Annotated in this window: 46 protein-coding genes, 4 pseudogenes and 5 riboswitches; of the genes and pseudogenes, 36 read left to right on the top strand and 14 right to left on the bottom strand. The window is 31.6% G+C overall.

Annotated elements, in window-relative coordinates:
- Nucleotides 1-327: 327 nt before the first annotated feature.
- Both HGI79_RS10645 and HGI79_RS10640 read right to left on the bottom strand, forming a co-directional pair.
- Nucleotides 328-894, bottom strand: a complete 567-nt coding sequence (locus tag HGI79_RS10645) for a serine/threonine protein kinase (protein ID WP_185650666.1) — start codon at nucleotides 892-894, stop codon at nucleotides 328-330.
- 389 nt (nucleotides 895-1,283) lie between these two features.
- Entirely contained in the window at nucleotides 1,284-2,441 is a 1,158-nt protein-coding gene (locus HGI79_RS10640; RefSeq protein WP_185650665.1) for an aldo/keto reductase, read from the bottom strand.
- A 322-nt stretch (nucleotides 2,442-2,763) separates the two neighbouring features.
- Here HGI79_RS10640 and HGI79_RS10635 point away from each other — a divergent pair, with 322 nt between their 5' ends.
- The 3 genes from HGI79_RS10635 (at nucleotide 2,764) to HGI79_RS10625 (ending at nucleotide 4,272) form a co-directional block, all read left to right on the top strand.
- Complete coding sequence (locus HGI79_RS10635; protein WP_185650664.1) at nucleotides 2,764-3,099, top strand: YnfA family protein; 336 nt, start codon at nucleotides 2,764-2,766, stop codon at nucleotides 3,097-3,099.
- Nucleotides 3,100-3,214: 115 nt separating this feature from the next.
- Complete coding sequence (locus HGI79_RS23690; RefSeq protein WP_185650663.1) at nucleotides 3,215-3,319, top strand: glycoside hydrolase family 66 protein; 105 nt, start codon at nucleotides 3,215-3,217, stop codon at nucleotides 3,317-3,319.
- Between the two features lie 152 nt (nucleotides 3,320-3,471).
- Nucleotides 3,472-4,272 carry a formate/nitrite transporter family protein gene (locus HGI79_RS10625; protein ID WP_185650679.1) on the top strand — a complete coding sequence of 267 codons (801 nt, stop codon included), beginning with the start codon at nucleotides 3,472-3,474 and terminating at the stop codon, nucleotides 4,270-4,272.
- Nucleotides 4,273-4,389: 117 nt separating this feature from the next.
- On the opposite strand, the gene HGI79_RS10620 is transcribed toward HGI79_RS10625, so the two are convergent.
- The 3 genes and pseudogenes from HGI79_RS10620 to HGI79_RS23685 form a co-directional block, all read right to left on the bottom strand.
- A complete protein-coding gene (locus tag HGI79_RS10620; protein ID WP_185650662.1) occupies nucleotides 4,390-4,815 on the bottom strand; it encodes a YjdF family protein in 426 nt (141 codons plus the stop codon).
- Nucleotides 4,816-5,032: 217 nt separating this feature from the next.
- Nucleotides 5,033-5,167 carry a hypothetical protein gene (locus tag HGI79_RS23245; RefSeq protein WP_278046700.1) on the bottom strand — a complete coding sequence of 45 codons (135 nt, stop codon included), beginning with the start codon at nucleotides 5,165-5,167 and terminating at the stop codon, nucleotides 5,033-5,035.
- Nucleotides 5,168-5,263, bottom strand: a pseudogene (locus HGI79_RS23685) (MerR family transcriptional regulator); the annotation flags it as partial.
- A 1,105-nt stretch (nucleotides 5,264-6,368) separates the two neighbouring features.
- Here HGI79_RS23685 and HGI79_RS10610 point away from each other — a divergent pair.
- From HGI79_RS10610 to HGI79_RS10590, 5 genes are all read left to right on the top strand, one after another.
- Nucleotides 6,369-7,124, top strand: a complete 756-nt coding sequence (locus HGI79_RS10610) for a reverse transcriptase domain-containing protein (RefSeq protein ID WP_185650661.1) — start codon at nucleotides 6,369-6,371, stop codon at nucleotides 7,122-7,124.
- A 270-nt stretch (nucleotides 7,125-7,394) separates the two neighbouring features.
- Entirely contained in the window at nucleotides 7,395-7,601 is a 207-nt protein-coding gene (locus tag HGI79_RS10605; protein ID WP_185650660.1) for a hypothetical protein, read from the top strand.
- 506 nt (nucleotides 7,602-8,107) lie between these two features.
- Nucleotides 8,108-9,355: a group II intron reverse transcriptase/maturase gene (gene ltrA / locus HGI79_RS10600; RefSeq protein ID WP_185650659.1), complete on the top strand. Its 1,248-nt coding sequence runs from the start codon at nucleotides 8,108-8,110 to the stop codon at nucleotides 9,353-9,355.
- Between the two features lie 52 nt (nucleotides 9,356-9,407).
- Nucleotides 9,408-10,343: a group II intron maturase-specific domain-containing protein gene (locus HGI79_RS10595; protein WP_313885206.1), complete on the top strand. Its 936-nt coding sequence runs from the start codon at nucleotides 9,408-9,410 to the stop codon at nucleotides 10,341-10,343.
- Between the two features lie 315 nt (nucleotides 10,344-10,658).
- The gene (locus tag HGI79_RS10590; RefSeq protein WP_185650658.1) at nucleotides 10,659-11,081 is read left to right on the top strand and encodes a VOC family protein; all 423 of its coding nucleotides are present in this window, start codon (nucleotides 10,659-10,661) and stop codon (nucleotides 11,079-11,081) included.
- Nucleotides 11,082-11,443: 362 nt separating this feature from the next.
- Here the strand turns inward: HGI79_RS10590 and HGI79_RS10585 are convergent, their stop codons facing one another.
- Together HGI79_RS10585 and HGI79_RS10580 are read right to left on the bottom strand one after the other, a co-directional pair.
- A complete protein-coding gene (locus HGI79_RS10585; RefSeq protein WP_185650657.1) occupies nucleotides 11,444-11,977 on the bottom strand; it encodes a MaoC family dehydratase in 534 nt (177 codons plus the stop codon).
- Nucleotides 11,978-12,424: 447 nt separating this feature from the next.
- Nucleotides 12,425-13,414, bottom strand: coding sequence for a beta-ketoacyl-ACP synthase III (locus HGI79_RS10580; RefSeq protein WP_185650656.1), 990 nt, complete (start codon nucleotides 13,412-13,414; stop codon nucleotides 12,425-12,427).
- A gap of 198 nt (nucleotides 13,415-13,612) precedes the next feature.
- Between HGI79_RS10580 and HGI79_RS10575 the strand changes: the two genes are divergently transcribed.
- Nucleotides 13,613-14,188 (top strand): TetR/AcrR family transcriptional regulator, encoded by a 576-nt coding sequence (locus tag HGI79_RS10575; protein WP_185650655.1) that lies wholly within the window; start codon nucleotides 13,613-13,615, stop codon nucleotides 14,186-14,188.
- A 439-nt stretch (nucleotides 14,189-14,627) separates the two neighbouring features.
- On the opposite strand, the gene HGI79_RS10570 is transcribed toward HGI79_RS10575, so the two are convergent.
- The 5 genes from HGI79_RS10570 to HGI79_RS23680 all read right to left on the bottom strand — a co-directional run bounded on the left by HGI79_RS10570 (nucleotide 14,628) and on the right by HGI79_RS23680 (nucleotide 20,109).
- Nucleotides 14,628-15,713, bottom strand: coding sequence for a hypothetical protein (locus HGI79_RS10570; protein WP_185650654.1), 1,086 nt, complete (start codon nucleotides 15,711-15,713; stop codon nucleotides 14,628-14,630).
- A 13-nt stretch (nucleotides 15,714-15,726) separates the two neighbouring features.
- Nucleotides 15,727-16,437, bottom strand: a complete 711-nt coding sequence (locus HGI79_RS10565) for a TnsA endonuclease N-terminal domain-containing protein (protein ID WP_185650653.1) — start codon at nucleotides 16,435-16,437, stop codon at nucleotides 15,727-15,729.
- Nucleotides 16,438-18,453: 2,016 nt separating this feature from the next.
- Nucleotides 18,454-19,128 (bottom strand): DDE-type integrase/transposase/recombinase, encoded by a 675-nt coding sequence (locus tag HGI79_RS10560; RefSeq protein ID WP_185650652.1) that lies wholly within the window; start codon nucleotides 19,126-19,128, stop codon nucleotides 18,454-18,456.
- A gap of 120 nt (nucleotides 19,129-19,248) precedes the next feature.
- Nucleotides 19,249-19,428, bottom strand: a complete 180-nt coding sequence (locus HGI79_RS10555) for a hypothetical protein (protein ID WP_185650651.1) — start codon at nucleotides 19,426-19,428, stop codon at nucleotides 19,249-19,251.
- A 90-nt stretch (nucleotides 19,429-19,518) separates the two neighbouring features.
- Nucleotides 19,519-20,109 carry a DUF6431 domain-containing protein gene (locus HGI79_RS23680; protein WP_395939534.1) on the bottom strand — a complete coding sequence of 197 codons (591 nt, stop codon included), beginning with the start codon at nucleotides 20,107-20,109 and terminating at the stop codon, nucleotides 19,519-19,521.
- A 798-nt stretch (nucleotides 20,110-20,907) separates the two neighbouring features.
- On the opposite strand from HGI79_RS23680, the gene HGI79_RS10550 reads away from it, so the two are divergent.
- The 8 genes from HGI79_RS10550 to HGI79_RS10515 all read left to right on the top strand — a co-directional run bounded on the left by HGI79_RS10550 (nucleotide 20,908) and on the right by HGI79_RS10515 (nucleotide 28,324).
- Nucleotides 20,908-21,288 carry a GntR family transcriptional regulator gene (locus tag HGI79_RS10550; RefSeq protein WP_185650650.1) on the top strand — a complete coding sequence of 127 codons (381 nt, stop codon included), beginning with the start codon at nucleotides 20,908-20,910 and terminating at the stop codon, nucleotides 21,286-21,288.
- Nucleotide 21,289: 1 nt separating this feature from the next.
- Nucleotides 21,290-22,189, top strand: coding sequence for an ABC transporter ATP-binding protein (locus tag HGI79_RS10545; RefSeq protein ID WP_185650649.1), 900 nt, complete (start codon nucleotides 21,290-21,292; stop codon nucleotides 22,187-22,189).
- Nucleotides 22,164-24,206: a DUF6449 domain-containing protein gene (locus HGI79_RS10540; RefSeq protein WP_185650648.1), complete on the top strand. Its 2,043-nt coding sequence runs from the start codon at nucleotides 22,164-22,166 to the stop codon at nucleotides 24,204-24,206. Before HGI79_RS10545 ends, HGI79_RS10540 begins: the two co-directional genes overlap by 26 nt.
- A 319-nt stretch (nucleotides 24,207-24,525) precedes the next feature.
- Nucleotides 24,526-25,398, top strand: coding sequence for a Rossmann-like and DUF2520 domain-containing protein (locus HGI79_RS10535; RefSeq protein WP_185650647.1), 873 nt, complete (start codon nucleotides 24,526-24,528; stop codon nucleotides 25,396-25,398).
- Nucleotides 25,373-26,200: a 3-methyl-2-oxobutanoate hydroxymethyltransferase gene (panB, locus tag HGI79_RS10530; protein WP_185650646.1), complete on the top strand. Its 828-nt coding sequence runs from the start codon at nucleotides 25,373-25,375 to the stop codon at nucleotides 26,198-26,200. Before HGI79_RS10535 ends, panB begins: the two co-directional genes overlap by 26 nt.
- A gap of 27 nt (nucleotides 26,201-26,227) precedes the next feature.
- Nucleotides 26,228-27,079: a pantoate--beta-alanine ligase gene (gene panC, locus HGI79_RS10525; RefSeq protein WP_185650645.1), complete on the top strand. Its 852-nt coding sequence runs from the start codon at nucleotides 26,228-26,230 to the stop codon at nucleotides 27,077-27,079.
- A 4-nt stretch (nucleotides 27,080-27,083) separates the two neighbouring features.
- Nucleotides 27,084-27,458: an aspartate 1-decarboxylase gene (gene panD / locus HGI79_RS10520; RefSeq protein WP_185650644.1), complete on the top strand. Its 375-nt coding sequence runs from the start codon at nucleotides 27,084-27,086 to the stop codon at nucleotides 27,456-27,458.
- 383 nt (nucleotides 27,459-27,841) lie between these two features.
- Nucleotides 27,842-27,944: riboswitch (SAM riboswitch) on the top strand.
- A gap of 218 nt (nucleotides 27,945-28,162) precedes the next feature.
- The gene (locus HGI79_RS10515) at nucleotides 28,163-28,324 is read left to right on the top strand and encodes a YezD family protein (protein WP_313885205.1); all 162 of its coding nucleotides are present in this window, start codon (nucleotides 28,163-28,165) and stop codon (nucleotides 28,322-28,324) included.
- A 759-nt stretch (nucleotides 28,325-29,083) separates the two neighbouring features.
- Here HGI79_RS10515 and nifH read toward each other — a convergent pair.
- Nucleotides 29,084-29,905 (bottom strand): nitrogenase iron protein, encoded by an 822-nt coding sequence (gene nifH / locus HGI79_RS10510; protein ID WP_185650642.1) that lies wholly within the window; start codon nucleotides 29,903-29,905, stop codon nucleotides 29,084-29,086.
- 240 nt (nucleotides 29,906-30,145) lie between these two features.
- Nucleotides 30,146-31,441 carry an O-acetylhomoserine aminocarboxypropyltransferase/cysteine synthase family protein gene (locus HGI79_RS10505; protein ID WP_185650641.1) on the bottom strand — a complete coding sequence of 432 codons (1,296 nt, stop codon included), beginning with the start codon at nucleotides 31,439-31,441 and terminating at the stop codon, nucleotides 30,146-30,148.
- Nucleotides 31,442-31,704: 263 nt separating this feature from the next.
- Nucleotides 31,705-31,806: riboswitch (SAM riboswitch) on the top strand.
- A 304-nt stretch (nucleotides 31,807-32,110) separates the two neighbouring features.
- On the opposite strand from HGI79_RS10505, the gene HGI79_RS10500 reads away from it, so the two are divergent.
- The 19 genes and pseudogenes from HGI79_RS10500 to HGI79_RS10415 all read left to right on the top strand — a co-directional run bounded on the left by HGI79_RS10500 (nucleotide 32,111) and on the right by HGI79_RS10415 (nucleotide 57,526).
- Nucleotides 32,111-33,574 carry a nitrogenase component 1 gene (locus HGI79_RS10500; RefSeq protein WP_185650640.1) on the top strand — a complete coding sequence of 488 codons (1,464 nt, stop codon included), beginning with the start codon at nucleotides 32,111-32,113 and terminating at the stop codon, nucleotides 33,572-33,574.
- 1 nt (nucleotide 33,575) lies between these two features.
- A complete protein-coding gene (locus HGI79_RS10495; protein ID WP_185650639.1) occupies nucleotides 33,576-34,904 on the top strand; it encodes a nitrogenase component 1 in 1,329 nt (442 codons plus the stop codon).
- Nucleotides 34,905-34,917: 13 nt separating this feature from the next.
- Nucleotides 34,918-35,955, top strand: a pseudogene (locus HGI79_RS10490) (nitrogenase component 1); the annotation flags it as partial.
- Nucleotides 35,956-36,075: 120 nt separating this feature from the next.
- Nucleotides 36,076-36,456, top strand: coding sequence for a NifB/NifX family molybdenum-iron cluster-binding protein (locus HGI79_RS10485; RefSeq protein WP_241428188.1), 381 nt, complete (start codon nucleotides 36,076-36,078; stop codon nucleotides 36,454-36,456).
- Between the two features lie 5 nt (nucleotides 36,457-36,461).
- Nucleotides 36,462-37,985: an aminotransferase class I/II-fold pyridoxal phosphate-dependent enzyme gene (locus tag HGI79_RS10480; protein ID WP_185650638.1), complete on the top strand. Its 1,524-nt coding sequence runs from the start codon at nucleotides 36,462-36,464 to the stop codon at nucleotides 37,983-37,985.
- Between the two features lie 151 nt (nucleotides 37,986-38,136).
- Nucleotides 38,137-38,268: riboswitch (SAM riboswitch) on the top strand.
- A gap of 272 nt (nucleotides 38,269-38,540) precedes the next feature.
- Complete coding sequence (locus tag HGI79_RS10475) at nucleotides 38,541-40,070, top strand: nitrogenase component 1 (RefSeq protein WP_185650637.1); 1,530 nt, start codon at nucleotides 38,541-38,543, stop codon at nucleotides 40,068-40,070.
- Between the two features lie 29 nt (nucleotides 40,071-40,099).
- Nucleotides 40,100-41,455 (top strand): nitrogenase component 1, encoded by a 1,356-nt coding sequence (locus tag HGI79_RS10470; RefSeq protein ID WP_185650636.1) that lies wholly within the window; start codon nucleotides 40,100-40,102, stop codon nucleotides 41,453-41,455.
- A 43-nt stretch (nucleotides 41,456-41,498) separates the two neighbouring features.
- Nucleotides 41,499-41,599: riboswitch (SAM riboswitch) on the top strand.
- Between the two features lie 279 nt (nucleotides 41,600-41,878).
- Nucleotides 41,879-42,058 (top strand): annotated as a pseudogene (locus HGI79_RS22780) (ABC transporter substrate-binding protein); the annotation flags it as partial.
- 69 nt (nucleotides 42,059-42,127) lie between these two features.
- Nucleotides 42,128-43,597, top strand: coding sequence for a nitrogenase component 1 (locus HGI79_RS10465; protein WP_185650635.1), 1,470 nt, complete (start codon nucleotides 42,128-42,130; stop codon nucleotides 43,595-43,597).
- On the top strand, nucleotides 43,597-44,913 hold the full coding sequence (locus HGI79_RS10460; protein WP_185650634.1) for a nitrogenase component 1: 1,317 nt from the start codon (nucleotides 43,597-43,599) through the stop codon (nucleotides 44,911-44,913). The genes HGI79_RS10465 and HGI79_RS10460 overlap by 1 nt, the downstream gene beginning before the upstream one ends.
- Before the next feature lie 39 nt (nucleotides 44,914-44,952).
- A complete protein-coding gene (gene cysK, locus HGI79_RS10455; RefSeq protein ID WP_185650633.1) occupies nucleotides 44,953-45,882 on the top strand; it encodes a cysteine synthase A in 930 nt (309 codons plus the stop codon).
- A gap of 36 nt (nucleotides 45,883-45,918) precedes the next feature.
- A pseudogene (locus tag HGI79_RS10450) lies at nucleotides 45,919-46,822 on the top strand (ABC transporter ATP-binding protein).
- A gap of 162 nt (nucleotides 46,823-46,984) precedes the next feature.
- Nucleotides 46,985-47,101: riboswitch (SAM riboswitch) on the top strand.
- Between the two features lie 340 nt (nucleotides 47,102-47,441).
- Nucleotides 47,442-48,809 (top strand): nitrogenase cofactor biosynthesis protein NifB, encoded by a 1,368-nt coding sequence (gene nifB / locus HGI79_RS10445; RefSeq protein ID WP_185650632.1) that lies wholly within the window; start codon nucleotides 47,442-47,444, stop codon nucleotides 48,807-48,809.
- A gap of 107 nt (nucleotides 48,810-48,916) precedes the next feature.
- A complete protein-coding gene (locus HGI79_RS10440; protein WP_185650631.1) occupies nucleotides 48,917-50,257 on the top strand; it encodes a nitrogenase component 1 in 1,341 nt (446 codons plus the stop codon).
- A gap of 55 nt (nucleotides 50,258-50,312) precedes the next feature.
- On the top strand, nucleotides 50,313-51,812 hold the full coding sequence (locus HGI79_RS10435; protein ID WP_185650630.1) for a nitrogenase component 1: 1,500 nt from the start codon (nucleotides 50,313-50,315) through the stop codon (nucleotides 51,810-51,812).
- Nucleotides 51,813-51,934: 122 nt separating this feature from the next.
- A complete protein-coding gene (locus HGI79_RS10430; protein WP_185650629.1) occupies nucleotides 51,935-54,223 on the top strand; it encodes a cation-translocating P-type ATPase in 2,289 nt (762 codons plus the stop codon).
- Nucleotides 54,224-54,632: 409 nt separating this feature from the next.
- A complete protein-coding gene (locus HGI79_RS10425) occupies nucleotides 54,633-55,691 on the top strand; it encodes an ABC transporter substrate-binding protein (protein ID WP_185650628.1) in 1,059 nt (352 codons plus the stop codon).
- 114 nt (nucleotides 55,692-55,805) lie between these two features.
- Nucleotides 55,806-56,600: an ABC transporter permease gene (locus tag HGI79_RS10420; protein ID WP_185650627.1), complete on the top strand. Its 795-nt coding sequence runs from the start codon at nucleotides 55,806-55,808 to the stop codon at nucleotides 56,598-56,600.
- A gap of 17 nt (nucleotides 56,601-56,617) precedes the next feature.
- Nucleotides 56,618-57,526, top strand: coding sequence for an ABC transporter ATP-binding protein (locus HGI79_RS10415; RefSeq protein ID WP_185650626.1), 909 nt, complete (start codon nucleotides 56,618-56,620; stop codon nucleotides 57,524-57,526).
- Nucleotides 57,527-57,671 lie beyond the last annotated feature (145 nt).

Genomic DNA, 57,671 nt, shown 5'->3' with positions numbered 1-57,671 from the left:
ATATTCCTTCTCTTAATATAATATTCATTTACTTATATTAAGAAATATTCATAATAGAAATTTGGTAAATTCTATGAATTTATTATAACATAAAGATTATTTGGATTTCAATAAAAAGTTAAAGTTATTTTTTAATATTTATTATCTACTAATATTAAAAAAATTTAAAGCAACGAAACATGGTAATATATCCTGGAGTATAAGTTGAATTTTGGGCGTGGTCATCTATAGTGAAGTATTTAACTTTAAGTAAATTTAATCAAAAAAAGCTCGGTTGATACCGGGCTTTTAGTCTATACAAAAATACAATTATTAAATTTAAATAAATTAGGCTTTATAGGTTTTCCACATGCTTTGCCATTTTGAAAATTTGTCAGGATAGTCATCTTTTATTAAACTGAAAAAATCATTAAGCTTATTAAGTCTAAAAAGACCTTTTAACATAAGCTTTGGAAAAGGTTGAATAATTCTGAAATTATCTCTAGGATCTATTATTCTAACAGATTCATCTGGCTGTACATATATATGATTTAAGCGTATATCTAATCTTGTAAAGCCTAATTTTTCAAATTCATTAATAAGATTAACTAATTGGAGTGACAAGTTTTTGCTTAAATTGTTACTTTTCAAATATTCTTTTAAGGTTATTCCTTTGATAAACTCCATTACTATTGAATAATTATCATAGTCGTAAACTTTAGGAAAAAATTTACTGTTACTTGAATGTTTTAAAATAAATAGTTGATTTTTACATGATTTCTTACTTTTAAATACTTTAATTACCTTATCTTTTGGTAAATAATATGCCCTCCCTTGACGACCCTCTCCAATAAAAGTTAAATTTCTTATATCTATACCACAAAAATTATTAGTATTTTTATTTGAGAGTTCCACAATTAGGACCTCCTTTGTCTGGTGTGTTTTTTGTAATATATTATGTTATTTAAGTTAATATTGTGTTAAGTTTTTTATGTATGTAGGTGCTTGGAAGCATTATTATAAAATTTAAGGTTTTTATTGTGTTTCTATAATTATGAACATATAAGTAATAATTTCGTGTTAAATAAACAACAAGTGCAAAAAAATATAAGTATATGACAATATAATTTGATAATATTATAACAACTATATTGTATTATTGTATTAGTTAAAAAAATAACAAACCTTAATGATAATCCAGTGCAGATAGCTGCGAATGCATTAGGTACACAATTTAAGTAATATTTCTACTATCATAGGACTAATCAAACATGTTTGATTAGTCCTAATTATGTAAGTGGATTTTAATAGGAGTTATTTTCTCCTAATACTGAATGAATTTTAGGCATCCATTGACTAATTTGTATCTTCTGAGGACATTTTTCTTCACACACTCTACATTGAATGCAAGAGCTTGATTTGGAAGCTTCATCAGGTAATCTTGTATAAGAAGAACGGGCAGCTTCTACGGCATTGTATGCAAAGCCATTATTATAAATCTCGAAGTTTTTAGGTATATTTACACCATTAGGACAAGGTAAGCAGTAACTACATTTTGTACATGGAATTGGGAATAATTCTCTATATTTTTTTTGAACAGCTTCAATAATACTTAATTCTTTATTTTGTAATAAGTTTATACTAGAAGCTTTAGCAGAAGTTATGTTTCCTTGAACTTGTTCCATAGTACTCATACCGCTTAGCACAAGAGAAACTTCAGGTTGGTTCCAAATCCATTGTAGGGCCCAATCTACAGGTGTACGCTTATTTTCAGAACTATCAAAAATATCCTGAACAGGTTTTGGTGGGTTGGCCAATTTTCCACCTAATAATGGTTCCATTATAACCACAGCTAAACCTTTAGAAGCCGCATATTTCAACCCTTTTGTCCCAGCTTGATTTTCTGTATCCATAAAATTATATTGGATTTGACAAAAATCCCATTTATCATAACCATCAACTATCGTTTTAAAACTATTATAATTATCATGGAATGAAAAACCTATGTGTTTAATTTTACCAGAATCAATAGCAGCTTCAGCTCTCTCTAACAGATTAAATTTAAGAACAACATCTTCCCATTTTTCTTTATCAAGAGCGTGAAGAAGATAAAAATCAATATGATCTGTTTGTAATTTTTCTAATTGTTCATCTAAATACTTGTCGAAGTCTTCGGCTTTTTTTATAAGCCAAACTGGAGATTTAGTTGCTAATTTAACCTTTTCTCTATATCCATCCTTTAATGCTTTACCAACAACGATTTCACTATAACCATCATGATAAGGATAAGCAGTATCTATGTAGTTTACACCTTTATCAATAGCATAGCGAATCATATTTATAGCTTCATTTTCGTTTATGTTGCCACTACTTGGACTTCCTTCAATATTAGGTAAACGCATACATCCAAAGCCTAAAGCAGAAACCTTCCAATCTAGTTTTCCAAAACTTCTATATTGCATAGTTGCACCTCCACAAAATATTGATTATAATAACAATTTTAATTCAAATTAGTATACATATTTTATTATAAGTTAATTGTGGTATAAGAGAAGAACGTACTTTTAAGATATATGGTATATAATGGGGAAGTATATACATAGTTGACAAGTACGGTATCATAAATTATACTTTTTGCTATATATTTTCAAAGAACTTCAAATACAACTTTTCGGATAAAATCTACCTAAGCAATGCCAGGTATATAGTGTATAATAGTATAATTTACTTATAATGTAGATAGAGATAGTAATTTATTACATGATAATATTAGGAGGACTATTTATGGAAATACTTAAATCATTATTTTACTTTGTATTGGCAGGACTATTTGAAATTGGCGGCGGATATCTTATTTGGATATGGTTACGAGAAAATAAAAGTATTTGGTATGGATTACTAGGTGCTATTGTATTAATTCTTTATGGTGTAGTTCCAACCTTTCAATCTGAAAGTGCTAACTTTGGTAAAGTATATGCTGCCTATGGAGGTATTTTTATTTTTCTTTCAATTTTATGGGGGTGGCAAATTGATAAAGTGATTCCAGATAAATATGATTTAATTGGTGGAATTATTGCACTGATTGGGGTTGCTATTATTATGTACTATCCGAGAAGTTAGGTTGCTCTTAATTTATTGATGCAGACTTTTTTAAAAAGGTTAACGATGTTTACGGGCAATCCATAGATATACTTATAAGTATTCCCTATCTAAGAAAATATATTCAACATTTAGTTTGCCTTTTAAAACAGGAGCTGACGATGGTGGAAACTACATAACATTTAACATTCCTTCATTGGAATATTGGGATATGATTTATATGAGCAAGTTAACGAAATAACTAATGTTGCCAATGGAAACATTGATATAACTTTCGATATTTAAAAAATGTGTCGAAAAAAATAGAAATAATAAGTATAACATGATATAATTTTGATGATGTTTAAATTTAATTTTAAGTGTGTAAAAATAGAAGGTGAAAGGATGAATAATTTGTATAGTGAAGAAATTAACAAACTAAGTGCATCAGCAATTAAGAAGGTAAATCTTTTTGAGAGGGGTAAGATGAAATATGTAGTTTCATCAGCCTTAGCTGGACTATATATAGGATTAGCAATCGTATTTATCTTTACTATGGGTGGAATGCTTAATTCAATTCATTCACCAGCTACAAAAATTGTAATGGGAGCATCTTTTGGTATAGGTTTAAGCTTAGTACTTTTATGTGGAGCTGACTTGTTTACAGGTAATACTTTAATCATGCCAATAGGAGTTTTGGAAAAGAAAGTTAGTTGGAAATCCGTATGGAACATATGTGTTTTTAGTTATGTAGGAAACTTTATAGGGTCTATATTAGTTGCATGGATGTTTGTAGCATCAGGTCTTGCACAAGGAGATACTGCAGAATATATTTTAAAAGGAGCCGCAGCAAAAATGGCACCAACTTTTATGCAATTATTTATAAGAGGAATATTATGTAATATTTTAGTTTGTCTTGCAGTATGGTCATTTTATAAATTAAAAAGTGAGTCAGCAAAACTTATAATGATTTTTTGGTGTCTATATGCCTTTATAACTTCAGGTTTTGAGCACTGTATAGCTAATATGACGTTACTTACAACAGCGTTGATGATACCACATAAGGCAAATATATCCTTCAGTGGATGGATTCATAATTTAACTGCTGTAACATTAGGTAATATAGTAGGTGGAGCAGTATTTGTTGGACTTGCCTATTGGTATATAGCTAAAGAAGGAAAAGAGAAAGAGGTTTATAATAAATTGTCTGCTTAAAATCTTATTAAACTAGACAAACCTTAATTGTGTTTAATTATATTTTTAGAATTCTCAGTTACAATTAAAGTTACAGATACTTTAATTGTAACTGAGAATTTTTTACATAATAATGCACTAATGTCCCTTATGTTTCATTAGTTTCTTCTGCTGTCTTAATTCAAATTTTCTCTCTTTCTCTTCCTCTTTTTTTTCTTTTGAGATTTTTTTCCTTTCTACCTTATTGGTTTCATATTGTAGTTTCATAGCAAGTTGTGCCTTTGTACCTATACCTTTATTTTCTGTTTCTTTTTTGATTTCTTTTTGAAGTCTTTTAGGACTTATTTTCTTCTCTTTTACTTCAGGTATTTCGCTAAGAGACAAGGAATTACTAAATCTTAAAGTGTAAAAGCTTCTTATTATAAAATTAAACACGTCATAATCTTTTGGCTCAGAACCAAATATAACCTTTGAAACTTCATACTTTTCTTCATAGGTTTTTTCAAATACTCCTACCCAGAACGCCCCTTCAAAAAATACAGTTAATTTAATGCTTGTATTCATTTTATATTTCCTCCCGTTAAGTAAACTTAAAATGGAGAATGGACGACCCCAGGAGGGAAGGTTACTGCAATCTATATAACATAAATAGGTTCGGACTACCAACCGAAACTGTGTTTTTATCTCCATTTATATATTATAAAAAAATTAGAGGATATGCAAAACTTTTTTAAATTCCAAATGCTTATTGGAGAGTCTCAAAAGGTTTGAGACTATATTATTATTTCTCTTGCTTTTTCTGTGTATTGCCACTGTCAAGTTTCGCAAATACTTCGTTTATTGTTCTCATTCGTTCCTCAACTTTCTTCGCTACTGCATCCAAGGTAAAACCATCATCCATAAGTTCCTTTACCAAAAGAATTTTTTTGATGTTAAGGTATTTGTACTTCCTTGTTGTTCCCACTCCTTCTTTTGAAGACTGGATAATGCCTTTTTCTTCCCAATATCGCATTTGTCTTTGTCGAACTCTGTAATATCTGATACTTCCCCGATTGCCACAACCAATTTACCTAATAAATCAAAATCCAATAGGATGTTTTCCAAAGAGAATTAAAATATAATATCAATATGAACATTAGGGGCGAACTCTGATGTTTTTTGTCGCGTGATATTATGTTGCTTTATGAAGGGAATCATTGGCTTTTATAGAATTATGTAAATATAGTTAACTTTAATAAAGGTATTTTGGTATAATTGGTGCTAATTGTATAGGTTATTTTAAAATGCAGTAATATATTGTAAGGATCAAAAGTGCATTATAACAAAGCTGATGTTTATTAAATTAAGTTGATTATGTCTATAATGAGCAGTGTGCGCCTTGTTTTCGAACAATCTGTATAGAAATATACAACAAAATCGGACTACTAGATAAAAAAAATAAAAGAAAAAAAATCAAGTAGAACTTGTCATTTGAATTGGTAGGGGAAGTTCTTACCTGACCCTGTGTGAGGGGTGACAAAATTTCTAATACTCCGACGTGCATAAACAGTACCATGTTTGATGTGCGAAGCTCGGTGAAGTTGGGGAAAATGCTATCTGTGATGATAGTAAGTACGCTGGAAGCTATAAAGCAGTCATGCTTAGAATGTCTTAAAGACTGACAAATTACCCGAAAGTACGGCTCGTAAATTATAAGGTTTCGATTAAGAAGAAATCTGCTCCATTTGGGGTACTGTCGTTGAATTACAATTACTTCCTTGGAATTCAATCCAAAACCATAAAGGTCGAAGACTTTCAATGTTAGAACCACACTGGTTGAAAGTGGCAGTCGGGTCAAAGGGTGGAGCTAAAACTGCCATGTAAAGCTAGAATGACAGGAACAAGGGAACTGCAATAGGATACGCTAAATGCGTAATGGGTGGTATACCAGTCCTAATCAGTAGGAAATGACTGATGAAATTGTAGGGCAGCAACCTGTAGTAGTGATGAAGCTTCTGTAATGGATGCAGAGTGAAGGGGCATAGTTTATACAGTAAAACATGTAACCAGTCTGTCAAGGAAGCCGTAGGCGAAACTGACTAAAACCATAAACACCAAATCGAAAGGAGGCGGTGCATATGGCACAAAAATTTGACTACTTAAAATCTGAAGCAGAACTGCGAATAGTAATAGATAATCTATATAATATTGCAAAAGTAGCTATAGAAGAAGGTAAAAGACCTTCTATTAAGGGACTAGTTGAAATCATTTCATCGGAAACAACAATAATTACTGCAATACACAATATTAAGTCAAATAAAGGTAGTAAAACTCCTGGCGTTGACTACAAGACAATGCAAAAAGATTATTTGGAAAAGCCTTATGAGTGGGTTATAAAAGATATACAGAGTGCATTTTTAAATTTTACTCCACAAAAGATTAAACGGAAATATATTGATAAACCAGGTAAATCTGAGAAACGGCCATTAGGTATACCGTCCATAAGGGATAGGATTGTACAAGAGTGTATAAGAATAGTGATTGAACCAATTCTTGAAGCACAATTCTTTAAACATTCCTATGGTTTTAGACCAATGAGAGATGCACAAATGGCTTTGCAAAGAATAACTGATTTAGTTCATAAAACAGGATATTACTGGATAATTGAAGGTGATATAAGTAAGTGTTTTAATAAAATCAATCATAGAATATTACTCAAACGCCTATATCATATGGGTATTAAAGATAGAAGGATTATTCAAATTATTAAGTCAATGCTTAAAGCTGGTATTATAGGAGAATGTGAAATCAATGATGGTGGCACTCAGCAAGGCGGATTATGCGAAGCTTTGCATAATGAACCTTATGCAAAGTTAGACATTATGCAAAGTTGAAACTGTAAAACGTGTAAAATAGCTACCTTTGATTAAATTTACTTAGCATAATATCTCAAAGTATAAACAGTAAAAAAAGCAAAGAAAGTTCATTTTTAATAAGTAATTCAAACAAAATACAGTTAAATTTCTATTTAAATTATAAAAATGACTGAGTAAAATCTAAAATATTATGCAAAGTAAATCAAATAAAACTTTAGTATTTATCAGCATTTCAGCTGTTTACTTTGCATAATAACTTTCTTTGCATAAGGGGGGATAATTTCACCATTGCTTGCTAATGTCTATATGGATAAGTTTGATGAGTGGTTATCAAAACAATGGGAAAATAAACGCACAAATTATAATTATTCTATCCAATGGGGTAAAATGTCTGCGCTACGGGAAAGAAGCAACTTAATACCTGCATACATGGTTAGATATGCAGATGATTGTGCGCCACGAAGGCGCACGAAAGCAACTGAAATAGTTGCTTAGTGCAGCTATGCTGCACAGAAGATGAAGGAAGGCCCTTCGAAACCGCCATACAGGTGGAGGTTTCAAATCACCTTAAGCTGCTTTGGTCAAAAGCCACGGTAGTGAGCGTTAAGGAAAAGGCAGAACTAGATTTTGTCAGATATGTGTTATAGAGACGAATAAAATGAACCACTGATAAAGTGTCGAAAGCGTAGGAATGTCATCAAAACCAAGGGGGAGTCGTTAACTTGGGATAAATCTAGAGGATACCTGTTTACTGACTAGATGGTGACCGGCATGAAGGTGGCGTGAATATAACATAGGCTTCTGTGTGGAACGTGGGAACCTACGACTTCGATGTTAAGGAAGAAATCCAAGTGGAGGCCCCACAAGGATGAGAGTACCAATGCGAAGTATAGGGGCGGAACAGACCGTAGTAGTTATGAACCTTCTGTAATGGAAGTGGAGCGAAGGGAGCTGTATTATCCAGTTTTAAAATTTGGTCAACCAAATATGGGAGGAACTAAATGGAGAAAATAAAGTCGTTTAATATAACAAAACAGAGTGTATGGGAAGCATACAAACGAGTAAAAGCGAATAAAGGTGCTGCTGGTGTAGATAAAGAATCTATTGAAGATTTCGAAAAGAATCTAAAGAATAATCTATACAAGATATGGAACCGAATGTCCTCTGGAACTTACTTTCCACCACCAGTAAGAGCGGTGGAAATACCAAAGAAAAATGGAGGGGTAAGAATATTAGGAGTACCAACAGTCTCGGACAGAATAGCCCAAATGGTAGTAAAGATGCACTTTGAACCAAAAGTGGAGCCAATATTTCATCCTGATTCCTATGGATATAGACCAATGAAATCAGCGATTGATGCAATTGCAACGGTAAGAAAAAGATGTTGGAAATACAATTGGATTCTTGAATTTGATATCAAAGGCTTGTTTGATAATATCAACCATGACCTATTGATGAAGGCTGTAAGAAAACACACTGACTGTAAATGGATACTTCTTTATATTGAAAGATGGCTAATAGCACCACTCCAAAATAAGGATGGGATTATAATAGAGAGAACATCCGGAACGCCTCAAGGTTCGGTAATTAGCCCGGTTTTGGCAAATCTCTTTCTACATTATACGTTTGATAAATGGATGGAAATTAATTTCCCTAATAATCCATGGGCACGTTATGCAGATGATGCGGTAGTACACTGTAAAACAAAGTATCAAGCTGATAACCTATTGAAGAAATTAAACCAAAGGTTTAACCAATGTGGATTAGAGCTACATCCAGAGAAAACACGAATAGTATACTGTAAAGATGATGACAGACATGGAAATTACCAAATAACAAAGTTTGATTTTCTTGGGTATACTTTTAGACCGAGAAGGTCTAAGAATAAGTATGGAAAGTATTTCATAAGTTTTTTACCGGCAGTTAGCAATAAAGCTTGCAAAGCAATGAGGCAAGTTATAAGAAGCTGGAGGTTACACCTGAAACCGGACAAGGAACTAATAGATATATCTGATATGTTCAATCCGGTTATAAGAGGATGGATAAATTATTACGGACGCTTTTATAAATCAGCGCTATACACAGTTCTGCGTCATATGAATAAAGCGCTAGTCCATTGGGCTAGAAGAAAATATAAGAAACTAGAAAGACACAGAACAAGAGCAGAGAGATGGATGGGAAGAATTGCAAGGCAATTACCCAAACTATTCGCACATTGGCAGATGGGTATTCTGCCTACGGCTGGATAATGGGAGCCGGATGAGCTGAGAGGTTCAAGTCCGGTTCTGAGAGAGCCTAAGGGTGAGATTCCCTTGGGCTACTTACCTTGTAGTAATGTGTGAAAATGAGCAAGATGCAATAAATTTATATGAAACTCTTAAACCATATCTTGAAAAAAGAGGTTTAGAATTAGCACAGGAAAAAACCAAAATAACACATATCACAGAAGGATTTGATTTCCTTGGTTTTAATATCAAAAGATACAAAACACAAAATGGAAGTAAGTTAATAATCAAACCTTCAAAAGATAGCATAAAGAGTTTTAAAGGTAAAATCTCAAAAAATACGAAAATGTTGTATGGTAAAAACATTAAAACCCTTATTAACACATTAAATCCTATAATTATAGGAACAGCAAACTACTGGTCATCGGTTGTATCCAAAGAAGTTTATACAGCAATGGATAATTATGTATGGACTAATGTATATAGATTTTTAAGAAGGTTACACCCAAAGAAAAGTTGGAACTGGATTAAGGACAGATACTTCAAGCCTGATAAAACAGGACAGAGTAAAAATAAATGGATATTAACTGACCCGATAACAAATAATCAATTAAAGAAAATGGCATGGACACCTATAGTCAGACACCATCAAATAAAACATGACTATAGCCCATACAATAAAGAACTCAAAGAATATTTCCGCAAAAGAGATAAGAAAGAGTTTGATAAAAACAATGTTGCTTACAGACAAAAATTAGCAAAGAAACAGGATTACAAATGTCCATTATGTGGAATGAGTATAACTGACTTTAAGGAAGGTTTAGAAACACATCATAAAATACCTAAAATCAAAGGTGGAAGTGATGAATATAAGAACCTTCAATTAGTACACATATCATGTCACATAGAATATCATAAGTTATTTCCTGTTAAAGAAGATTTACCTGACGAAGCCCAATTAAGAAATTGCCTAAAATATATTAAAAACAAGAAATCAGCAGGGCTAATATAACCAAGATTTAGGATAAATGTATGCTTGAGCCGTATGTTTTGAAAGGAACAAGTACGGTTCTTAGGCGAGAAGGAGGGAGTAATCTCTCTGACTTAGCCGACAAAAGCTACTCTGACTGCTCTTAGAGGTAAAAGCGGTAGCTTACCTATCGGTATTGAAAAAGTGAATACTTATTTCAAGAGTGTCGGGAATACCGTAGTTATACAAAAATTCATTCTCGAGGTTCGTTAAATGAAACTTGACTTTGTAATCAAAAAATGATGTATGAAAATGTAGCTTGAATAAAAAAGTCCAAAATTGTGAGGAGTTGGGAAAATGATTCAATCAATAGTTCACATAGCTCTAGTTGTAAAAGATTATGATGAGGCAATAGAGTTTTATACTAAAAAGCTTAATTTTACATTAGTTGAAGATACTTATCAGCCCGAACAAGATAAACGATGGGTAGTAATATCGCCCCCTGGATCAGTCGGTACCACAATATTACTTGCAAGAGCATCTAAACCTGAACAAGAGCCATTTATAGGCAACCAGTCAGGCGGTAGAGTTTTTCTATTTTTAAACACTGATGATTTTTGGAGAGACTATAATGAAATGATCTCAAGGGGAATAGAATTTGTGAGAGAGCCCAAAGATCAATCCTATGGAATGGTTGCGGTATTTAAGGATTTATATGGGAACCTATGGGATTTGCTAGAGTTGAAAGAAGATCATCCAATTTTGAAACGAATTAAGTAGCTGGTTGAATTCATTCTTAATAACTTATGATTACGTAGCAATCACGTAATATTACACTATTAAATTACATGCAGATATAAACAAAAATAATAGGTACTAAAACAAATTAGTGCCTAAATAAAATATCTAATTTACATTGCAATTTTACTACAGTTATAAGTTATCTTTATTATCATTATTATTTTTCTTATTAAGATATTATTTCTTACTATATAAATATTGAGTGCCTTTATTCCCCTAAGAGCAAGTTTTACAAATAGGCTATGTTTATGAATAGTGTTGATAATATAGTAATTTTTTAGGGAAGCGATTTTGGGCTTCCCTAAATTCACATCCTATAAAAATGTAAACTTAAAAATATTTTAAAACAGAGTTGCTTGAAAGCATAATATACCATTACTAAAACCCTTGATAAGATTTCCTTCGTATTTTATATAAACTGGATTACACCCGTAAACAGGATGAATATATTTTACTTCTATTTCATTAGTTTTAGTTGTATCACAAAGTTCTTTCAGTATAAGCAATCCTTGTACAACGGGATTTTCAGTAAGATGAATAGAATTTGTATCTCCTGTAAGATGACTAAAATCTGCAATTTCTTCTTTTGAGAAATTACGCCATAAAGTCCCATTATCTTTAACAGTTTCTGTTTGAATAGATTCTTTAACTGTTACATTCATCATTAAATAAACTGTTAATGTTTCTGCAATTTCATTATTAACATACCCACTACAATTGATTACACAAAGTCGTCTATTACTTTTTACAACCTCATTTTTATAAGTTTCTTTATCTAATTTTGGTTGAAACCGTTGATATTTTACTTTAGCAATAAATGCACCATCATAAAAAAAATCATCCTTTATAGTAAATGCTCTAAATAAATCTATCATTTTATTCTCCTTATATCAATATTATAAGTATGTCCACAAAAATTATATAGGTACTAAAATTAATTAGGATCTAAATAAATCATTTGTTCCACAGCAATGCTTTATTAAATAATAGCCTGTATCTAAATTGATGTAGGCTTTAGTTATGTTGCAAAATAACAATATTATGACTATTCGTTGTTATTATTTCACATTTCTAAGCTGCCTGATAACCAGATATGGATATTCCTTTTGTCTTTTAACCTTTTACAGCGGTTTTTTCTTTTCTTTGGTAAACACGGGTTTCTTTTACTATTCAACTCCTCTTGTAAGTATTTTTATATAAAGATTGAAATTAAAGATTGTTGACCAAAGAATTGATTTAAGCATTATAAACTATCGTATTTCATTGGCTAGGTTTTAATCTAAATTATATGCAGGTATAATTGATTATTAATAATAAATTTGTTACATTATTTTTTCCTTAGTCCACTGAACTAAAATTGATCCCCAAGTAAATCCCCCGCCAAATCCTACTAGAATAACTTTGTCACCTTTACTAAGCTGTCCAGTTATGTATACTTCATCAAAAGCAATTCCTATACTGGCAGCCGATGTATTACCATACTTCTGTAGGTTTATATAAAACTTATCTATATTTATATTTAGTTTTTTTGCAACATATTCAATTATTCTATAATTTGCTTGATGGCAAATTATATATTTTATTTCACTTAATGATGTTGAAGAGTTGTTTAATATAGTATTGATGCTTGTTATGATAGCATTTGTTGCAAACTTAAATACATCAGAACCTTGCATGTTAATTTCATTTGCAACGGATTGATTGAAACTTACAATTACATTTTTTAACGGAATACCAGGTATAAAAAGGCTATTGCCCTTACTTCCGTCTGAGCCTGTATACATTGAGATAATTCCTCCATAATTTCCAATTCCTAAAACAACTGCGGATGCACCATCCCCAAAAAGTACACATGTTGATCTATCATTCCAATTTAAGACTTTTGACATAATGTCAACACCTATAACAAGTGCAATCTTGCTTTGATTTGTTTTTAAAAATTGAGATGCTACATTTATTCCGTAAATATAACCTGAGCAAGCTGCATTTATATCAAAGCAGGTTGCATTCACTGCTCCTAGCCTTTCTTGAACTAAACAAGCTGTGGATGGTACAAAGTAATCAGGAGTAACAGTTCCAACTACAATCAAATCAATAGATTTTGGACAAATATTACAATCCTTAATTGCGAGACGTGCGGCCTCAACAGCTAAGTCGGTAGTATTTTCATATTTGGAAATCCTACGTTCTTTTATCCCTGTTCTTGAAAATATCCACTCATCAGATGTATCAACTACTTTAGATAAATCATCATTTGTAACTATATTACTTGGCACATAGTGCCCTAATCCTAAAATATTCACTGTTCTCATTAAATTACCCCTTTAAATATAAAATTAAAACAAAATATGTGACTATGTTCATTATATGACCACGGTCATATTGTAACATATATATAGTGTATTTGTAAACAATAGTTAATAAGGTTATAGTTACTACACTGTTATTTACATTGTATTTTAATTTTGCTATGCTTAGGTTATAAATTGAAACAAATTTTGGAGGTATATATGTCTTTATATAAGCAGCAAAAAGAACTAATTCGAAAGCGAATTTTTGATACTTCTATATCTTTATTTAGAGAAAAGGGATATGAATTTACAACTATAGATGAGATTACAAAGACATTAGGAATAGCAAAAGGTACTTTTTATAACTTTTTTAATTCTAAAAGAGAGGTATTATTCCAATGGTCATCAGAAAGATTTGTTGCACTTAAGCTAGATAGTATAATAGACAATAATGAAACCATTGAAGAAAATTTATTAAGTTTTTTTAAAGTAATGACAAAAGGAATAATGAAAGAAGAAAAACTTTTCAATAGCTATATTAAGGAATTATTAATTATAAATAAGGCTGATCAAAGTAAAGAAATAGTAAAATTTGAAAATATTCATTTGTATATCATAGAACATTCAAAGGATCTAAATGAAAATATTTATAAAGATCTTGATATAAAAATACGACTCATAAATACATATTTATTTTATGAAATAGCAAACTGGTTTGAATATAAAAGACCTTTAGTGGAATTATTTGACCACTTAAAAAAGGTTCTTAGATTATGTTTATATGGTATATTTTAAATAGAATAATCTCTATAAAATAAAAAAGGCAATATTGCCTTTTTTATTTATACTTAATAGATGGTAAATACCACATTATAACAAATATTTTTAGTATGTGGAGATGCCCCTAATCCCACAAATTATATAAATTAAGTTCGCACTTTTGAATAGAGTTGGATTCGGAAGTTGAGCCGAAGAAAGAAAGAGTTCGATTTTAAGCTAAAATTATGCTATAAATCAAAAACTGCTCAATTTCCGAAACAATCTATAGGACGAAGCCGTGTACCACTACACTATGGAATTTCAATAATTTTTACTTTGCTAAAATTAGCGATGTTTCATTATACTTGACCATAATACTCTAATAATTAACCATAAGGATTTACATGATTGTCTGTCAGAGGGGTCAAATCACTATAATCTTCTGGTTTTATATCCTTTGTTATTTTTATCCCTTTTACTTCTTAATTTGGGGAATACCAAAAGCAGACCATTCATTTTTAATATCAGGATATTTTTCATTTACATACGATTTATCTTTTAGAATATGCCAAATACAAAGCATTACATCTTGCCAACTTTCGTTTCCAAAACTTAAACTAAATCCTAGTGGATATCTAGATAACTTATCTAAAGCTAGTATGAAGGTAGGTCTCCCTATTGTTTCACCTTCTTCATCTGTAACTATTAAATCAAGTGGCGTTCCATCGATTTCGACTCTTTCAAGCGGATAAGTTACTTCGACACCGCCATTTACTTGACCATATTTATTTTCTGCAGTTCTTTTACCAATTCTATATGCTATTAGATCATATTCTGGTATACTTTTTATGTAATGTGTAATAGAAGGATATGACGGAGCTTTAATCTTTTCATCTGAAAATTCATTATGATCCGCAACTCTTTCCCTAATTTTATCAAATAAATCACGTATAGTAGGCCGTTCTGAACTTAAATAGTAATCGTTAATTTCTTCTTGTAAAAAATCTATAATTACACTTGATAATCTAAATTTATTTTTACCACCACAATTTCTATATCCTGGAATTAGTGAACGTATATCACGATTGCTATCTTCGTATTGATTTATCCATCTATATATCGAAGCAACACTAACCTTACAAAAGAAGTTGCTATCAAATAATTCTTGCACTAAAGGTTTGTTGTTTTCTAAAGAGTTAACTTCTTCAACCCTTTTTATTATAGCGCTTCTAGTTCTACATATATTATCCTTAAAAATGAAAGGTTTAATTACATTAAATTTAAAGATTGCTTCATCTTTATGTTTCTCAAACTCAATATCATCAATATCAAATTTGAAATTTGCTTCACAGATACTGTTTTTAGAATTTCTGTTATGTACCTCAAAATTCAATATACCTAAATCAAGTTGTTTTATTAGCTCTTTTTTGGTGAATATTACTGTTTTATTAAAAACTTGATCGATAGCTTGAATATTACCGTCAGAAAGAATTTTTGAGATCATATATATTTTTTCATATAACTTAAATCTTAGGCCCACAGCTAGATGAATGTGATTCAAAGCGTATCACCTCTTATAATTTAATAATACTTTTATCAGTTAAGGGATGTTTTAAATCTATTTTGATTACACCCTCAAATATTAGAGAATATATATAAACTTTAAATTGATTATAATTTTCTAAAAGGTTTAACCGATTTAATAATGTTTCAATATCTAATTCTCCTAAAGCCAGTTCATTTTTTATTTTTAGTTCATCGCTTGGAGGAACGTATACTAATGAATATCTAAAAAGATATTTTATATTCGTTAATATACATCCCTGATTAATATCCTCATCTGTTACAATTTTAAATTTAAATCCATTTTGAATACAATAGTAATTGGCAACATCAAACTTAGTTTTTTTCTTATCATCATTTAAAAGTTGAAATAATATAGACTTTGGTTTAATTTCCACAATTTCAATTTTATCTTTTCTAACAACCTTTAAATCTGGGGTATAAGTTCTCTCTCTATTTAAATAATCGTATTCGAGTGTAACTGGCTGCTCGGTAAAAGATATAACTTCTTTATCAAATTCTAGTAAATACATATAATCACGTTCAAGAAGAGATTCATAAGCAATGCTTCTACCATTCTTTTTGCTTGGAAAAAAACCAGTATTCTTTTTACCGAAGTTATTTGTTATCTTTCTAACAGGCTTATCCAATATAGAATGCCTCCAATCAGTAGAATTTATTTTAGTTAGCTGGCTTATTAAAACATTAAAGAAAATCTTCATAGGTATGTTATTAATAATGAAATCATCATTAATAGTATGTGCTACTTACAAAACATTTATTAACTGAAAATTTATAGAAAAATTATTAATGTTACAAATGTGCTTTACAGATCAATATATACAAACTTTGCTGTAACATTCTAATTGTTTTATTAATTTTTAATATTGAAGTATTCTAACTGAAACTCAGCTAAATGTTTTTTACAAAAATTATTTCATTTTAATTTGCTATATAAATTTATATATACTTTTTAATTTAGGCATTTATAGGATGGTTACAGTTTAGTGTTTGTAAGCCTGTACAAATTTTTATTAATTAAAAACTTATTAAAGATTCTTAAATTTCAAGTATTATGAGAAATACAATAACCTCACTAATAATTTTACATACATATAATTATTAACCATTTTTATGGAATTAATTCACTCTCAAGCTAAAAACAAAATTTCAAACTAAGTAATGAGAAATAGGAATTTATAACTTTAAAATTTTAAAAAGATTGAAACTAGATTTATTAATATAAAGATATATAGTACTGTTTTCTACTTAACTATTAAATGCAAATAATTCATATTATTTATATATTGAAGATAACTAAAGCCTATATCCTAAATAAAGAATACAGGCTTTGATTTTCTATAATAAAGATGCGCTTAAATACAGGTTTATGTCTATAAGTTTATAGTATGTGTTGGTTCTAGATATTAGTTCTATAACGGACTTATGTTTCTAGTTCTGAACTACAGTTATTAATAAAACTCTAATATAAACTCTTAAAGTTTTATTAATATATAGTATAAACATATTACGAAAATCCTAAGAGTTAGTATCTTAAAGCTAACGTTTTATAATTTTTATTAATTTAAATAATAGAAATCTACTTACTACATAATATGTAAATACTAATTTTCAATACTTTTATTTAATTCTTTATTATTTTCACTAAAAATAAGTAAATTCATACCAGGAATTTTAAAAATTGTTTTATTATCATTTTATAAATGAGCTATAGAAAATGAAGATAGCTTCAAATATCATATGTCTATAACCACTGATATACTGTGATAGGCAATAAATATCAGTTCATGATATTTATTAATTATTAATTTTGAAAATAAATGTAGTAATTTAAAAGGGTAGTAAGCATTTCTTACTACCCTAAACCGTAAAGGTGGTAACTTTATTAATTATTTTTTCAGTATCCCTAAAGGGGTACCCCGAGATTACTCGGAGTTATTGAAGTTTTTCAAATTCTAAAGTAAGAGTTATTCTCCACTTTAATGCCCTCAGGAATATCTGAAACATAAAGTTCTCACCTCTTTCTATTCAGTTTTCAAAAAGCTTTTTTACAACCGATTGTTATTTGTAATTATACAACATAAATAAAATTGAGTCAATAAAATTGCGTATTTTCTAGTAAAATCTCTCATATGCTCTATTTTTCTTCTCCTTTTATTAATTTAATTTTATGTATTTTATAAATGACTACTAAACAATATATTTTATTAATTTTATAATACCTAATAATGTTACAGTTATTATTTTTATTGTAAAATTAACAAAGCTACTAGCAAATTTATTTTCTATGAACTGGAATTTTTACTTTTGAAGGAATTTAAGTATATTTATAGAATAATGGTATTAATAAGAGGAATTAGATATAGCTACTAATGTCTATAATCGGAAGCGTGCGCCTTGTTTCCGAACAATCTGTATAGAAATATACAATAAAATCGGAATACTAGCTAAAGAAAAAAGAAGCAAGTATAACTTGTCATTTGAATTGGTAGGGGAAGTTCCTACCTGACCCTGTGTGAAGGGTGACAAAATTTCTAATACTCCGACGTGCATAAATGTTGATTTCCACTTTGTTTTATCCTACTTTTTTCAAGTTATTTTATCCGGCTAAATTCTAAATTTACACTTTAGGTTATCCTATAATCACGATAAATTAACCTAAAGTTTCACTTAATTTTATCTTTATGTAAGAATAAGAACCACCTACGGTGAGGTATCTACAACGCCTTGTGCTTACTGCTTTTTAAATAAACAAAAAGAGCAGTGAACTGCTCTAAATAATGAATATAATTACTATATTTTTCATTTAGATATTTACTGAAATCCATATTTAAGGCTTCTAGCGAAGCGTAATCGTTCCAGTTAATACCGTTCATCCAGTTATCTTTTATAGTTCTAAAGGAACGTTCTATTTTGCTCTTAGATTCTGGGTTATACGCCTTTGTATGAATCAATGTAATTCCTAAAGAAGCACAAATTAAACGTAGTTGGTCATTTTTATAGGTTCCACCGTTATCTACAAATATTCTTTTGGGAATGCCATATTTTGAGATAGCTTTCTTGAAGACAATTTGCATATTCACAGCGTTGTCATAGAAAAAGAACTCTCCATGAAGAATTAGCCGAGAGGCATCATCAATAAAAGTAATTAAGAATGTTTTCTTTTTCTGTCCATTAATCTTAATAATTGGTCCATGAGATGTATCAGATTGCCAGCAATCATTGGCAAATTCCATTTCATAAGCCCTTCTATCTACAGGGGCTAATTGATTTCTTTTTAAATTATTTTCCCGCATGTACCTTAAGACTGTTGCTAAAGATGTCTTATTTGCCTTAACATAGCCTTCTTCAACAAGTTTTTGATAAACCAAAGTTCCAGTTATATAAGGCAAAGAGTCTTTTAACTCATGAATTTTTGCGATAGCATTAGAGTCAATATTTCTAGGTTTTCCTACATCGGCTCTCGCCTTAGGTATAAGTGCATCAAAACCTCCATGCTTATAATTTAAAAACTACTTCTTTATGGTACCAGAAGAAAACCTAACGGTAGTTCCATTTGGTAAAGTATGCTCTTTAGAAGCGATATCTCTAAAAAATTCATTTTTAGAAGCTGCTTCATAAGTTTCGTTGACTAATGGAGCTATTAAAGAGAATTTAAAAAGAGCTATTTCATGTTTTTCTCTATCTTCCATACACAAAACCTCCTGAAAATATTTTAATATGATGTTACCAAGCCATAAGCTTTAAATCTATTCAAGAGTTATGTGGGTGAGAAAAAGTGCTCAATAAAAGCCTCCAATGTAAATTGGGCGAGGTAAAATATTTTGAAACTTCAACATTAGAAATATCCACTGGGAGTTGAAGAAATGTTGGTATAAAAAGTTTCCGTTGAACTGATAGTTGGTAATTTCAGATACTATAGTATTTGGGGCAGAAGCTACGGCGTAGCCTAAACTTCTTAAAACAGTTGTACAGGAATTAAGAAACAATGAGAATTTTAATATAAACATATAAAGGATTTGGAATGAAATAGAGAACTTTGAGCATATATCTAAAACTCTATGCTCATTGGAATAATACTCTGTGAGAACATTTAAAATAAATGAAAAAGAGTAGATGCAATAAGGTATAATATCATTTGGTAGAATGGCATGAGTACTATTGCAGGAAGAACATTTAACCCTCAAAATAATTATCTTTCTATCCCTTACATTTTGTGAATCATCGATAAAGCATACGTTTCTTTCATGGTTGCCATGTCTAGTAAGGGAATGCTTTGCACCACATTTAGGACAGATATAATAAAAAATCGAATAGTTATTTAAAATTTTTTCATTATAGTTATTGTAATTAACATTAAAATCTATTATCATAATATCAAGTTGTGAACTATAGTTATCTTTTATAGTTCTGGTGAGATTTGGAGAAGTACTTTGGACGGTGGCTTCTCCTTTTCTTATTTTACTACAAAAACAAAGGATAAAAGAATGTTAAATTTATTTTTCTCATTCTTTTATCCTTTTCTTATTTGTGTGGTTAAATAAATTTGAAATAAAGTTAAATATTCAAGAGATATTATAGTACAAATCTACAATTAATATCAGAAATTTGGATATTTAGTTTCTGCAAAAACGGTATTAAAGTTACTGAAGATAATGAATCTTTACAAAGCAACATTGATTCATATTTATTTAAATCAAAGCTTAAGTATGGATTAATATCAAGATAGCATGAGATAGCACTTTGATGATATTTATTAGATGAGTAAGATAACATTCTCCAAATGTCACCAGGAAGAACAAGGTTATCACTTGCAACTCGTTGAATATAACTTGTCAGAGACTCACCTTTCCGTATTGCTGGTCGAAATAAAAAAACATCATTAATACTTAAGCACCACCTTAAAATAAATTCATTTCAAATTATTTACAAATTCCTTTGTATTTAATCACTGTACTAATAGGGATGGATTCAATATATATTTATAAACAAATCTTTATTTTCCACAATATTGTAATTCAGTCTCAGACTTTTTGAAATTGAGTCTCAAACTCTTTGAAACCAGTCTCAAACTTTTTGCAAACTCACACTTATTTACAAAAGTGAAAATTTATAATATAATATAACTGTATTATGAATAATAGTACAGTTATTACGGAAGGAGAGACTAAATGTTTGAATTAGATTTAAGAAGTAGACTACCCATCTATGAGCAGTTGGTAGAAAAGTTTAAGGAATTAATTATAACGGAAATACTAAAAAAAGACGAAAAGCTGCCTTCAGTTAGAACTCTTGCTAATGAACTTACCATTAATCCTAATACTATTCAAAAAGCATATAGAGAATTGGAAACACAAGGGTATATTTATTCAATACCTGGAAAAGGTAGCTTTGTAGCTTCTATAATACAAAATGAAAATAACAAAAAAATATCTAAATTAAAAGATGAATTGATAAAGATATTATCAGAAGCTATGTACTTAGGAATGAAAAAAGATGAAATTATTAAAATAGTTTCAGAAGTAGATAGTATTGTTAAAGGGGGAAAGTAAGGTGATAGAAGCAAAAAATGTTAGTAAGGTTTTTGAAGATTTAGAAGCATTGAAAAATGTGAATATTCATGTAAATAAAGGTTCTATTTATGGGTTAGTGGGATCTAATGGAGCTGGTAAAACTACTCTCATAAAAACTTTAGTGGGGATTTATAAACAAGATGAAGGTAGTGTGCATATAAACGGTGAAGCGGTATTTGAAAATGTAGATATAAAATTAAAGATGGTATTTATACCAGACGCTCTATATTTTTTTTCACAGTATAGTATAAAAGATATGGCAAAATTTTATAAACGCATATATCCAAGTTGGAATGATGAAAGATATGAAAAGTTAAAAGAAGCTTTTAATATAGAAGAAAACAAAAAAATACACAGGTTATCCAAAGGAATGCAAAGACAAGTTGCTTTTTGGCTTGCACTTTCTAGTATGCCTGATTTGCTAATACTGGACGAACCGTTAGATGGACTAGATCCTGTTATGAGACAGAAAGTAAAAAATTTAATAATACAGGATGTGGCAGAAAGACAAATGACAGTACTTATTTCTTCTCATAATTTAAGAGAGCTGGAGGATTTATGTGATCATATAGGTATTTTGCATAAAGGAACATTAATTTTAGAAAAAGAACTAGACGACTTAAAATCAGATGTCCATAAAATCCAAGTAGCCTTTAAGGAGAACATAACAGAAGATATTTTAAAAGATGTAAATATCCTATATGAGGAAAAGAGAGGAAGTATAATGCTTTTTATTGTTAGAGGTAAGAAAGAACAGGTCATAAATCAACTGAATAAATATGAACCTGTAATTTTAGATATCTTACCTTTAACCTTAGAAGAGATTTTTATTTATGAAATGGGGGATGTAGGATATGAAATCAAAAACATCATTTTTTAGTAAAGGAATAATCTTAGATGATATAAGAAGATTCGGATGGATAAGTATTGTACATGCATTGGCCTTATTTTTTGTTGTACCATTAAAGATACTAATGTTACATAGCAGTGAACAGGTCAATAAAGAAATAATTAGCAAAGAAATAATTAAAAATATGTTTTATCTCACATATACACAGTTTCAGAGTTTTTTAATAATAATAGTTCCAGTATTGCTTGGTATATTTCTATTTAGATATATGCAGGTAAAAACTTCAACGGATATGATTCACAGTCTACCTGTTAAAAGAAGTGTATTATATAGAAGTCATGTAGCGGTGGGTATTATATCATTGATTATACCTGTAGTAGTTATAGCTATTATATCTATATTTTTAAATAAAACTTTAGATTTAGGACAGTATTACCGTATTTATGATGTAGTTCAGTGGTGTGGAATTACTATACTTTTTAATCTAGTATTTTTCTTTGTTTCTGTACTTGTGGGAATGATTGTTGGAAGTTCTGTATTGCAGGGAGTTTTGACTTATATTCTCCTATTCTTACCTATTGGATTAACTCTTTTAGTTACAGAAAGTCTTAATACCTTCGTTTATGGCTTTATGAATAACATAAGTCAGGATATTAGCAGACTTTCACCTATTGCAAGAATTTTTCAAGGATTCCAGGATTATCATAATATTAACAGAAAAATTAGTATAACAGAGTTAATTGTATATATAGTTTTATGTATTATAATATATTTCTTAGCTGAGATTATTTATAACAAAAGAAAAATGGAAGCAGCTGCTCAAAGTATTGCTTTTAAAAGTTTACAATATGTATTTAAATATGCTTCATCCTTTTGTGTTATGTTGCTAGTTGGTGCATATTTTAAGGGAACTCAGGGAAATATTCAATGGATATTATTTGGATTTTTTATAGGTTCTCTTATTGGATATTTTGCAGCAGAAATGATTGTGAAGAAATCCTTATGGGTTTTCAAAAGCATAAAAGGATATATAGTTTATGCAGTTGTTATTATTGTAGTAATGCAGGGAATAAAATTTGATGTTATTGGATATGAAAGTAAGATACCAAACATAAATGAAGTGCAAAGCATATATTTCAGTGAAGGTTTTAATGAATATTATCAAAAATTTAATATGTATATATATTCAGATAAGAAGGATTTGCAAAGTATACATGATTTTCATAAACAGCTTATACAAGATAAAACAAAAAATAAAGGTGTAAGTAACAAGAATAAAAGGAGTATTGTTTTCCAATATACATTAAAAGATGGAAGTAAGATTCAAAGAGGCTATTATGTTTCTTATGATGGTTATCAAAAATATTTTAAGCCTATTTATGAATCAAATGAATATAAAAGCACGACTTATGATATGTTAGGTGTAGATGTTTCAGATGTAGAAAAGATCACAATTAATCCTAGATTATATGTTAACAAACAAGCTATAATAATAAAACCAGAAGATATTAAAGAGGCTATGGAGGTATTAAAGCAAGATATAAGTAATGAGACTTATGAAGATATGAGTAAGAATAAGGCAGATTGGGCGGATATGACCTTTATTATACAAAATGATAAGTTAAAAAAATATCCAAGGTTAAATGATGAAGCTCGTGGAAATAAAGAAGGGCATTTAGCTTGGAAAAAATCGTATAAATTATTTGAACAATGGCTAAACAAGAAAGGTTACCTGGAAAATTCAAGAGTGCTTCCTAAAGACATAGAATATGCTGTAGTAGAAAAAGTTGATAATGATAAGCAGTGGGAAGAAAAGCGTAGAACTGGAGAATATATTAATAAAAATAATGGAAAATCTTTTGAGATTAAGGACAAAAATCAAATTGAAACTTGCTTAAGAAATTATGAAAATCTCTTTGCTAAATACGGTGGAAATAATGGAAAATATGTTATCGGATTCTATAGTACAGATAAAAATAAAATGGAATATGGAACTTTTGATGAAGACAGTGCTCCTGACTTTATTAAAGCTTACTTTAGCAAATAATAACTTAATACAAAAGAATCAAGGATGTTAACAAAATAAACTTTCTAAATATTTGTTTATTAAAGAAAATCTAGTGGAATGTGTCGTGCTATACCCACTAGATTTTTTATTTAAAACAATATATACATTCATTGAGTAATAGTGAATTATATGATAAAATTAGAAAACGGGTAGTATTCATTATTAGAAACTGCACCAGGATTATTTATGAAGGTATATATCTGCTTATATCGTTAGAATAAGACAGTTAAAGGGAGTATTTTTATTATTAATAACTTTAGAAATTTGTATCACTTCTAAGATAAAAGGGAGTGATGTATTGAAAATAGGATTTATCGGAGCAGGAAAAGTAGGCTTTTCCCTAGGTAAATATTTTGTATTGAACAATATAGATGTTATAGGCTATTATAGTAAAAGTTATAAATCTGCATTAGATGCTGCAAGCTTTACTAATACAGAGGTGTATACATGTTTAGAAAAATTAGTTAACCATAGTGATACAATATTTATTACAACTCCTGATGATGAAATTTCGTGTATTTGGCAGAATATACAAAGATTTAATATAAAGGATAAAATCATATGTCATGTCAGTGGTTCATTATCCTCTAAAATCTTTTCAAACATAAACCAATCTGGTGCTTTCGGATATTCAATCCACCCTATGTTTCCATTTTCAGATAAATATACAACATATAAAAATTTAAAAAAGGCGTATTTTTCTATTGAAGGATGTGAAGAATATTTAAATCGTATTAAAGGTTTTATTGAAGGCCTTGGTAATAAAGTAATAGTAAGAGATGGTGATAAAACTGAATTGTATCATCTTGCAAATGTTACAGTGTCTAATTTAGTGCTGTCTTTAATAAGCTTAGGCTGCACATATTTACAAAAATGCAATGTGAGTTATGAAGATTCTATAAAAGCTCTCCTTCCATTAATAGAAAATAACATTGAGAACATTAAAAATAGTGGAGTTATTCATGCAATAACAGGTCCAGTGGAACGCTGTGATGTAAAAACCATTAAAAAACATATGGAGGTTATTCCAGAAGAACACATTTTACTATATAAAGTATTGTCACAAAATCTTTTGGAGCTTTCAAAACAAAAGAATTCTGAAAAAAACTACGAAACATTGGAGGATTATTTAGGAGGAAGCAAAAATGAAAAATACAACAGCAACCTTTAGAGAGGCTAAAAGTAAGGGAGATAAGATTACAATGCTTACAGCCTATGACTATTCTACTGCTAAATTAGTGGATGAGTCTGGGATAAATGGTATTTTGATTGGAGATTCTCTTGGAATGGTATGTCTTGGGTATAAAGATACTCTAAGTGTTACTATGGAAGATATGATTCATCATACAAAGGCAGTTTCAAGAGGAACTGTTAATGCACTTATAGTAGCAGATATGCCTTTTATGTCCTATCAAACTTCTGTTTATGATGCAGTTAAAAATGCAGGTAGACTTATAAAAGAAGGTGGAGCACAAGCTGTAAAATTAGAGGGTGGGGCTGTTGTTTGTGAAGAAATAAAAGCTATTGTTAAGGCTCAGATACCAGTAATGGGACATATAGGGCTTACACCTCAATCTGTAAATGTATTTGGAGGATTCAAAGTTCAGGGAAAAACAGAAAATGAAGCTAAAAAGCTTATTGAGGAAGCTAAAAGAATAGAAGAAGCAGGAGCTTTTGCTTTAGTTTTAGAATGTGTTCCAGAAAAGCTTGCACAAATAATAACTAATGAGTTATCAATACCTACAATTGGAATAGGAGCAGGCCCATTTTGTGATGGCCAAATTCTTGTTTATCAAGATATGCTGGGAATGTTTACTGATTATACTCCAAAGTTTGTTAAAAAATATACAGATTTAGGTTCAGTAATGAAAAGTTCTTTTAAAGAATATATAAAGGATGTTAAGGAAGGTATTTTTCCTTCTAAAGAGCATTGTTTTAAAATAGATGAAGATACATTAAGAAAGCTATATTAAGGGGGAAAGTGTGAAAACACGAATATTATGATGATAGTAAAAACCATAAAGGAAGTTAGAGAACAGATAAAAGAATGGAAGAAGCAAGGATTTACCATAGGTCTTGTTCCAACTATGGGATACCTTCATGAGGGACATAAATCTCTCATAGAAAGGGCTGCAGCGCAAAATCATAAGGTTGTAGTTAGTGTATTTGTAAATCCAATACAATTTGGTCCCAATGAAGATTTTGAAAGCTATCCAAGAGATATAGAACGTGATAGTAAACTTTGTGAGCTTGCAGGGGCCAATATAATATTTAATCCAGATGCACAGGAAATGTATTTTGAAGATAGATGTACTCATGTAGATGTACATGGTTTAACAGAGGGATTATGCGGCGGAAAACGACCAGGTCATTTTTCAGGAGTGTGTACAGTTGTTTCAAAGCTATTTAACATAGTAACTCCAGATAAGGCCTATTTTGGAGAAAAAGATGCACAGCAGCTAGCTGTAATTAAAAGAATGGTCAGGGATTTAAATTTTGATATAGAAATTGTAGGATGTCCTATAATTAGAGAAGAAGATGGATTAGCCAAGAGCTCAAGAAACACTTATCTTTCAGCAGAAGAAAGACAAGCTGCTTTAGTGTTGAATAGAAGTTTAAAAGCAGCAGAGGAGCTTTTAAAAAATGGAGAAAAGGATACAACTACGGTTAAAGCAGCCATTAAAGAAGAAATAAATAAAGAAGTTTTAGCAAAAATAGATTATATTGAAATCGTAGATAGTCAGTCATTAAAATCAGTTGAAACAGTAGAAAAAAATGTACTAATAGCTATTGCAGTGTTTGTAGGTAAAACAAGATTAATAGATAATTTTACATTTACAGTGGAGGAATAACAATATGATATTAAATATGTTAAAAAGTAAGATTCATAGAGCAGTGGTAACACAGGCTGAATTAAATTATGTGGGAAGTATAACTATAGATAAAGCATTAATGGAAGCAGCAAATATATTAGAAAATGAAAAAGTCCAAATTGTAGATATAAACAATGGGAGTAGATTTGAAACTTATGTTATAAGTGGAAAGGCAAATAGTGGAGTAATGTGTTTAAATGGTGCAGCTGCTAGATGTGTGCAACCAGGGGATAAAATAATTGTAATGGCATACTGCTATATGGAGGAAGAAAAAGCAAGAGAACATAAACCAATAGTAGTCTTTGTAAATGAAGATAATACAATAAATGAAATAACTAATTATGAATCCAATGATTAGTATGGATAACCACGCCCGAAATTTAACTTATACTCCGGGATATATTATCATGTTTCGTCACGTTAAATATTTTTAATTAGTCTAAAGCTTAAATTTGAGAAAAATCTAAGAACTTTGATAAACTCGCTATGCTCAAACATATCTAAAGTTCTAAGATTTTTTCTCAAATTTTCGCTAAGACTAATAAAAAATATTTAAATGTGACTTCAACATTGATAATATATCCCTACGTATAAGTTAAATTTAAGTTGTAGGTATTTATAGAAAGTAAAATATAAAAAAATGTTAAAATTTTATGAATGAAAAAGTTTTCTTGTAAATATAAGGTATTGACACATTAATTTTGTTTTGTTAGAATTACCATATAATAAACGAAAAAATATTTCTTATCTAGAGAGGCGGAGGGACTGGCCCATTGATGCCCAGCAACCTGAATATATATTCAAAGGTGCTAATTCCAGCAGGTATATACCTGAAAGATGAGAAACCGGAAGAATTTTAAGTCTTCTTGTAGATCATCTACAAGAAGACTTTTTTATTTAATATATAACCTTTAAAGTCATAACAAATGTAAAAGTTAGTATAGATATGCACATAAATTTTATTTTCCGTTATTTATGCTATACAAAATCTAAAATAAAGGTTTAATGTCTTGTAAATTTCTATGGTTAAGTTTATCTTATTGTTTTTGGGGAGGGTTAAAAGTGAGCGAAAAGATTAAAAAAACACACAAAGGGATTTCAGAGGAAAATTTAAATAAACTATTAGAAATGTTGAAGATAGTAAAATACGGATCTATAACATTAGTTATACAAGACGGGATGGTTGTACAAATAGAAAGAAATGAAAAAGTGAGATTAGTATAAAATTAATAATTTCAAAGGTAACTTAGGGCAGCAAAAGATTAAAGTTTTTGTTTTAAAACCTAGTATTCGGGTATGAATAATAAGAATAATAAGAATAACGTATGTATTAGTTGACCAGAAATACTGGAGACTAAGCTTTCTCGGTTTTATTGAGATTTGCTTGGTCTTTTTTATTAGTTTAGTTCTTTAAGCTGGTAATTGGTGTTGGTTAACAGTTTGTTATGCTAAATATAGATGGAGCTATAATAAACACAAATCTTATACTTGAAGCTAAAATAGATATAACCGTGTCCGAAATTTAACTTATACGACCGAATATGCTGCCAAACTTCGGCACATTAAAAACTTTTAATTAGTCTAAAGTTCGTGTTTAAGCAGAGAGCCAAAATCTGTGATTTTGTGCGAATCGCTTACTACTCTGACGGAAGGAAGAGTAGTTTCATTATAAATTTCTAAGAACCTTTGATAAACTCGTACCTCAGTCCGGACCAACTTATCAATTACCATTGATAAGTCGCTCGTTGAAAGCCATTCAGGCTTTCAACCATATAAAAGCTCCTAAGATTTTCAAAAACACTTCATTAAGACTAATAAAAAAGTTTTTAAATGTGCCTTCAGTTTTGGCAGCATATTCCTACGTATAAGTTAAATTTAAGTTGAGGGTATCTATCTTCAGCATGTTAAAAGTTAAAAAGGAAAGTTCAATACGACTTTCCTTTTTAACTTTTATATTTTTAATTTTAAGAGAGTTTACAGAAATTATAAGTCCATAAGACCATATTCCATTAATATTTCTTCTAATCTATCTTGTGTCATTGGTTTTGGTATAACAAACATGTCATTGTCATCTATATTTTTAGCTAATGTTCTGTATTCGCCGGCTTGTTCAGCTGTTGGATCAAAATCTATAACAGTTTTCTTGTTTATTTCTGCTTTTGTAACCATTGGGCTTCTTGGTACAAAGTGTATTAATTGGCTTCCTAATTCTTTAGCAAAGTTGTCAAGTAATTCGTATTCATTAGCAACCTTTCTGCTGTTACAGATGATACCACCTAATCTAACTCCGCCGCTGTTTGCATATTTTTGTATACCTTTTGATATATTGTTTGCTGCATATAATGCCATCATTTCTCCACTTGCTACTATATATATTTCTTGAGCTTTTCCTTCTCTGATTGGCATTGCAAAACCACCGCAAACAACATCTCCTAATACATCGTAGAATACATAATCTAAATCTGCTTCATAAGCACCTAATTGCTCAAGCATATTTATTGAAGTTATTATACCTCTACCTGCACATCCAACTCCTGGTTCTGGTCCGCCAGATTCAACACATTTGATTCCACCAAATCCTGGTTTTAATATAGCATCTAAATCTACATCTTCTCCTTCTTCTCTTAATGTATCTAATACTGATTTTTGAGCTAGTCCACCTAATAATAATCTTGTTGAATCTGCCTTAGGGTCACATCCAACTACCATTATTTTCTTATCCATTGTTGCAAGACCTGCAGTAAGATTTTGTGTTGTTGTAGATTTTCCTATTCCACCTTTTCCATAAATAGCTACTTGTCTCATTTTAAACATCCTCTCTATAATCTTTTGGTTTTTATATGCTGCAGAGTGCTGCAACATACAATAAAAAAAGGCTAAATTTATACCTTTTAATTAAAGGAATAAATTTAGCCTCCAGTTTACTGGTCAACATAATTTCTTTGGTTATTTTAACATAAATGGTTAAATATATAATTAATTATTATTTTATTAGTTAATTTTATATTTGTCAATACATAGTATAAAAAATATATATTCAATGAATTAAAAATCAAGTGATTTAAAAGCTTGATCTAAATCATATATAATATCATCTGGATGTTCTATACCGATTGACAGCCTAATTTGGTCTAGAGTGACACCAGCCTCTTTTTGCTGTTGTTCTGAAAGTTGACCATGGGTAACAGATGCTGGATGAACAACCAGTGATTTAGCATCTCCTACATTTGCTAATAGTGAGAATAATTTTAAGCTATCAATAAATTTCCTTGCTGCGTCAATGCCGCCTTTAATACCAAAAGTAAATATAGATCCAGCCCCTTTAGGAAAATATTTTTGAGCTAAATCATAGTATTTATTATCTTTTAATGCTGGATAGTTTACCCAAGAAACCTTTTCATGATTATTTAAAAATTCAACTACTTTTAAAGTATTAGAAACATGTCTTTCAATTCTAAGGGAAAGTGTTTCTAAGCCTTGAATAAATAAAAATGAGTTAAATGGACTTGCTGATGCGCCTATGTCTCTTAAATATCTAACTCTTGCTCTAGTAATATAAGCTAATTCTTTAAAAGCTTCATAGTACTTTATTCCACCATAACTTGGATCTGGTTCTGTGAAACGAGGAAATTTTCCACTGGCAGTCCAATCAAAGTTTCCGCTATCCACAATTAAGCCTCCAATAGATGTTCCATGTCCACCAATAAATTTTGTTGCAGAATGTACAACAATATCTGCCCCATATTCAAATGGCTTTAAAAGATAAGGGGTGGCAAAAGTGTTATCAACTATTAGTGGAATTTTATGGTCATGAGCAATTTTTGCAACTGCTTCTATATCCACAATATTTATTCCTGGATTACCTAAACTTTCAAAGTATATAGCTTTGGTTTTCTCAGTTAGAGCCTCTTTAAAATTTTCCACATTATCAGGGTTAACAAATTTTGTATTGATACCAAGCTCTGGAAAAGTAACAGAAAAAAGATTATAAGTACCACCATAAAGAGTGCTTGCAGCTATAATTTCATCTCCCGCTGAGGCTAAATTCAGAATTGAATAAGTTACTGCAGCAGAGCCTGATGCTACTGCTAAGGCTCCAACCCCTCCCTCTAGGGCAGCAATTCTTTGTTCTAATACTGCATTAGTAGGGTTTACTACTCTAGAATAAGTATAACCCACTTCCTTTAGTGCACTTATATTTTTAGCAAAGTCAAAATCTTTATATACAAAAGATGTGGTTTGGTATATTGGAACTGCCCTTGCTCCTGTAGCAGGATCAGGTTTCTGTCCAGCATGGACTTGTAAAGTTTCAAATTGTAATTCTCTTTCTTTTTCACTCATAATTATCCCCTCCATACAATAAAAAAGGCTAAATTTATACCTTTTTGCAATTAAAGGAATAAATTTAGCCTCCAGTTTTACTGGTCAACATAAAGTATTTAATTATTTTAATATACATAATATATAACAAAATTTGTTATTGAAATTAATTTTATTAGTTTATTTTATGTTTGTCAATATGAAAAAATAAAATAACTAAATTATCAATATATTCTTGACATTAAATTTTTTACTTGTTATAATTTAGGAAATTATAAATAAACTTCTTATCTAGAGTGGTGGAGGGACTGGCCCTATGAAGCCCAGCAACCTGAATTAAATTCAAAGGTGCTAATTCCAGTAGGTTTAAACCTTGAAGATGAGAAAAGGAATGAATTAAATTCTCCTGTAGCTCATCTACAAGAGGATTTTTTATTATTCCAAAATCAATTGCAAAGGGGGAGGCTATATGAGAAAGCTTTACCTTTTCTCCTATTCAATGTATCGTTGCATTATTAATTAGGTGTTTTAAATAATATAACATATTTAAAAACATCCTAACGCAACGAAATACAAAAATTACAACTGTTTAGTTGACCAGATATACTGGAGACTAGGCTTTATGTTCTATGAACATAGCTTAGCCTCTTTTTTGTATTTCTGAAAAATGTTAATAGAGGAGGAGTACCATTGAGTATTAATATAAAATCACCTGAAGTTCAGATTAGAGAAAAAAGATTGGGGTCCATTACTGGATTTAGTGGTACAGCAAAGGAATTATGTAATAGGGCTAAAGAAGGTAGATTGTGTGATAAAAGTCGTTCCTTTAGTCAATGTCTTGGATGTAGTTCGGGGCAGGCTTTGTGCCAGCTTGTTATGATACAAGATGCTGTAGTAATAAATCACGGTCCTATTGGATGTGCAGCGGATTTTCCGGATTTTAACTTTACAAACAGAGTAGGACAAAGGAAGAGAAACCTTCCACTAAGAAATGCTAGACTATTAAGTACAAATTTAGAAGAAAAGGACACTATTTATGGAGGAGGAGTTAAATTAAAAGCTACTATAAAAGAAGCTTATGAAAGATTTAAGCCTAAGGCTATATTTGTAAATGCTTCCTGTGCATCAGGTATTATTGGAGATGATATAGAAAATATAACCAATGAAGCAGAAGAAGAGTTAGGTATACCCGTTGTATATATTTCTTGTGAGGGGTTCAGGTCAAAGATATGGACAACAGGATTTGATGCTGCTTACCATGGAATAGTTAGAAAAATTGTTAAACCTCCTGTTAAAAAGAAAAAGGATTTAGTAAATGTTATAAATTTTTGGGGCAGAGATATTTTTACGGATTTGTTTGGAAGAATAGGACTAAGGCCTAATTATATTGTACCATTTTCTACTATTGGCCAATTAGAAAAAATATCAGAGGCAGCAGCTACAGTTCAAATATGTGCTACTTTAGGCACATATTTAGGGGCAGCCTTAGAACAAGAGTATGGAGTTCCAGAAGTTCAAGCACCACCAGCTTACGGACTTAAAGGCTCAGATGCATGGTTTAGAGAGCTGGGTAGGGTAACTGGTAAAGAAAAAGAAGTTGAGGAATTAATAAAGTCAGAAAGAGAAAGAATTGCTCCTGAGCTTGAAGAATTAAGAGCTAAGTTAAAAGGTAAGAGAGCTTATGTTACAGCAGGAGCGGCTCATGGACATAGTTTATTAGGGTTAATAAGAGATCTGGGCTTGGAAGTAGTTGGAGCTGCAATATTTCATCATGATGCTCATTATGACAATAAAGATGAGAGAAATGATGCGCTACAACATGTAGTTGATACTTATGGAGATATTAAGAATTTTAATGTTTGTAATAAACAAGCCTTTGAGTTGGTAAATTTATTAAATAAATTCAAACCTGATATATTTGTTGCAAGGCATGGTGGTATGTCAGTATGGGGAGCAAAGCTTGGAATACCAACATTTTTAATGGGAGATGAGCATTTTGGTTTAGGATATCAAGGGTTAATAAACTATGGAAATAAAATTTTAGATGTATTATCAACCAAGGAATTTGTGGAAAACATTGCTGCTCATTCAGAGCTTCCATATACAGATTGGTGGTTGGAACAAAATCCTTATATATTTTTAGGTGGTGAATAAAATGACTAAGATAATTGAACAACCAAGATATTATTGTGCTCTTGGTGCACAACAAACAGTAGTAGCTATTAACAGAGCCATTCCAATACTTCATTCTGGCCCAGGATGTGGGGTAAAGCTTTTTCGTGGGCTAAGCACAGACTCAGGATATCAAGGCTTAGGATATGCAGGGGGAAGTGCAATACCATGTACAAATTCTACTGAAAAAGAAGTTGTATTTGGTGGAGAAAAAAGGTTAAGACAGGTAATCGATGGAGCATTAAAAGTTTTAAAAGGAGACTTGCTTGTTGTTTTAACAGGGTGTACTTCAGATATAGTAGGTGATGATGTAGGACAAGTGGTAAGTGACTATCAACAGAAAGGAATCCCAATAGTTTTTGCTGAAACAGGTGGTTTTAAGGGAACTAACTTTAAGGGACATGAATTAGTAACTGAAGCCATAATAAATCAGTTTGTTGGTGAGAAGCCTGTAGAGAAAGAAAATGGATTAGTTAATGTTTGGTCTGTGGTTCCATATCAAGATTCCTTCTGGGCTGGAAACTTGAGCGAGATAAAACATTTACTAGAAGGTATAGATCTTAAGGTTAACATATTATTTGGACCTGAATCTAGCGGAGCTGAGGAGTGGAAAACAATTCCTAATGCACAGTTCAATTTAGTGCTTTCACCTTGGGTAGGATTAAAAACTGCTGAATTGCTAAAAGATAAGTATGGAACTCCATATCTGCATTACCCAGTTTTGCCAATAGGAGCGAAAGAAACCAGTAAATTTTTAAGAGAAGTTGCTGAATTTGCTGGCTTAGATAAAGCAAAAGCTGAGAATTTTATTAAGAAGAAAGAGAAAAAATTTTATTATTATATTGAAAGATCTGCAGATTTCTTCATAGAGTTTCGCTATGATTTAGCAGGCAGATTTTTTAATATTGCAGATTCCTCCTATGCATTAGGGATTAGTAAGTTTTTAGTAAACGAACTGGGAATTTTACCTGGAGAACAATATATTACTGATGATACGCCAGAAAAATATCAAGAAGCTATAAAACATCAATTTAAACATCTATCAAAGAGTACATCCTCTAATGTTTTATTTGAAGTTGATGGAGGTAAAATACACCAACGATTAAGGGAATATAACCATACTAATCATACACCATTAATTCTTGGAAGTTCTTGGGACAGAGATATTGTTTCAGAAATAAAGGGTTTTGGTATAAATATATCAATACCGGTTATGCATAGACTAGTGCTTGACAGAAGCTATATAGGTTATAGTGGAGGGTTAAGATTAGCAGAAGATATATATGGAAATATTTTAGAAACATATAAATAAGGAGGAAGGATTCATGACAGTCAATTTAAAAATATCAGCAGTACCAACAAGAGAAAATCGTTTAGGTTCTGTAACAGGTTATAGTGGAGATCTTCATGACATTGTTAACCAATCGAAATGCGGAACTTTAAAAAATCAGGATAGATGCTTTAGTCAGTCCAGCACATGTAATGCTAGTTGTGCATTAGGACAACTTTCAGGTATAAGAGATATAGCAATAATAAATCATGCACCATCAGGCTGTACAGCAATAGCCCCTGGTGCTACAGTTAACAATGATCAGCTGGCAACCAAAAGAGGTGTTACAAATGCCACTGTATTTGTAGGAACTGATATGGATGAACATGATACAGTATTTGGAGCTACAGGTAGTCTTAAAGAAATAATATTAGAGACATATAATAGATACAAACCAAAAGCAATCTTTGTAGGAACATCGTGTTTAACAGGTATTATAGGTGAAGATGTGGATAGTGTTGTTGAAAATCTTAAAAAGGAAATACCAGTACCTATAGCTGCTGTTCATTGCGAAGGTTTTAGATCAAGAATATGGGCTACGGGTTTTGATGCCTCAGATCATGCTGTGCTTACAAGTATTGTAAAGCCGCCGAAAAAGAAAAATAACAAAATTAATTTTAAAAATTTCTACGAAAGTGCGAGAAATGAAATAATTGAGATATTTAAAAATTTTGGAGTTGAGCCTGTATTTTTTTATCAAAATTCAACTATTGAGGAACTTTCACATTTGTCTGAGTCTCTTGCTACAGTAAGTATATGTGGTGTATTGGGTTCATACTTAGGAAATGGACTGGAAGAAAAATATGGGGTTCCCTTTGTAAAAACAATTAACCCATTAGGGGTTTCGGGATTTGAAACTTGGCTTAGAGGAATAGGTAAAGCTATAGATAAAGAAGCAGAAGTTGAAGCTTATATAGAAAGAGAGAGAGCAAAGTATTTACCTAAAATAGAGGAAGTTAAGAAAGAACTTAAGGGATTAAGAGCTGTACTTGGAATGGGTCCTGGATATACCTATAATGAAAGATTGGTGATAAATAGTTCATATGTGGGATATTCAGGTGGACTTAAACTTTTAGAAGATATATATTCAGTAGTTCTTACAAGATTCAACTAGAACAAGGAGGAGATACTCAAAATACAGGATAATATTTTTATGAGAATAAGAGGTGTTATGATGGCTTATAAGATAGCAGTAGCAAGTAGTGACGGTAAAATAATAGATCAGCATTTTGGCAGAACTACAGAGTTTTTAGTTTTTGAAGTAGAAGATAATAATTATAAATTTTTAGAATTAAGAAAGGCTCACCATTTTTGCAATAATGGTGGGCATGATGATAATAGACTTTTGACATCAGTAGAAACACTTGAAGGCTGCAGAGCAGTGTTGGTTGCTCAAATAGGAAATGGAGCTGTGAGGGTTTTAAGAAGTAGAGGAATAGAAGCTTTTGACATACAGGATTATATCGAAAATGCTTTGAAAAAATTAATAAAATACTACTCTAAAATTGATGTGGTTAGAACTAGGGAGGCATAATTATTATGGCTGTATTAAAATATAGAGAGGCGTTGAATGATATTTCTTCATACACCCCAGCAAAGTCCCTAGAAGAAATTGAACGAGAATTAGGATTAAATAAAATTATAAGACTATCTGCAAATGAAAATACTATGGGGTGTTCGCCCTCTGTACAAGTAGCAATAGAGGAAGCTTCAAAAAACCTATATCTTTATCCAGACGGTTTTTGCAGACAGCTTAGGAGTAAATTAGCAGAAATAAACAACGTTGAGCAGGAACAGCTGATTTTTGGTAATGGTTCTTTTGAATTATTGTCTTTGATTGCTCAAGCCTTCATTAATGCTGACGAGGAGTCTATTATACCAGAACCTACCTTTGGATGGTATAAGGTAGTTACCTTATCAATGAATGGAGTTATCGTAAGTGTTCCTTTAGAAAATCATGCAATTAATCTGGAGCATATAAAAAGCAAGATTACGGATAAAACAAAAGTAATATGGCTATGTAATCCTAATAACCTAACAGGAACAATTTTTGGAGAAAAACAATTAGAAAAATTTTTGGAAGAAACACCTTCAGATATAATTGTTGTATTAGATGAAGCTTATGATGAATTTACAACAAGTGATGATTATCCTGATTCAATAAAACTTATAGATAGGTATCCTAATGTAATTATTCTAAGAACTTTTTCTAAAGTTTATGGACTTGCATCTCTAAGAATAGGTTACGGTATTGCTAATTCAGAACTCATAAGCTACCTTAATAAGATAAGACTACCTATCAATGTCAATGCAATAGCTCAAATAGCGGCTCTTGCAAGCTTATATGATGAAAGTGGAAAAGTTACTGATTTTAATATACTTAATACATCCCCCAAGCTTGTTTTAGCGGATACTAGAATAATTGCTAATGCACCAGTAAGATACCTTAACGCTGGTATAGGTGATACTATAGTAAAATGGTATGAAGCAGCTCCTAATTCTATAGAAGGAAATAATGATATTTCGCTGAGAATTGGTTTGCAGACTGCAAAGCTTGCACTTGATATATTGCATAATAGTTCAGTATCAGCTGCAAAGGAAATAGAAAAAAATCATGTAAACAAAGAAGTAAGCGAAGTAATAGATGCTATTATAATACTGGCTGATCTTGTTGGAAGTATTAATGGAGGAAATCATAGAGCCGCAATAGCTCATGCAATTCATAACAGCTTAACAGCTATTCCAGAAACCCACGAAAGTCTTCACGGAGAAAAAGTAATATTCGGGTTAATTGTTCAGTTTATATTAGAGGGTAAGCTACAAAAAGAAATAGAAGAGCTTATTGATTTTCTTAACTTATTAAATCTTCCCGTTACGCTAGAACAGTTAGGAATAAAGGATTCAGTACCTGAAAAAATTGCTAATGTTGCTAACGGAGTAAATATAGCAGCAGAGGAATTGGACAAGATAAATTTTGAAGTAAATAGTAACTTAATTGAGCAGGCAATTATAAAGGCAGACCAACTTGGGAAAAGTAGGTTGAAAATACTATTACAAAGTTAGATTAAGGTAAAAAAGGATATAGGGAAAAGTTAGGTGTAATGGATAAAACTTATTTTTTAGGTATTGACAGGGATAAATGTTTCCAATATAATAATTATATGTTATACAGCACGTATAATTATTAGAAGTTTTTGTAAACTTAATATGTATATTCTTATCAAGAGAGGCGGAGGGACTGGCCCTATGAAACCCAACAACCGGCATTTATATTTACTTTAAATGTATCGGTGTTAATTCCTACAGAGTAAATAGTACAATTTTGTACTATACTGGAAGATAAGAAAAGTAGTAGTTTTGTGAAATGATTTTTCGTTAACGAAGGCTATTTTTCTTAGGTTTAGGAAAGATGGCCTTTTAAATTTAGTTAATATGACCATATAATACAGTTCTGGGATTATAAATGATTAATTATTTTCTCTAGAAAAAGTAAATATGGCACAATTTATAAAATTTTTTAGTTGACCAGAAACACTGGAGACTAAGTTGTCTTAATTTTATTGAGATAACTTAGTCTTTGTTTATTTTCAAAAAATTTATTTAAAAGGAGGACACATAATGAAGAAGAAAATTAATCTAAATACTCCAGTAGTACAAAGCCGTGAACAGCGTCTTGGCACTATAATTGCATGGGATGGTAAAGCATCAGATTTGGCACAGGAATCGGTTAACGCTCGTAGAGGTTGCGGCGGTGGTGATGGGAAGAAATCATGTAAACTTTGCGAATTTAGGGGACCTTTTACCCAAGGATCAGTTTGCAGTGAGCAGATGGTAGAATGTCAAGCAGGTCATGTTCGTGGTGCAGTGCTCATTCAACATTCGCCTATAGGATGTGCAGCAGGTCAAGTAATATACAACTCTATATATCGTAATGGTCTTGCAATGCGTAATTTACCTGTAGAAAATATGCATGCAATTTGTACCAATTTACAAGAGGGTGACATAGTATTTGGAGGAATTAAGAAACTTGAACAGACTATACGTGATGCTTGGGAACGTTATAATCCAAAAGCAATATTTATTGCCGCTTCCTGTGCTACTGGAATCATAGGTGATGATATAGATAGTGTGGCAAGCAAATTTGAGAAAGAATTAAATATTCCTGTTATTCCTCTACATTGTGAAGGATTTAAATCCAAACATTGGAGTACTGGATTTGATGCAACACAGCATGGAATTGTACGTCAAATTGCACGTAGAAATCCTAAAAAACAAGAAGATTTGGTGAATGTTATTAACCTGTGGGGATCAGATATATTTAAACCAATGTTAGCAGAGTTAGGACTAAGAGTTAACTATGTCATTGATCTAGCAACTGTAGAAGACTTGGAACAAATTTCAGAAGCAGCGGCTACTGTGGGTTTTTGTAACACTCTGTCCTCATATATGGCAGCAGCCTTGGAACAGGAATTCGGTGTTCCGGAAGTTAAGGCACCACAACCATACGGTTTTGCGGGAACAGATGCATGGCTTCGTGAGTTAGGTAGGGTAACTCACCGTGAAGAACAGGTAGAAGCTTATATAGCTAAAGAACACGCAAGAGTAGCTCCACGTATAGAAGAGCTGCGCAAATTATTAAAAGGCAAAAAAGGCTATGTTGCTACTGGTTCAGCTTATGCCCACGGATTAATTGCCGTACTTAGAGAATTGGGAGTTGAAGTTAATGGATCATTAGTATTTCACCATGATCCAATTTATGATAGTGGTGATCCACGACAAGATTCTCTTGCTCATCTTGTGGGCAACTACGGAGATGTACCATCTTTTAGTGTCAGCAATCGTCAGCAGTATCAGTTCTATGGATTATTACAGAGAGTGAATCCAGATTTTATTCTTATTCGTCATAATGGTTTAGCACCATTGGCATCACGTTTGGGTATTCCAGCTGCTCCATTAGGTGATGAGCACATTGCTATAGGGTATCAAGGAATTATTAATTTAGGAGAATCTATTCTGGATATTCTTGCACACAAAAAATTCCATCAGGATTTGGCTGCTCATACTAAGCTCCCATATAAAAAATGGTGGTTAGATCAAGAAGATCCTTTCCTATTAGCAAGAGAATCACAACTATCTAAGGCTTATTAATATACTACTTCAAAAGGAGTGAATAAATTATGTTAACAAATGCAATTAATATAGAAAAGACCAATTCAATTCAACAGGTTCGTTATGTTTGCGCTATTGCTGCTATGCATAGTGCTTCTTCAATACCAAGAGTAATTCCAATTACCCACTGCGGTCCAGGTTGTGCGGATAAACAGTTTATGAACGTTGGATTTTATAACGGTTATCAAGGTGGTGGATATGGAGGAGGAGCGGTAGTACCTAGTGTTAACGCTACAGAGGAAGAAGTTGTATTTGGAGGAGAAAAACGACTAAGCGGATTAATTGAATCTTCTTTGAAGATTTTGGATGCAGATTTATTTGTGGTACTTACGGGTTGTATTGCAGATATTGTGGGAGATGATGTAGGAGCTGTAGTAAGTAAATTTCAGGAAAAAGGAGTTCCTATAGTATTTGCTGAAACAGGTGGATTTAAAGGAAATAACTTTACAGGACATGAACTGGTTACTAGAGCTATTATAGATCAGTATGTTGGCGAGTATCATGGACCACGAGAGCAAGCTTCAGTGAATGTATGGTCCTTACTGCCATATCACAACACTTTTTGGAGAGGAGACCTTACTGAAATAAAAAGGATTCTAGAAGGTATAGGTTTAAAGGTAAATATCCTTTTTGGAAAGGAATCACAGGGTGTATCTGAGTGGAAAAATATACCTAAGGCACAGTTTAATTTAGTGCTTTCTCCTTGGCTTGGATTACAAACTGCTAAACATTTAGAAGAAAAATACGGTCAACCATTTTTGCATGTTCCTGTAATTCCTATTGGAGCAAAGGAAACTACTTCCTTCCTACGTAAGGTGGTTGAATTTGCTGGACTTGATTCTGTAAAGGCAGAAAGTTTTATTGAAAAAGAAGAAGCCAGTTATTATCGTTATTTAGAAGATTTTTCAGATTTCTATGCTGAATATTGGTGGGGACTACCGGCAAAGTTTGCGGTTATCAGTGATAGTGCTTATAACCTTGCGTTAACTAAATTTTTAGTAAACCAATTGGGTTTAATTCCAGGAAAACAGATTATTACAGAAAACCCACCTGAGGAATATAAAGAATTAATACGTGAACAGTATAAAAATATTGCAGAAGATGTTTCAACGGATGTTGAATTTGAGGAAGATACCTATAGAATTCACCAAAAAATTCGTCAAGCAGATTTTGGTCATAAACCTCCAATTATCTTTGGTACTACTTGGGAGCGAGATTTAGCTAAGGAGTTGAAAGGTTCCATAGTTGAAGTTAGTTTCCCAGCATCATATGAAGTTGTTCTATCCCGTTCATATGTTGGGTACCGTGGTGCACTTACTCTGTTAGAGAAAATTTATACTACGGCAATAAGTGCTAGTGCTTAGTAGTTTAATTTAAGTAGCCAATTGTAATGAAGTATTAGCTATTTTCTTATCTAGAGAGGCGTAGGGACTGGCCCTAAGATGCCCAGCAACCTGAATTTATTCAAAGGTGCTAATTCCAGCAGGTATATACTTGGAAGATGAGGAACTAGGAGAGATTAAAACCTTCTTGTAACTTATCTATAAGAAGGTTTTTTATATTGAATAATGTTTAAGGATTAAGTTGACTAGAAAACTAGAGGCTAAATTCTCATAATGTGAGAGTTTAGCTTTTATTATTTGTGCATCCAGCAAAGCTGGAACATGCTAACTGGTGAAAGTCCAGTGAAGGTAATTACCAAGAAGTCTTGTAGCCAATCACAATGCGTAGTAGAAATACTGGCTATGAAGCGTGAGAGTAAAGTAACCTAAAAGGGTGCCAGTGAAAAGGATGTAGCTGGAAATGTATACCCTGATCAAAAATGGATTAAACCAGAACAAATTGATTTTTGGATTAAGTTAGCAGAAAAAAATAAATTAGCTAACTTTGAAGTTCCAGGTCAAGTAAAAGCAGAGGAGTTATTCACTAATGACTTAAATCCATATTATACTGGAGAACTTAAATAAAAAACTACGTAAGTATTTATTGAATATAAATTTTATTTTATAAAATATATAAAAATAGGGGGAAAAAGAATGACAATTAATTTGCAGCGTGCGGAAGCACCTATTAGAGAAAATAGACTTAAATCAATTGTTGGATACAAAGGCACTATAAAAGATTTAGTACAACAATCTAAAGAAGGTTGTTTAAAAAATGGGAAGAGATGCTTTAGTCAGACCACCAATTGTAGTTCGGGTTGTGCACAAGGATATTTATCCCGCATAGTAGATGCAGCTATTGTAAATCATGCTCCCATTGGATGTGCTGCTGATGTTATAGGAGAAAATACTAATTATCAATGGGGAGAAAATATTAGAAATTGGGAACATGATAATGTTAAGGTTGTTAACACTAATATGACAGAAGGTAGCACTGTTTTTGGTGGATCTGAAAAGCTTAAGGAAGGAGTAAGAGAAGCTTATAAGAGATTTAATCCTAAGGCTATATTTGTAACTACCTCCTGCGCCTCAGGTATTATTGGTGATGATGTTGAGAGTATCTTACAAGAGGTAGAAAAAGAGATAGGTATTCCAGTAGTACCAGTTTTCTGTGAAGGATTTAGATCTCAAATTTGGGCTTCAGGTTTTGATGCAGCATTTCATGCTGTGTTAACACGTATAGTAAAGGCACCTGAAAAAAAACGTCCAGAATTAGTAAATATGATTAATTTTAATGGAAGTGCTAGAGATACTATAACTGAAATTTTTGCTTGCTTGGGTCTTGTACCACAGTTTGGAATACCATTTAGTACAATTGAGGAAATATCAAGGATGTCTGAAGCCGCAGCTACTATAAGCATATGTAGTACTTTAGGAGGTTACTTCGGTAATGGATTAGAACAAAAATATGGAGTTCCTTATGTGAAATCTTTGCAGCCTCATGGAATTGCTGGTATGGACAGCTGGCTTAGAACATTAGGAGAGGTTGTTGGAAAAGAAAAAGAAGTTGAAGAATATATAAAAGAAGAAAAGGAACGTATAGCTCCCGAGTTATCAGAAATACGAGAAAAACTTAAAGGAAAAAAAGTAGTAGTAGGGATGGGCCCTAGTTTCTCTCATAACTACATTAGGCTTTTGGAAGAATTTGGGCTTGAGGTTATATGGGGTATATCATGGCATTATGATTCGAAATATGATCACGGTAGTTGTCCAGAGGCCACATTAGAGTTATCAAAAAAAGAAAGAGATATACCTATAAGTGTTAGTGATCAACAAAACCATGAAGTATTAAATTTATTAAACAAGTTAAAACCTGACTTATATATAGGAAGACATCCAGGTTCATCTGTTTGGCCAACTAAAATGGGTATTCCTACAATTATGGTAATGGACGAATATAGTGCTTTTGGATATCAGGGTACTATAGACTTTGGGTATAGAATCATTGATGCACTAAGCAACAGAAGTCTTGCTCGTAATCTTTCTAAAAGAATAAAACTTCCATATACAAAATGGTGGCTTGAGCAAGATGCATTTGAGTTTTTAGAAAGCGAGGCGAGATAATGGCAAACGTAGTTGAACAAGCGAGACACGTATGTACTCTTGGAGCTTATGAATCAGTGTTAGCTATTAATAGAGCAATACCTATATTGCATGCAGGACCAGGGTGTGGAGCAAAATTATGGACTACTTTAGGATTGCAAAATGGATGCCAGGGTTCAGGTTATGCTGGTGGACATTCAATACCATGTACTAATTTTTCAGAAAAAGAGGTTGTATTTGGAGGAACAGAACAATTACGTAAAGTCATTTCAAACACTTTACAAGTAATGGATGGAGATTTGTTCGTAGTTTTAACAGGATGTACATCAGATATCGTTGGAGATGATGTAGGTGAAGTGGTGAGAAATTTTCAAAAACAAGGTAATCCTGTGGTTTATGTTGAAACAGGTGGATTTAAGGGTAGTAACTTAGAGGGGCATGAATTAGTTTTAGATGCTATTATTGATCAATATTTAAAGCCACAACAAGGCATAGAAAAGGGTCTAGTGAACATCTGGTCTGTGGTACCATATCAAAATACTTTTTGGGCTGGTGATATAGAAAAAATAAAGGAATTAATTTCTTCTATAGGTCTAAAACCTAATATTATATTTGGACCTGAAGGTGGAATAGAAGAATTAAACAAAGTGCCAAAAGCTGAATTTAATTTACTTATATCACCTTGGGTTGGGCTTAAAAATGTTATTCATTTAAAAGAAAAGTTTGGCACTCCCTATCTGCATTATCCAGTTCTTCCTATAGGTCCTACGGAAACTTCTAAGTTTTTAAAAACTGTTGCAGAGTTTGCAGGTATAAAAGAAACTGTTGTAGACGAAGTAATTAAAAAACAGGAAAACAGGTATTATTATTATATAGAAAGAGCATCAGATGTATTGTTAGAAACTCGTTTAATGCCAATACGGTTTACAACCATAGCAGACAGCATTTATTCTCTAGGGATTTCAAGATTTTTAATAAATGATTTAGGATTGTTGCCAGAAACACAGTTTATTACAGATAACGCATCAGAAGAATATCGTCAGAATATATCAGAAGAATTTAAAAAGTTTGTAGATAACATAACTGCAGAAGTAATATTTACAAATGATGGAGGAGATATTCGTGAAAGATTAAAGAGTATGAAATTTAGAAGTAGACCTTTAATTATTGGAAGTGCTTGGGATAGAGCTATGGGTAGAGAGCTTAAAGCATATCAGCTTTCTGTATCAACCCCAATAAGTGATAGAATGGTATTAAGTCGCTCTTATGTTGGCTATGAGGGAGCTCTACGTTTAACAGAAGATATATATTCCGTAGTTTTAGAGGATTTCCAATAGGTTGCTATAGTCAAAAGAAAATTTTAGGAGGGAAAGATTATGTCTAAAATATTAAATAATATAACTGAATTAATAGGAAATACACCTTTAGTAAAATTAAATAAATTTGCTTCTGCAGCTGAGGGAGATGTAATAGCTAAACTGGAATATTTTAACCCAGCAGGTAGTGTTAAGGATAGAATTGGATATGTAATGCTTAAGGATGCAGAAGACAAAGGGTTGATAAATAAAGATACAGTGATTATTGAGCCAACTAGTGGGAATACTGGTATAGCCTTAGCTTTTGTTGCAGCAGCTAAAGGTTATAAGCTCATCCTTACTATGCCTGATACAATGAGTTTAGAAAGACGTAATTTGTTAAAATCCTACAATGCTGAATTGGTTTTAACTCCAGGCGCAGAAGGAATGAGAGGAGCTATACGTAAAGCAGAAGAGCTAGCAACAAAAATAGAAAATTCATTTATACCACAGCAATTTAAAAACCCTGCTAATCCCGAAATACACAGAGCTACTACTGCAGAAGAAATTTGGAGGGATACAGATGGAAATATAGATATATTAGTTAGTGGTGTTGGTACTGGAGGAACAATTACAGGTATTGGGGAAGCAATCAAACAGAAAAAAGGTGATGTTAAAGTTGTTGCAGTGGAACCTTTTGATTCGCCTGTGTTGTCAGGAGGAAATCCAGCACCGCATAAAATCCAAGGAATAGGAGCAGGTTTTATACCAGATGTACTAAATATAGAAATAATAGATGAGATTTTTAAAGTAAAAAATGAAGAAGCTTTTGAAGCAGCTAGAAGACTTGCTAGTGAAGAAGGGATTTTAGTGGGAATTTCTTCTGGTGCTGCTGCTTTTGCGGCGCTGCAAATAGCTAAAAGAACAGAAAATAAAGATAAAAAAATTGTAGTTATACTTCCAGACACTGGTGAAAGATATTTAAGTACAGAACTATTTGCTCAGAAATAAGAACTTCAAATTTAAAAAAAGGAGGATATCATATTTATGAGTTATGAAAGTATATTAGATGTGGGTTTGACTTCTAAAGAAAATAAAGGTGTAAAAGATAAAATTGTTGCAAAAAATGTAGGGCTTGTATATAACTTAAAAAACTCTAAATTAGCAAAAAAGGAAGAATTTGTAGCTGTTAAAGATTTTAATCTTAATGTGAGAAATGGGGAATTTATTTCAATTGTTGGTCCAAGCGGATGTGGAAAATCAACTTTTTTAGATATAGCCTCTGGCTTGGTTACAAAAAATACCGGTGAAATTTATATTGATGGGAAGCTTGTAAAAGGTCCTGCACTAGACCGTGGTATAGTAATGCAAGGTTATGCTCTTTTTCCTTGGAGAACGGTCCAGAAAAATGTTGAATTTGGATTAGAAATAAAAAGGATAAAAAAAAGATAGAGCAGAAATAAGCAAAAAATATATTGAATTGGTAGGTTTAAAAGGCTTTGAGTCAAGATATCCTCATGAACTGTCTGGTGGCATGAGGCAAAGAATAGCTATTGCTAGGGCTTTAGCTTATGATCCTGAAGTACTGCTTATGGATGAACCTTTTGCTGCTGTTGATGCTCAGACAAGGGAGTCTCTGCATGTAGAATTGCTTAGAATATGGGAGAAGACAAATAAAACTATAATATTTGTTACCCATAGTATTGAAGAAGCAGTTTTTTTATCGGATAGAGTAGCTGTAATGACAAGGAATCCAGGTACTGTTAAAGAAATTATTGATATTAATTTGCCAAGACCTAGAGATAACGGAGATTTAAGATCATCTACAGATTTCAGTTTGTTGAGACATAAAATATGGGAGTTGCTTCAAGATGATTCCAAAGAAACTAAAAAAACCGTACAAAATTCAAAGAATGTAGCACAGGAGATATCTTCTTATGCAACATTATAAAAAAAAGAAGTTATTTATGGAAGGCACAATAGTTAATAAAAAACTTATTTAAATATTTTGGGTATTGACATGGAATAACATATTTAGTATTATTTATATAAAGTATATATTTACTATATCTTATTAAGCGTTTTAGTTTTTTATAAAAATTAAATATGATTGTTCTTATCAAGAGCGGTGGAGGGACTGGCCCTATGAAGCCCGACAACCGGTACCTATTATTAGGTGTAGCGGTGTCAATTCCTGCAGAATAGTTTTTACTAATCTGGTAGATAAGAAAAATAGTAGTTTTATGGAATAAATTTTGTTAATGAAAGCTATTTTTCTTATTTAGAGAAAGATAGCTTTTTATTTTTATGAAAAATCCTTAACTGTAGATATGAAAGCCATTTGGTAATAAAGATTTTTAAAAATAACTTGTTAGTTGCAATATTATATTTTATGATTTTACATTAGTTGATCAGAAAGACTGAAGACTAGTAAACTGTTTTACAGTGGATAGCTTTGGTCTTTTTTATTTTATCTAAAAAGATAACTAATTTAATAGCTTTCATAATTATGATATAAGGTCATTAATTTAAAGAATAATTATATGAAGTAGGTATAGGAGATGAATATAATGTCAGTAAATCAATATGAACTAAAAAATATTCAAGAAAAAACAGCCTCACACCCTTGCTATAACCAAGGAGCTCATCAATATGCTAGAATGCATATACCAGTAGCACCAAAATGTAATGTTAGCTGCAATTTTTGTAGTAGAAAATATGATTGTGTAAATGAAAGTAGACCTGGTGTAACAAGTGAGGTTTTAACACCAGAGGAAGCACTTGAAAAATTTAAATTAGTAAAGAGCAAAATAAATAATTTAACAGTTCTTGGCATAGCGGGGCCGGGAGATCCTTTAGCTAATTTTGATGAAGTTAAAAAATCTATTGAGCTAATTAGAGAAGAATCTCAAGAAACAACCTTCTGTTTATCTACTAATGGATTAATGTTACCTTTTTATGCTAAGGAACTAGTGGAGTTAGGAGTTTCCCATGTAACAATAACTATAAATGCAGTTGATTCTAAAATAGGTGGCAAAATTTATAAATGGATTAACTACTTGGGAAATAACCTTACAGGAGAAGAAGCAGGAGCTACACTTTTAAATAATCAATTATCTGGACTTAAATATTTAACTTCTAAGGGAGTTATTTGTAAAGTTAATATTGTAATGATTAAAGGTATTAATGACCAGCATATTCCAGACATAGTTAAAAAGGTTAAGGAATGTGGAGCTTATGTTACTAATATAATGAGAATGATACCTGTAGAAGGTAGTGTATTTGCAAATCTATCTAGTGTTAGTAATGCTGAATTAAATGAAATGAGAAAAAAATGCCAACTAGATCTAAGACAAATGTATCACTGTAAACAGTGTAGAGCTGATGCTATAGGTATTTTGTCACAGGATATTTCTGCAGACTTTAGGGATAAAGGTTGCGAAAGTAATGGTTGTGGAAGTAAAGGGTGCGGAAGTATAAATAAATTAAAAGAAAAAGATATAGAGAGAATTGAAAATAATAAAGAAGAGAGTATTAAGGATGATAAAAAAGCATATAGGTTTGCTATATCAAGTAAATCAGGTATAAATATAGATCAACATTTTGGTCATGCATCGGAATTTTACATTTATGATTATATAAATGGTGAAATCAAATTTGTAGAAAAAAGATCTATAGATAAATATTGTAATGGAGTAGAAGAATGTGATGAGCATGAGGATAAAATTCTAAGAATTATAGAAAAGATAAAGGAATGTGATGCTGTATTAACCTTTAGAGTAGGTTTTGAACCTACAAAAAAATTAGTAGAAAAAGGGATACAAATATTTCAAATGTATGAGCCAATCAATAAAGGTATAGAAAAAGCAGTAGAATTGTTAAGAGCGAATGCTAATGTAGTTTTTGTGTCAAAAGATGTAAAGGAAACGAATTTATAGTTGACCAGAAATACTGGAGACTTAGATTTCTCAATGTTAACTCAGTGAGATATTCTAAGTCTATTTTGTTTATATTAAGAATTTTATTAATTAGGTAGGGGGATAACATGAGCAAATTTGTTGATAGACCCAGGTATACATGTGCTTTAGGAGGGGCTTTAGGTACAATTCGTGCATTACATCGAACTATTCCTATAATTCATGCAGCACCAGGTTGTGGTAGTAATCTTTCAAATGCAATAAGCCCAGGAGCAGGTCATTTTGGAAGCGGATACGCTTCAGGTATGTCATTACCAAGTTCTAATGTTATAGAAAAACATATAGTATTTGGTGGTGAGAAAAGATTAAAGGAGCAAATACAAACTACCCTTGAAATAATGGATGGTGATTTATATGTGGTAGTAACAGGTTGTATGGTGGAAATGATAGGTGATGATACTAAAAGTGTTACTGGTGAATTTGCTAATAGTGAAAAGCCTGTTTTAAATGTAGAAACAGGTGGATTCAAAGGTAACTCTTATACAGGCTATGATTTGCTTCTAGAAGCATTGTTTAAAGAATTTGTTATAAAAAAAGAGGAAAAGAAACAAGATGTAGTAAATATATTTGGTTTAGTACCAGGTCAAGATGCTTTTTATAAAGGTAATTTGAGAGAATTAAAAAGACTTTTAAGTAAGCTTGGGTTTAAAGCTAATACTTTCTTTGGAGAAGAGGAAACTTTAGAAGATCTTAAAAATGCGGGTGATGCAAGACTAAATATAATAGTTTCAGATATTTATGGAATTAAGCCTGCTAAGGTTTTTGAAGAAATACATAAGACACCTTTTATTTCCACTTCAATACCAATAGGGGCAAGACAAACTGCAGAGTTTTTACGTATTGTAGGAAAGGCATTAGATGTTAAAGAAGAAACTATAGAGAATGTTATAAAAAAGGAAAAAGAAATATACTACGACTATTTTGAAAGAATATCTGATATATTTAATGACATTGATTTTCAACGTTATGGAATTGTAGTCGGTGATTCAAATTATGTACCAGCAGTAAGCAAATTTATATCAGATGAATTAGGTTGGTTGCCTTCACTTGCTGTTATTACAGATTTTTTAACTGAATCTCAAGAACAGATATTGTTATCAAGATTTGAAAATTATGCATCAGGGCTTAAACCTAAAGTTTTCTTTGATACAGATACTTCAGCAGTAAGAAAATATTTAAAAGATATATGGCCTCAAAATAATGGTAGTAAATATTATGACTCTTTAGGGGCAGCAGTAATAATAGGAAGTGCTTTTGAGAGAGATGTTGCACAAGAATTTGGTTATCCACTTCTAACGGTTTCTTTCCCTGTAACTAACAGATCTGTACTAAGCAGGGCTTATGCTGGTTTTTATGGTGGATTAAACTTAGTGGAAGATTTAATAAGTATACACGTAAGTGGTAGATAGGGGGCTAAAAGATTAACATCTTTTAGTAAAGTATAAGAAATATAGGAGGGAAAATATGAATTATATAAATAATGAAAAAGCACCCGTTCGTGAAGATAGATTAAAAGCCATTAATGCTTTTGGAGGTAGCTGCAGTTTCCTACAAGATTGTGCCAAAAAAGGATGTCTCAATGGATATGAAAGAAGTTTTGGACAAACTCAAGGCTGTCAATTTACCTTAAGTCTTGCAATTATTAATACTCTTCGTAATTCAGTTATTATAATGCATGGACCAATAGGTTGCGGTGCTTCTAGTATAGGAACTCTAGGCACAAGCAAAACCTTTAAGCAGCTTAGGGATCCTAATGCCAATGGATTAATATGGTTAAATACTAATTTAGACGAACATGATGTTATAAATGGTGGAGAAAATAAGCTGAGAGAAACAGTGTTATATGCAGATAAAGAATTTAGACCAGATGCAATTATAGTAGCTAATGCATGTGTACCTGCATTAATAGGTGATGATGTGGAGTCTGTTTTATTACAGCTTCAAAATGAAGTATCAGCTACCTTAGTACCTGTTCATTGTGAGGGTTTTAGAACTAAAATTATGGCCACAGCATATGATTCTGTTTATCATGGTATATTAAAGAAACTTGTAAAGGACCCAGAAAGAGAAGAAAGAGTATATGAAGATGAATTGGAGCAGCTAAAGGAAAAATATAGATTAAGTCGTACAGTTAATGTTCTAAATGTTTCTTCAATGAGCAGACCTGATGAAGTTGAGCTTGAGAGGCTGCTAAACGCACTAGGACTTAAGGTGAGATTTTTACCATGTTATGCTGAACCAGAAACCTTTAAACATGTATCAGAAGCAGCATTAAATGTAAGTATTTGTGCTACGCATGATGATTACTTTATAAAACATATAGAAGAAATTTATGGTATTCCATTTGTATTAAAGACAATTCCTATAGGTAGAAAAAATACTGATATTTGGATTAAGGATATTGCTGCTTACTTTGGGCTTGAAAAAGAAGCAGAAAAATTAATTGAAAAAGAAAATAGAGAGTTAAATGAAGCCTTAGAACCTTATAGACAGACATTAAAGGGTAAGACAGCATATCTTGCTGGGGGAGAAATAAGAATATTATCTACTGCAGAACTACTTATAGATCTTGGCATAAAAGTTCTTGGTATGAAAGGATTCCATTATGATGAGTTCGCAGATCCATTATTAGAGGTATTGCCAGATAAAGAGAGAACTACATTCAATGCTGCTACAGGTCAGCCTTTTGAACTAGCTAACCTTATAGAAAGAGACAAACCTGACGTAATTATAGGACATTCGGGTGGTAATAGTATGGTAGCTAAACAGGGTATTCCTGTATTACCTTTATTTGGACCAACCTACAACTATTTAGGATATTCAGGTTCCTTTGAAATCGCAAGAAGATTGAATAGATTATTTAAGAATACTATGTTCAATAAAAATATTGCAGAAAATACAAAACTGCCTTATAAAAAAGAATGGTTTGAAAAAGAACCATTTCACTATATTAAGCAAAGTTAACATTTGTTAAAATTACAAAATAGTATTATACCTGCAGGTGGCTTTATCTACGACCTTTGGTAAGTTCCAGAGGTTGTAGGTAGAGTTTAGCAGATATTTAACTTTAAAAAGGGTGTGAAATAATGACTGAAAGTATTTCACTTAAAGTGTATGGTATGACATGTACACTATGTTCTCTCACAATTGAATCAACATTGGAAAAAGTTGAGGGTGTTAGTGGAGTCACTGTGAATTTTGCAACGGAAAAAGCAAACTTAGAATATGATAACGAAAAAATAAAATTAGATGATTTAAAGAAAAAGATTGAGTCATTGGGTTTTTATACTGATGAAAGTAAATTAAAAAATGTAAAAAAAGCTTTAACAATAAGTGAAATTCAAAGAAATAAATTAAGAAATACTCTTATAGTAGCTATTATTTTAACTTTTCCTTTAATTTTAGCAATGGTTTTGGGTGGTTTGGGATTTTGTCATGATACTTATGATCCAAACACAGAAACTCAATGGGGTAACTTTATTCAATACTTAAGATATAAAGCTAGTGGACTTCATGATTGGAGACTACAGATGGCACTAGCTACCCCAGTTCAGTTTATAATTGGTTTTAAATTTTACAAAAGTTCTTTTTATGCTCTAAAGGCCAAAAGTGCTACTATGGATTTATTAGTAGTTATAGGAACTACTGCTGCTTACTTCTATAGTGTATATGTTTCCTTGGTGGAACCTTATAGCTATATATTTGGAATGAAAAATATTTATTTTGAAGCTTCTGCTACTATTATTACTCTTGTATTATTAGGTAAATATTTAGAATCTATTGCCAGAGGGAAAACTTCGAGAGCTATACAAAGCTTAATGCAGCTTAGACCCAAAACTGCAAAAGTTTTAAGAGACGGTGTAGAAAAAGATATTCCTATTGATGAAGTGTTAGTTGGTGATATTGTTATTGTAAAACCAGGAGAGAGAATACCTGTTGATGGAGTAATTATAGAAGGTTTTTCAACTATTGATGAATCCATGATTACAGGAGAAAGCATACCAATAGAAAAGAAAGAGAAAGACTTTGTCACAGGGGCTTCACTTAATAAATTTGGAGCATTTAAGTTTAAGGCTACTAAGGTAGAAAATGATACTATGTTTGCAAGTATAATCAAAATGATTGAAAGAGCCCAAGAAGGTAAGGCTCCTATACAAAAAATAGCAGATAAAGTATCTGGGGTATTTATTCCTATTGTTTTATTGGTAGCTGCAGCTACATTCATAATATGGTTTTTCTTTATCTATAATCACCAGATTTTTATTATAGATAAACCTATTATTTATGCTGTTTCAGTGCTTGTAGTCTCTTGTCCTTGTGCCTTAGGGCTTGCGACACCAGCTGCAATAATGGTTGGTATGGGAAAGGGTGCACAAAACGGAATATTAATTAAGAATGGAGAGGAACTAGAAAGAGCATGTAAGATAAATGCAATGATTCTAGATAAGACAGGTACTATAACAACTGGAAAACATAAAGTTACAGATATTATTATATTTGATGAGGAAAAAAGCCTGTATGATGAGGATAGTCTGCTGATTCTTTCTGCTATAGCTGAGAAAAATTCAGAACATCCATTGGGAGCAGCAATATATGAATTAGGAAAAGAAAAGTTTGGTTCAGATATTGGAGATCCAGATAAATTTGAAGCAATTCCTGGTAACGGAGTACATGCGGTTATTGAAGATAAAACAGTGTTAATTGGAACAAAAAAATTTTTAGAGCAAAATTCAATTGATGTAACAAAGTCAATTGAAACATTGAATTCTCTTCAGGAAAATAGTAAAACAGTGATTTTAGTGGCTGTTAATAGTTCATTAGTTGGAGTCATTGCACTATCTGATACCATTAAAAAAAATTCTAAAGAAGTTATTAGTGCATTAGAAAATATGGGAATAGAGGTTTACATGCTAACTGGTGACAATGAGAAAACTGCTTTGTCAGTAGCAAAAGCAGTTGGAATAAAAAATGTTATAGCTGAGGTACAACCAGAAAATAAAGCACAAGAAATCTCTAAGTTAAAAAAAGAAGGAAAAATTGTAGCTATGGTAGGTGATGGTATAAATGATGCGCCAGCCCTTGCCACTGCTGATGTAGGATTTGCTATGAGCACAGGTACAGATGTTGCAATTGAAACTGCAGATATTGTTATATTAAGGGATGATTTAACATCATTAGTATCTGCAATAAAGTTATCTCAAAAAACATTGAGAAAGATTAAACAAAACTTATTTTGGGCTTTTATTTATAATTTAATAGGAATACCTATTGCTGTTTTAGGATATTTAAATCCTGTTGTTGGAGCTGTAACAATGTCCTTAAGTTCAATATCTGTTTTATTAAATTCACTGAGTTTGAAAAAATTTAAAGTATAAGTTTCTATACTTATATAATTATATTTTTAAAATATATTGGAATAATCAAAAATCATGCTAAGTTGACCAGATATACTGGAGGCTAAGTTTCTTTTTAAATTTGGGAACTTAGCTTTTTTATACAAAATTTTATTTGTATGGGTTTCTAAATTAACAACTTTACTTATTGAAATACATATGTTTCCAGTTAAAAGATAACATTTAGATGTTTTTTAATAAGTGTTAGTTAAAGTTTTAGTTTGGAATCATATAGAAAGTGAGGGTTGTGAAAAATAAGCAGAAATATTAAAGAGAAAGGAGAGAAATATTAACTCAAGTGTTAGTGAAATAGTAATTCAAATATTTGAAATGCATAAATCATTATTTTATTAAAACTAAAAATTATATTATATAAGGGGGAGTATTGTACATGTTAAAAAACAGAAAACAGAAAAAATTATTTTTATTAATTAGTGCAATTACAATAGCTGCAACTTTAGGTATGACTGGCTGCGGCAAAAATACTGCAGCAACAAGTGGTGGATCAGCAAATGCTTTAAAAGCTGACGCAGATGGATTGATTCCCATTAAAACATGGACTAGAGTAGATTGTTCTTCAACTCCGTGGATTGTTGCTGATAAGAAAGGATTCTTTAAGGAAGAAGGGTTAAAAATAGTTTATACTGGTGAAACTCAAGCTACACAGCAGATTCCATCTATTCTAAATGGTAACAATGATTTTGGAGGTTGGCATCCTAATACATTTGCAGTTGCTAAAGCTTCAGGTGCTCCATTAGTAGGTATTTCGCCAGCTGGAATAGAACCTGGCCCAGAAATTGATCCTAAATTCCGTCATATGTGGTGGTTTGTAAATCCTAAGAGTGGTATCAAATCTGTTGAAGATTTAAAAAACTATAAAAAAGGTCAAAAGCTTAAATTTTCTACAATTACTAACAATATTTGTGCAGACTTCCTTGCTAACAAAATATTAGACAAATATGGTATTCCAAGAGATAGAGTTGAATGGGTTAGTATGCCAGATGTTCAGGCAGTACAGGCTTTAAGTCAAGGGTTAGTAGATGTGGCAGGGGTTCATCCTCCATACTATAAAGCAATGCAAGATTCAGGTGCAGTGAAAATTGTAGATACATCTGAAGCTAATCTTGGTGCATCTGCAGGATTATCATTCTACGTTGTAAGTGAAGATTTTGCAAAGAAAAATCCTGATGTTGTTAAAAGATTTACAAGAGCTATGGCAAAAGCAGGAACATGGGCAAATGCCAATTATATAGAAGCTGCTAAGTTAACAGAAGAAGCTATACATCAACCTGTAACTGGCTACCATTACTATGCTACCAGCACTAAAATTGATGAAAGTTTAGTAAAACCATGGATTGAAGATTTAGAGAAGAATAATGTAATACCTAAAGATAAAATTACTGCTTCTAATCTTGTAACTCATGATTTTGAGGACAAAAATGAGAAATAAAGATAATTAATAAGCTTGAATTGTTTATATGGTGGAGTTTTTAAATGCTCCACCGAATATAATTTGTTTATTGCAAAAATTATACTTTTAATCATAAAAAAGGAGGACATATATATGGCAAGAAAACAAGAATTAACTTTAGCAGGAAAGATAAACGTAGGTTTTAGAAAATCTATAGCATTAATAATTTTTTTCGCACTGTGGCAGATACTCCCTAGTGCTGGTATAATAAATAGTCAATTCATACCATCAATATCAGATATCTTGACTACATTGGTAAAGCTAGCATCAACGGGTGAATTATTTACTCATGTAAAAGCAAGCTTATCAAGAGCTATGGAAGGCTTTGCTCTTGCTGCAGTAATTGGTATTCCTCTTGGTTTTTTACTTGGAGGATGGTTTAAAGTTTTAGAAGAACTTATTGACCCACTTCTTCAGGTACTTGCACAGGTAAATCCTTTTTCACTTCTTCCAATCTTTATTCTGTTCTTTGGAATAGGAGAAGTTGCAAAAGTAGCTATTATTTTCTGGGTTTCTGTATGGCCTATACTTTTTAGTACAATAAATGGTGTTAAAAGCATTGACCCATTATTGGTAAAAGCAGCTAGGGCTATGTCTACTCCTAAGCTCTTTCTTTTCTGGAAGGTTGTACTGCCTGGGTCAGCTAGTATGATATTTAGTGGAATTAGATCTAGTGTAGGTAGTTCATTTTTGATGCTTGTAGCAGCTGAAATGATAGGTGCAAGTGCAGGTCTAGGATGGTTAGTTTTAAATGCACAGAATAATTACCAGATATCTAGATTGTTTGCAGCGGCCTTCACTATTGCTGTACTTGGAATAGCTTTAACTAAAATTATAAATTTTATAGAGCGTAGAGTCATTACTTGGAAAGAGGATATTGCAGTTTAAGTTAAGGAGGGGTTAATATGAGTAGAAAAAATACAGTTAAAAAAGAAAATATCATATTGGATAAGGATGAGGCACAGGTAAAAATTGTGGCTAAAAATATTAATCGTTCTTATCATGTAAAACGTAAAGGCAACAACAAAGCAGAAGAGTTTATAGCACTTAAAGATTTTAATCTTGAAATACATGCTGGTGAATTTTTAACGATAGTTGGTCCAAGTGGATGCGGGAAATCCACATTTCTTGATATTCTTGCAGGGTTAGGACGTGCAGACTCTGGTGAAATATACATGGACGGAAAAGTAATTAAAGGCCCGGCATTAGATCGTGGCATAGTTATGCAAGGTTATGCATTGTTTCCTTGGAGAACTGTTCGTCAAAATATTGAATATGGATTGGAAATAAAAAAAATTCCTAAAAAAGAGCGAAGAGAAATAAGCCAAAAGTTTATTGAGTTAGTAGGTCTTAAAGGATTTGAAGATAGATATTCTTATGAACTATCTGGCGGTATGAGGCAAAGGGTTGCTATAGCTAGAGCTTTGGCTTATGACCCGGAAGTTCTTTTAATGGATGAACCTTTTGCAGCTGTTGATGCACAAACAAGAGAAACACTTCAGGATGAGCTTCTTCGAATCTGGGAAAAGACTAACAAAACTATAGTTTTTATAACTCATAGTATAGAGGAAGCAGTATTTCTTGGAGATAGAATAGCTGTTATGTCAGCAAACCCAGGTAGAATTAAGGAAATTGTGGAGGTGAACTTGCCTAGACCAAGGAAGCTTGGTGATATTAGAACAACTACTAATTTTAACTGGATAAGTCATAAAATATGGGAATTATTACATGAGAATGAAGAAAAGAAAACAGTAAAAAAGGTTATAACTGATAAAAGTGTTGCAGAGGAAATATCACCCTCAGCAAACTTATAATTATAAGGATAATGCCAAACTTTTTAATGTAGTTTTATATAGATAATCATGCCCGAAATTTAACTTACACGACCGAATATGCTGCCAAACTTCGGCACGTTAAAAACTTTTAATCAGTCTAAAGTTCGTGTTTTAAGCAGAGAGC

This window comes from Clostridium sp. DJ247, assembly GCF_014231265.1.
This window is presented reverse-complemented; position numbering and strand designations above follow the sequence as displayed.

Coding starts and splice junctions, on each gene's coding strand:
- HGI79_RS10640 (WP_185650665.1), bottom strand. CDS start 2,441: ATGCAATATAGAAGTTTTGGAAAACTAGATTGGAAGGTTTCTGCTTTA.
- HGI79_RS10635 (WP_185650664.1), top strand. CDS start 2,764: ATGGAAATACTTAAATCATTATTTTACTTTGTATTGGCAGGACTATTT.
- HGI79_RS10620 (WP_185650662.1), bottom strand. CDS start 4,815: ATGAATACAAGCATTAAATTAACTGTATTTTTTGAAGGGGCGTTCTGG.
- HGI79_RS10610 (WP_185650661.1), top strand. CDS start 6,369: ATGGCACAAAAATTTGACTACTTAAAATCTGAAGCAGAACTGCGAATA.
- ltrA (WP_185650659.1), top strand. CDS start 8,108: ATGGAGAAAATAAAGTCGTTTAATATAACAAAACAGAGTGTATGGGAA.
- HGI79_RS10590 (WP_185650658.1), top strand. CDS start 10,659: ATGATTCAATCAATAGTTCACATAGCTCTAGTTGTAAAAGATTATGAT.
- HGI79_RS10585 (WP_185650657.1), bottom strand. CDS start 11,977: ATGATAGATTTATTTAGAGCATTTACTATAAAGGATGATTTTTTTTAT.
- HGI79_RS10580 (WP_185650656.1), bottom strand. CDS start 13,414: ATGAGAACAGTGAATATTTTAGGATTAGGGCACTATGTGCCAAGTAAT.
- HGI79_RS10575 (WP_185650655.1), top strand. CDS start 13,613: ATGTCTTTATATAAGCAGCAAAAAGAACTAATTCGAAAGCGAATTTTT.
- HGI79_RS10565 (WP_185650653.1), bottom strand. CDS start 16,437: ATGAAGATTTTCTTTAATGTTTTAATAAGCCAGCTAACTAAAATAAAT.
- HGI79_RS10555 (WP_185650651.1), bottom strand. CDS start 19,428: ATGGAAGATAGAGAAAAACATGAAATAGCTCTTTTTAAATTCTCTTTA.
- HGI79_RS23680 (WP_395939534.1), bottom strand. CDS start 20,109: ATGATAATAGATTTTAATGTTAATTACAATAACTATAATGAAAAAATT.
- HGI79_RS10550 (WP_185650650.1), top strand. CDS start 20,908: ATGTTTGAATTAGATTTAAGAAGTAGACTACCCATCTATGAGCAGTTG.
- HGI79_RS10540 (WP_185650648.1), top strand. CDS start 22,164: ATGAAATCAAAAACATCATTTTTTAGTAAAGGAATAATCTTAGATGAT.
- panB (WP_185650646.1), top strand. CDS start 25,373: ATGAAAAATACAACAGCAACCTTTAGAGAGGCTAAAAGTAAGGGAGAT.
- panC (WP_185650645.1), top strand. CDS start 26,228: ATGATGATAGTAAAAACCATAAAGGAAGTTAGAGAACAGATAAAAGAA.
- panD (WP_185650644.1), top strand. CDS start 27,084: ATGATATTAAATATGTTAAAAAGTAAGATTCATAGAGCAGTGGTAACA.
- nifH (WP_185650642.1), bottom strand. CDS start 29,905: ATGAGACAAGTAGCTATTTATGGAAAAGGTGGAATAGGAAAATCTACA.
- HGI79_RS10505 (WP_185650641.1), bottom strand. CDS start 31,441: ATGAGTGAAAAAGAAAGAGAATTACAATTTGAAACTTTACAAGTCCAT.
- HGI79_RS10495 (WP_185650639.1), top strand. CDS start 33,576: ATGACTAAGATAATTGAACAACCAAGATATTATTGTGCTCTTGGTGCA.
- HGI79_RS10485 (WP_241428188.1), top strand. CDS start 36,076: ATGAGAATAAGAGGTGTTATGATGGCTTATAAGATAGCAGTAGCAAGT.
- HGI79_RS10480 (WP_185650638.1), top strand. CDS start 36,462: ATGGCTGTATTAAAATATAGAGAGGCGTTGAATGATATTTCTTCATAC.
- HGI79_RS10475 (WP_185650637.1), top strand. CDS start 38,541: ATGAAGAAGAAAATTAATCTAAATACTCCAGTAGTACAAAGCCGTGAA.
- HGI79_RS10470 (WP_185650636.1), top strand. CDS start 40,100: ATGTTAACAAATGCAATTAATATAGAAAAGACCAATTCAATTCAACAG.
- HGI79_RS10465 (WP_185650635.1), top strand. CDS start 42,128: ATGACAATTAATTTGCAGCGTGCGGAAGCACCTATTAGAGAAAATAGA.
- HGI79_RS10460 (WP_185650634.1), top strand. CDS start 43,597: ATGGCAAACGTAGTTGAACAAGCGAGACACGTATGTACTCTTGGAGCT.
- cysK (WP_185650633.1), top strand. CDS start 44,953: ATGTCTAAAATATTAAATAATATAACTGAATTAATAGGAAATACACCT.
- nifB (WP_185650632.1), top strand. CDS start 47,442: ATGTCAGTAAATCAATATGAACTAAAAAATATTCAAGAAAAAACAGCC.
- HGI79_RS10440 (WP_185650631.1), top strand. CDS start 48,917: ATGAGCAAATTTGTTGATAGACCCAGGTATACATGTGCTTTAGGAGGG.
- HGI79_RS10435 (WP_185650630.1), top strand. CDS start 50,313: ATGAATTATATAAATAATGAAAAAGCACCCGTTCGTGAAGATAGATTA.
- HGI79_RS10430 (WP_185650629.1), top strand. CDS start 51,935: ATGACTGAAAGTATTTCACTTAAAGTGTATGGTATGACATGTACACTA.
- HGI79_RS10425 (WP_185650628.1), top strand. CDS start 54,633: ATGTTAAAAAACAGAAAACAGAAAAAATTATTTTTATTAATTAGTGCA.
- HGI79_RS10420 (WP_185650627.1), top strand. CDS start 55,806: ATGGCAAGAAAACAAGAATTAACTTTAGCAGGAAAGATAAACGTAGGT.
- HGI79_RS10415 (WP_185650626.1), top strand. CDS start 56,618: ATGAGTAGAAAAAATACAGTTAAAAAAGAAAATATCATATTGGATAAG.